Annotated in this window: 56 protein-coding genes and 1 riboswitch (1 of these 57 only partly in view); of the genes, 22 read left to right on the top strand and 34 right to left on the bottom strand. The window is 69.5% G+C overall.

The annotated features are described in order from the left end of the window. The 5 genes in view from ACQPYK_RS46080 to ACQPYK_RS46060 are tightly spaced (at most 45 nt apart) and all read left to right on the top strand, a layout consistent with a single transcriptional unit that may run on beyond the window. A protein-coding gene (locus ACQPYK_RS46080; RefSeq protein WP_433246907.1) for a GAF domain-containing protein crosses the window boundary here: on the top strand, positions 1-370 show its 3' portion. Its footprint begins 101 nt before the window's first position; only the last 370 of its 471 coding nucleotides appear in the window; the start codon falls outside the window, past its left edge; its stop codon occupies positions 368-370. A gap of 45 nt (positions 371-415) precedes the next feature. Then, positions 416-1,123 carry a GAF and ANTAR domain-containing protein gene (locus ACQPYK_RS46075; RefSeq protein WP_433246904.1) on the top strand — a complete coding sequence of 236 codons (708 nt, stop codon included), beginning with the start codon at positions 416-418 and terminating at the stop codon, positions 1,121-1,123. Continuing rightward, complete coding sequence (locus ACQPYK_RS46070; protein ID WP_433259112.1) at positions 1,114-1,461, top strand: STAS domain-containing protein; 348 nt, start codon at positions 1,114-1,116, stop codon at positions 1,459-1,461. The genes ACQPYK_RS46075 and ACQPYK_RS46070 overlap by 10 nt, the downstream gene beginning before the upstream one ends. 11 nt (positions 1,462-1,472) lie before the next feature. After that, positions 1,473-2,540 carry a quinone-dependent dihydroorotate dehydrogenase gene (locus ACQPYK_RS46065; protein WP_433246901.1) on the top strand — a complete coding sequence of 356 codons (1,068 nt, stop codon included), beginning with the start codon at positions 1,473-1,475 and terminating at the stop codon, positions 2,538-2,540. A gap of 39 nt (positions 2,541-2,579) precedes the next feature. Then, positions 2,580-2,783 carry a heavy-metal-associated domain-containing protein gene (locus tag ACQPYK_RS46060; RefSeq protein ID WP_433246898.1) on the top strand — a complete coding sequence of 68 codons (204 nt, stop codon included), beginning with the start codon at positions 2,580-2,582 and terminating at the stop codon, positions 2,781-2,783. Positions 2,784-2,959: 176 nt separating this feature from the next. On the opposite strand, the gene ACQPYK_RS46055 is transcribed toward ACQPYK_RS46060, so the two are convergent. From ACQPYK_RS46055 to ACQPYK_RS46040, 4 genes are all read right to left on the bottom strand, one after another. Then, a complete protein-coding gene (locus ACQPYK_RS46055) occupies positions 2,960-4,597 on the bottom strand; it encodes a beta-N-acetylhexosaminidase (protein ID WP_433246895.1) in 1,638 nt (545 codons plus the stop codon). Positions 4,598-4,632: 35 nt separating this feature from the next. Then, the gene (locus ACQPYK_RS46050; protein ID WP_433246892.1) at positions 4,633-5,496 is read right to left on the bottom strand and encodes an N-acetylmuramoyl-L-alanine amidase; all 864 of its coding nucleotides are present in this window, start codon (positions 5,494-5,496) and stop codon (positions 4,633-4,635) included. Between the two features lie 69 nt (positions 5,497-5,565). Then, positions 5,566-5,814 carry a hypothetical protein gene (locus ACQPYK_RS46045; protein WP_433246889.1) on the bottom strand — a complete coding sequence of 83 codons (249 nt, stop codon included), beginning with the start codon at positions 5,812-5,814 and terminating at the stop codon, positions 5,566-5,568. Between the two features lie 120 nt (positions 5,815-5,934). Further along, entirely contained in the window at positions 5,935-7,020 is a 1,086-nt protein-coding gene (locus tag ACQPYK_RS46040) for a LacI family DNA-binding transcriptional regulator (protein ID WP_433246886.1), read from the bottom strand. A 135-nt stretch (positions 7,021-7,155) separates the two neighbouring features. Between ACQPYK_RS46040 and ACQPYK_RS46035 the strand changes: the two genes are divergently transcribed. Further along, the gene (locus ACQPYK_RS46035; RefSeq protein ID WP_433246883.1) at positions 7,156-7,845 is read left to right on the top strand and encodes a TetR/AcrR family transcriptional regulator; all 690 of its coding nucleotides are present in this window, start codon (positions 7,156-7,158) and stop codon (positions 7,843-7,845) included. Between the two features lie 159 nt (positions 7,846-8,004). On the opposite strand, the gene bldC is transcribed toward ACQPYK_RS46035, so the two are convergent. Further along, positions 8,005-8,208 carry a developmental transcriptional regulator BldC gene (gene bldC / locus ACQPYK_RS46030; protein WP_013133571.1) on the bottom strand — a complete coding sequence of 68 codons (204 nt, stop codon included), beginning with the start codon at positions 8,206-8,208 and terminating at the stop codon, positions 8,005-8,007. Between the two features lie 319 nt (positions 8,209-8,527). Next, positions 8,528-9,385, bottom strand: a complete 858-nt coding sequence (locus ACQPYK_RS46025) for a hypothetical protein (RefSeq protein WP_433246880.1) — start codon at positions 9,383-9,385, stop codon at positions 8,528-8,530. 190 nt (positions 9,386-9,575) lie between these two features. On the opposite strand from ACQPYK_RS46025, the gene ACQPYK_RS46020 reads away from it, so the two are divergent. Beyond that, positions 9,576-10,679: a Glu/Leu/Phe/Val family dehydrogenase gene (locus tag ACQPYK_RS46020; RefSeq protein WP_433246877.1), complete on the top strand. Its 1,104-nt coding sequence runs from the start codon at positions 9,576-9,578 to the stop codon at positions 10,677-10,679. 150 nt (positions 10,680-10,829) lie between these two features. Beyond that, entirely contained in the window at positions 10,830-11,063 is a 234-nt protein-coding gene (locus ACQPYK_RS46015; RefSeq protein WP_433246874.1) for a DUF3073 domain-containing protein, read from the top strand. 371 nt (positions 11,064-11,434) lie between these two features. Here the strand turns inward: ACQPYK_RS46015 and purM are convergent, their stop codons facing one another. Both purM and purF read right to left on the bottom strand, forming a co-directional pair. Then, the gene (purM, locus tag ACQPYK_RS46010) at positions 11,435-12,460 is read right to left on the bottom strand and encodes a phosphoribosylformylglycinamidine cyclo-ligase (RefSeq protein WP_433246871.1); all 1,026 of its coding nucleotides are present in this window, start codon (positions 12,458-12,460) and stop codon (positions 11,435-11,437) included. A 43-nt stretch (positions 12,461-12,503) separates the two neighbouring features. After that, positions 12,504-13,940: an amidophosphoribosyltransferase gene (purF, locus tag ACQPYK_RS46005; protein ID WP_433246868.1), complete on the bottom strand. Its 1,437-nt coding sequence runs from the start codon at positions 13,938-13,940 to the stop codon at positions 12,504-12,506. 170 nt (positions 13,941-14,110) lie between these two features. Between purF and ACQPYK_RS46000 the strand changes: the two genes are divergently transcribed. Further along, positions 14,111-15,688 (top strand): hypothetical protein, encoded by a 1,578-nt coding sequence (locus ACQPYK_RS46000; protein ID WP_433246865.1) that lies wholly within the window; start codon positions 14,111-14,113, stop codon positions 15,686-15,688. A 158-nt stretch (positions 15,689-15,846) separates the two neighbouring features. Here ACQPYK_RS46000 and ACQPYK_RS45995 read toward each other — a convergent pair whose 3' ends face one another. Then, the gene (locus ACQPYK_RS45995) at positions 15,847-16,293 is read right to left on the bottom strand and encodes a sterol carrier family protein (RefSeq protein ID WP_433246862.1); all 447 of its coding nucleotides are present in this window, start codon (positions 16,291-16,293) and stop codon (positions 15,847-15,849) included. Between the two features lie 139 nt (positions 16,294-16,432). Here ACQPYK_RS45995 and ACQPYK_RS45990 point away from each other — a divergent pair, with 139 nt between their 5' ends. Then, positions 16,433-18,511, top strand: coding sequence for a PhoX family protein (locus ACQPYK_RS45990; RefSeq protein WP_433246859.1), 2,079 nt, complete (start codon positions 16,433-16,435; stop codon positions 18,509-18,511). 259 nt (positions 18,512-18,770) lie between these two features. Here ACQPYK_RS45990 and ACQPYK_RS45985 read toward each other — a convergent pair whose 3' ends face one another. Then, on the bottom strand, positions 18,771-20,084 hold the full coding sequence (locus ACQPYK_RS45985; protein ID WP_433259110.1) for an MFS transporter: 1,314 nt from the start codon (positions 20,082-20,084) through the stop codon (positions 18,771-18,773). Between the two features lie 3 nt (positions 20,085-20,087). Continuing rightward, a complete protein-coding gene (locus ACQPYK_RS45980) occupies positions 20,088-20,243 on the bottom strand; it encodes a hypothetical protein (RefSeq protein ID WP_433246856.1) in 156 nt (51 codons plus the stop codon). 82 nt (positions 20,244-20,325) lie between these two features. On the opposite strand from ACQPYK_RS45980, the gene ACQPYK_RS45975 reads away from it, so the two are divergent. Further along, a complete protein-coding gene (locus ACQPYK_RS45975; protein WP_433259108.1) occupies positions 20,326-20,988 on the top strand; it encodes a TetR/AcrR family transcriptional regulator in 663 nt (220 codons plus the stop codon). Between the two features lie 212 nt (positions 20,989-21,200). Continuing rightward, positions 21,201-21,980 carry a methylenetetrahydrofolate reductase gene (locus ACQPYK_RS45970; RefSeq protein WP_433246853.1) on the top strand — a complete coding sequence of 260 codons (780 nt, stop codon included), beginning with the start codon at positions 21,201-21,203 and terminating at the stop codon, positions 21,978-21,980. Here ACQPYK_RS45970 and ACQPYK_RS45965 read toward each other — a convergent pair. The 3 genes from ACQPYK_RS45965 to ACQPYK_RS45955 all read right to left on the bottom strand — a co-directional run bounded on the left by ACQPYK_RS45965 (position 21,941) and on the right by ACQPYK_RS45955 (position 26,286). After that, positions 21,941-23,452: an MFS transporter gene (locus ACQPYK_RS45965; protein ID WP_433246850.1), complete on the bottom strand. Its 1,512-nt coding sequence runs from the start codon at positions 23,450-23,452 to the stop codon at positions 21,941-21,943. The two genes, ACQPYK_RS45970 and ACQPYK_RS45965, sit on opposite strands and share 40 nt — an antisense overlap. 43 nt (positions 23,453-23,495) lie before the next feature. Continuing rightward, the gene (locus ACQPYK_RS45960) at positions 23,496-24,164 is read right to left on the bottom strand and encodes a Crp/Fnr family transcriptional regulator (RefSeq protein ID WP_433246847.1); all 669 of its coding nucleotides are present in this window, start codon (positions 24,162-24,164) and stop codon (positions 23,496-23,498) included. A 67-nt stretch (positions 24,165-24,231) separates the two neighbouring features. Then, entirely contained in the window at positions 24,232-26,286 is a 2,055-nt protein-coding gene (locus tag ACQPYK_RS45955; RefSeq protein WP_433246844.1) for an adenylate/guanylate cyclase domain-containing protein, read from the bottom strand. Positions 26,287-26,519: 233 nt separating this feature from the next. Between ACQPYK_RS45955 and ACQPYK_RS45950 the strand changes: the two genes are divergently transcribed. Both ACQPYK_RS45950 and ACQPYK_RS45945 read left to right on the top strand, forming a co-directional pair. Further along, entirely contained in the window at positions 26,520-27,518 is a 999-nt protein-coding gene (locus ACQPYK_RS45950) for a hypothetical protein (RefSeq protein ID WP_433246841.1), read from the top strand. Between the two features lie 158 nt (positions 27,519-27,676). Further along, on the top strand, positions 27,677-27,865 hold the full coding sequence (locus tag ACQPYK_RS45945) for a hypothetical protein (protein ID WP_433246838.1): 189 nt from the start codon (positions 27,677-27,679) through the stop codon (positions 27,863-27,865). Between the two features lie 61 nt (positions 27,866-27,926). Here the strand turns inward: ACQPYK_RS45945 and ACQPYK_RS45940 are convergent, their stop codons facing one another. The 9 genes from ACQPYK_RS45940 to ACQPYK_RS45900 all read right to left on the bottom strand — a co-directional run bounded on the left by ACQPYK_RS45940 (position 27,927) and on the right by ACQPYK_RS45900 (position 34,156). Beyond that, positions 27,927-28,637, bottom strand: a complete 711-nt coding sequence (locus ACQPYK_RS45940) for a hypothetical protein (RefSeq protein ID WP_433246835.1) — start codon at positions 28,635-28,637, stop codon at positions 27,927-27,929. Between the two features lie 26 nt (positions 28,638-28,663). Next, complete coding sequence (locus ACQPYK_RS45935; RefSeq protein ID WP_433246832.1) at positions 28,664-29,326, bottom strand: pentapeptide repeat-containing protein; 663 nt, start codon at positions 29,324-29,326, stop codon at positions 28,664-28,666. A gap of 64 nt (positions 29,327-29,390) precedes the next feature. Continuing rightward, a complete protein-coding gene (gene amcA, locus ACQPYK_RS45930) occupies positions 29,391-29,579 on the bottom strand; it encodes a multiple cyclophane-containing RiPP AmcA (RefSeq protein WP_433246829.1) in 189 nt (62 codons plus the stop codon). Beyond that, on the bottom strand, positions 29,576-30,712 hold the full coding sequence (gene amcB, locus ACQPYK_RS45925; RefSeq protein ID WP_433246826.1) for a cyclophane-forming radical SAM peptide maturase AmcB: 1,137 nt from the start codon (positions 30,710-30,712) through the stop codon (positions 29,576-29,578). Before amcB ends, amcA begins: the two co-directional genes overlap by 4 nt. Before the next feature lie 155 nt (positions 30,713-30,867). After that, entirely contained in the window at positions 30,868-31,143 is a 276-nt protein-coding gene (locus ACQPYK_RS45920; RefSeq protein WP_433246825.1) for a hypothetical protein, read from the bottom strand. Continuing rightward, the gene (locus tag ACQPYK_RS45915) at positions 31,140-31,583 is read right to left on the bottom strand and encodes a hypothetical protein (protein ID WP_433246824.1); all 444 of its coding nucleotides are present in this window, start codon (positions 31,581-31,583) and stop codon (positions 31,140-31,142) included. Before ACQPYK_RS45915 ends, ACQPYK_RS45920 begins: the two co-directional genes overlap by 4 nt. Next, entirely contained in the window at positions 31,580-31,804 is a 225-nt protein-coding gene (locus ACQPYK_RS45910) for a hypothetical protein (RefSeq protein ID WP_433246822.1), read from the bottom strand. The genes ACQPYK_RS45915 and ACQPYK_RS45910 overlap by 4 nt, the downstream gene beginning before the upstream one ends. Positions 31,805-32,596: 792 nt before the next feature. Then, entirely contained in the window at positions 32,597-32,860 is a 264-nt protein-coding gene (locus ACQPYK_RS45905; protein WP_433246819.1) for a hypothetical protein, read from the bottom strand. 99 nt (positions 32,861-32,959) lie between these two features. Next, positions 32,960-34,156: a helix-turn-helix domain-containing protein gene (locus tag ACQPYK_RS45900; protein WP_433246816.1), complete on the bottom strand. Its 1,197-nt coding sequence runs from the start codon at positions 34,154-34,156 to the stop codon at positions 32,960-32,962. Positions 34,157-34,249: 93 nt separating this feature from the next. Here ACQPYK_RS45900 and ACQPYK_RS45895 point away from each other — a divergent pair, with 93 nt between their 5' ends. Further along, positions 34,250-34,981, top strand: a complete 732-nt coding sequence (locus ACQPYK_RS45895; RefSeq protein ID WP_433246813.1) for an HAD family hydrolase — start codon at positions 34,250-34,252, stop codon at positions 34,979-34,981. Positions 34,982-35,108: 127 nt separating this feature from the next. On the opposite strand, the gene purL is transcribed toward ACQPYK_RS45895, so the two are convergent. The 4 genes from purL to purS form a co-directional block, all read right to left on the bottom strand. Further along, entirely contained in the window at positions 35,109-37,403 is a 2,295-nt protein-coding gene (gene purL, locus ACQPYK_RS45890) for a phosphoribosylformylglycinamidine synthase subunit PurL (RefSeq protein WP_433246810.1), read from the bottom strand. Continuing rightward, positions 37,400-38,083, bottom strand: a complete 684-nt coding sequence (purQ, locus tag ACQPYK_RS45885; protein ID WP_433246807.1) for a phosphoribosylformylglycinamidine synthase subunit PurQ — start codon at positions 38,081-38,083, stop codon at positions 37,400-37,402. Before purQ ends, purL begins: the two co-directional genes overlap by 4 nt. A gap of 283 nt (positions 38,084-38,366) precedes the next feature. Then, positions 38,367-38,807 (bottom strand): ATP-binding protein, encoded by a 441-nt coding sequence (locus ACQPYK_RS45880; RefSeq protein ID WP_433246804.1) that lies wholly within the window; start codon positions 38,805-38,807, stop codon positions 38,367-38,369. Between the two features lie 170 nt (positions 38,808-38,977). After that, positions 38,978-39,223, bottom strand: coding sequence for a phosphoribosylformylglycinamidine synthase subunit PurS (purS, locus tag ACQPYK_RS45875; RefSeq protein WP_433246801.1), 246 nt, complete (start codon positions 39,221-39,223; stop codon positions 38,978-38,980). A gap of 288 nt (positions 39,224-39,511) precedes the next feature. On the opposite strand from purS, the gene pdhA reads away from it, so the two are divergent. The 4 genes from pdhA (at position 39,512) to ACQPYK_RS45855 (ending at position 45,532) form a co-directional block, all read left to right on the top strand. After that, positions 39,512-40,615, top strand: a complete 1,104-nt coding sequence (gene pdhA / locus ACQPYK_RS45870; RefSeq protein ID WP_433246798.1) for a pyruvate dehydrogenase (acetyl-transferring) E1 component subunit alpha — start codon at positions 39,512-39,514, stop codon at positions 40,613-40,615. After that, a complete protein-coding gene (locus ACQPYK_RS45865; protein WP_433246795.1) occupies positions 40,612-41,595 on the top strand; it encodes an alpha-ketoacid dehydrogenase subunit beta in 984 nt (327 codons plus the stop codon). The genes pdhA and ACQPYK_RS45865 overlap by 4 nt, the downstream gene beginning before the upstream one ends. Before the next feature lie 11 nt (positions 41,596-41,606). Continuing rightward, positions 41,607-43,040, top strand: coding sequence for a dihydrolipoamide acetyltransferase family protein (locus ACQPYK_RS45860; protein WP_433246792.1), 1,434 nt, complete (start codon positions 41,607-41,609; stop codon positions 43,038-43,040). Between the two features lie 710 nt (positions 43,041-43,750). Continuing rightward, positions 43,751-45,532 (top strand): ABC transporter ATP-binding protein, encoded by a 1,782-nt coding sequence (locus ACQPYK_RS45855; RefSeq protein ID WP_433246789.1) that lies wholly within the window; start codon positions 43,751-43,753, stop codon positions 45,530-45,532. A 207-nt stretch (positions 45,533-45,739) separates the two neighbouring features. Here ACQPYK_RS45855 and ACQPYK_RS45850 read toward each other — a convergent pair whose 3' ends face one another. After that, on the bottom strand, positions 45,740-46,018 hold the full coding sequence (locus ACQPYK_RS45850) for a hypothetical protein (RefSeq protein ID WP_433246786.1): 279 nt from the start codon (positions 46,016-46,018) through the stop codon (positions 45,740-45,742). Between the two features lie 269 nt (positions 46,019-46,287). Between ACQPYK_RS45850 and ACQPYK_RS45845 the strand changes: the two genes are divergently transcribed. Beyond that, a complete protein-coding gene (locus ACQPYK_RS45845; protein WP_433246783.1) occupies positions 46,288-46,581 on the top strand; it encodes a Dabb family protein in 294 nt (97 codons plus the stop codon). Here the strand turns inward: ACQPYK_RS45845 and ACQPYK_RS45840 are convergent. The 6 genes from ACQPYK_RS45840 to ACQPYK_RS45815 form a co-directional block, all read right to left on the bottom strand. After that, a complete protein-coding gene (locus ACQPYK_RS45840) occupies positions 46,578-46,802 on the bottom strand; it encodes a DUF6458 family protein (RefSeq protein ID WP_433246780.1) in 225 nt (74 codons plus the stop codon). The genes ACQPYK_RS45845 and ACQPYK_RS45840 overlap by 4 nt on opposite strands. 52 nt (positions 46,803-46,854) lie before the next feature. Next, positions 46,855-48,069: an adenylosuccinate synthetase gene (locus tag ACQPYK_RS45835; protein WP_433246777.1), complete on the bottom strand. Its 1,215-nt coding sequence runs from the start codon at positions 48,067-48,069 to the stop codon at positions 46,855-46,857. Beyond that, entirely contained in the window at positions 48,066-49,022 is a 957-nt protein-coding gene (locus tag ACQPYK_RS45830; protein WP_433246774.1) for a hypothetical protein, read from the bottom strand. The genes ACQPYK_RS45835 and ACQPYK_RS45830 overlap by 4 nt, the downstream gene beginning before the upstream one ends. Before the next feature lie 199 nt (positions 49,023-49,221). Next, positions 49,222-50,178: a lipopolysaccharide kinase InaA family protein gene (locus ACQPYK_RS45825; RefSeq protein WP_433246771.1), complete on the bottom strand. Its 957-nt coding sequence runs from the start codon at positions 50,176-50,178 to the stop codon at positions 49,222-49,224. Beyond that, positions 50,175-50,909, bottom strand: coding sequence for an NUDIX hydrolase (locus ACQPYK_RS45820; protein WP_433246768.1), 735 nt, complete (start codon positions 50,907-50,909; stop codon positions 50,175-50,177). Before ACQPYK_RS45820 ends, ACQPYK_RS45825 begins: the two co-directional genes overlap by 4 nt. A 217-nt stretch (positions 50,910-51,126) precedes the next feature. Continuing rightward, positions 51,127-52,977 (bottom strand): acyl-CoA dehydrogenase, encoded by a 1,851-nt coding sequence (locus ACQPYK_RS45815; RefSeq protein WP_433246765.1) that lies wholly within the window; start codon positions 52,975-52,977, stop codon positions 51,127-51,129. 258 nt (positions 52,978-53,235) lie between these two features. Here ACQPYK_RS45815 and ACQPYK_RS45810 point away from each other — a divergent pair, with 258 nt between their 5' ends. Both ACQPYK_RS45810 and ACQPYK_RS45805 read left to right on the top strand, forming a co-directional pair. Further along, a complete protein-coding gene (locus ACQPYK_RS45810; RefSeq protein WP_433246762.1) occupies positions 53,236-54,021 on the top strand; it encodes a class I SAM-dependent methyltransferase in 786 nt (261 codons plus the stop codon). Between the two features lie 19 nt (positions 54,022-54,040). Next, a riboswitch (guanidine-III (ykkC-III) riboswitch) is annotated at positions 54,041-54,107 on the top strand. A gap of 16 nt (positions 54,108-54,123) precedes the next feature. Next, on the top strand, positions 54,124-54,447 hold the full coding sequence (locus ACQPYK_RS45805; protein WP_433246759.1) for a DMT family transporter: 324 nt from the start codon (positions 54,124-54,126) through the stop codon (positions 54,445-54,447). Positions 54,448-54,477: the final 30 nt, after the last annotated feature.

Raw genomic sequence — 54,477 nt, 5'->3', positions numbered from 1 at the left:
CCACGATCGGTTACGCGCGGTCGCCGGCTCCGACGACGACGGCCGGCGGCTCGAACTGGCACAGGAGCGGACCGGCTCCGGACCGGCGGTGGAGACCCTGGTCCATGGCGCCGACGTCGTGGTCGACGACCTCCACGCCGCCCGTCCCCTCGGCTTCCCGGGGATGGCCGCCCAGGTCTCCGGGGTGCACGCCGTGCTCTCGGTGCCGTTGCGCGCGGACGATCGGCTGATCGGCATCCTGAATTTCTACGATCGGACCAGCCATGAATGGCAGCCCGCGAAAGTCCGGGCGGGAGAGCGCCTCGGCGAGCTCATGGTGATCGTCCTCCAGACCCTCGCCCATAAGCTCCTCATTCCCGGGCAGTCGTAGTGAGCAAGTCAAGTAATCAGGACGACGCTGAAAGGCGCCCCACATATGACGCACATTGACCCGGAAGCGCTGGTCGCCAGCCTAAGACGGCTCCAGACGACCTCTCCCGAGACAGGCATAGTCCACCAGCTCGAGCGGGCCGTTGACGTCGTGAACACGTTGTTCGGCTATTCGGGCGCGGGTCTGATGTTCGCGGAAGAGGGGAAAGACCTGCGCTACTTGGTCACCACCGACGACCGGGGGCGCAGCCTTGAGGGCGCCCAGCTTCATCTCGGCCAGGGTCCGTGTGTGTCCGCCTACGAAGAGAACGCCCCGGTCACCTCCTCCGACGTGCGGGTCGATCCCCGCTGGCCCAAGCTCGCCGACCGGCTTCACCTCGAGGTGCGGGCGGTCGCCGGAGTGCCCGTACGGCTTGGCGGGGACCCGGTGGGCACGTTGAACGTCTACCAGTCCGAACCCTACGAATGGGATGAGTCGGATATCCAGGCCCTCAAGGCCTACGCCGACGTGATCGAGCAGCTCCTCACCGCGGCGATGGCCGCCGAGGAGAAGAGCGCGCTGGCCGACCAGCTCCAATACGCCCTCGACTACCGAGTGGTCATCGAGCGCGCCGTCGGCTACCTGATGGGCAAGCACGACCTGACCGCGGCGCAGGCCTTCACCGGCCTGCGCAAGCAGGCCAGGGACAGTCGCCGCAGGGTGGCCGACCTCGCGGCCGAGGTGCTCGGCGAAGGGGCCGGCGAATTACGCTGATCGTCCTCACCTCGTCGGCGGCCGGTAACGACGGCACCGAGATCTCCGTCCACGGCGATCTCGACGTCGCCGCCGGCCCCGAGCTGCGACGTGTCATGGGCGCCCTCACCTCGGCCGAGGTGAGGCTCGACCTGGCCCACGTGGGCTTTCTCGACTGCGCCGGCGTCCGGACCCTGTTGTGGGCGGACGAGCACGTGCGCGGCCGGGGTGGCGTGCTGGTCATCGGCCGCCCTCCGGACCCGGTGCTCCGCCTGCTGCGGCTGCTCCGGTTCGACCGGCACCTGCTGATCCGACCCGCCGGTACGGCCGAGGCGAACCCCGCGCCGCCGGGGGACTAACCTGATCGGTGATGTATCGATTCGTGTTCACGCAGGTCCTCAGCCGCTTCGACCCGGAGGATGTGCACCATCTGACGGTCGGCGCGCTCCGCCTTCTCTCGGTGACGCCCGTGGTCAAGCGGCTCGTCCACCGCCGCCTCGCGCCGCGCGACCCCGCCCTGCGCGTGCAGGCCTTCGGCGTGCACTTCCCCGGCCCGTTCGGGCTGGCGGCGGGTTTCGACAAGGACGCCGCCTGCGTGGAGGCCATGTCCGCGCTCGGTTTCAGCCACGTCGAGGTCGGCACGATCACCGCGCACGCCCAGCCGGGCAACGCCAGGCCCCGATTGTTCCGCCTGGCCTCGGATCGGGCGATCATCAACCGGATGGGCTTCAACAACGCCGGCGCGAGCGCCGCCGCCCGGGTGCTGCGCAGACCTCGCGGCGTTCCGGCGATCGTCGGCGTCAACATCGGCAAGACCAAGGTCGTGCCCGAGTCCGAGGCCGTCCACGACTACGTGGCCAGTGCCAAGGAACTGGCCCCGCTGGCCGACTACCTGGTCGTCAACGTCAGCTCACCGAACACCCCGGGCCTGCGCGATCTTCAGGCCGTCGAGCTGCTGCGCCCGCTGCTCAGGGCGGTCAAGGAGGTCGCCGACGGCACCCCCAAGCGCACCCCGCTGCTGGTCAAGATCGCTCCCGATCTGGCCGACACCGACGTCGACGCGGTCGCCGACCTGGCTCTTGAGCTCGGTCTCGACGGCATCATCGCGACCAACACCACGATCAGCCGCGAGGGCGTCTCCAGCACCGAGACCGGCGGTCTGTCCGGGCGCCCGCTGAAGGCCCGCTCGCTGGAGGTGCTACGCAGGCTGCGCGCCCGGGTGGGCGACCGCCTGGTGCTCGTCTCCGTCGGCGGCGTCGAGAACGTGGACGACGTCTGGGAGCGCCTGCTCGCCGGAGCCACCCTGGTCCAGGGCTACAGTGCGCTGATCTACGAGGGACCCCTGTGGGCCCACCGCATCCACCGCGGACTCGCCCGCCGCCTGCGCCGTCACGGTGCCGCCGACCTGCGCGAAATCATCGGCCGCACGGCGACCTGAGTAATACCCTGGGTGGGTAATCTCGGCATTGGAGGCGCGATGAGCGTGATCACATACACCGTCACCGGCATGACCTGCGGCCACTGCGTGAGCTCGGTCAAGGAAGAGGTCGGCGAGGTCCCCGGCGTCACCGGGGTGGACGTCGACCTGGAGAGCGGCCGGGTGGACGTCTCCGGCGACTCTCCGGACGCCGCCGCCGTCCGCGCGGCCATCAGGGAAGCCGGCTACGAGGTGGCCGGCTGACCCGGACTCGTTTCGTACGGCGGCGCCGCGGCCGCCGGTTTCGTACGGCGGCGCCGCGGGGAGCCCGCCGACCGCCGGGGCCGTGAGGCGAACCGTCCGGCCCCTCCCGGTCCGCCCGGTCGTTCGAGGCCGGGCGGACCGGGAGGGTCGAGAGGACCGGGAGGATCAGGAGGACCTCACACGCTGGGCCGGGTGGAGTCGGCGAGGTGGGTCAGCTCCTCCAGGTGCTTCATGCTCTTGTCCACCCTGACGGCTCCCGGGCGATGGCGGCGGTGGCCGGCCCCGCCGAGCTGCCAGGGGCGCGGGCCGGCCGGTGGGCGATACTCGACCCCCAGCGCGTCCAGGCGGCCCAGGTGTCCTTCGAGCCGGGACGCGAACTCCGGACCGGCCGCGCCGGACCATGCGACCTCGGCCAGCGCGCAGCCCCGCGGCCAGGCGCGGTAGTCCACCGCCCGGCCGTCGGGCAGGCGCTCGCTCCACAGCTGGAACTGCGCTCCCAGCACCCGCGCCCGCTGCTCGGCCGTCCACGACTCCGGCGCCGGGGAGAACGCCGCGACGTCCGACACGGTGATCGCGTCGCCGATGGCGATCGGCTCCTCCTCCGACGCGGCCTCGGCGTAGTCGAAGTAGAGCGGGAAGACGGGTGTCTGCACCACGTCGTGCCCGGCCTCGGCGGCGCGCCGGGCCACCCCCGTCCCGCGCCACGGCATCACGATCGTGTCCGGTCGCAGCATGCCGCTGACGAACGCCTCGTCCCAGACGACCGCCCGGCTGCCCCGCTCGGCCAGCACGTCCGCCAGGCGCCGTAGGAACCAGGCGTGCAGATCGCTCGGGCCCTCCAGCCCGAGCTCCTCCTGGAACGCGACGATCTCCGGCGCGGCGGCCCAGTCGTCGAGCACGCACTCATCCCCGCCGACGTGCACGTACGGCGTCTCGCCCAGTGCCCCGAGCATCTCGTCGATCACCGCGGTGAGGAAGTCGATCGTCGGCGGGAGAGGGGACAGGATCGCGGGGGAGATGCCCCACCGGTCCAGCACGGGGAACGGCTCGGGCGTCCGGCCACCCGTGGCCCGCGCGTCGAGCGACGGATAGGCCGCGAGGATCGCCGAGGCGTGTCCCGGCACGTCGATCTCGGGCACGATCGTCACGGCCCGGGCCCGGGCGTAGGCGGCGATCTCCGTGAGGTCGTCCAGCGTGTAGTAGCCGCCGTGTGGCACCTCGTCGTAGGCAGGCTCTTCCCCGTAGTAGCTGATGATCGTGCGCGGCCGGTGCGAGGCCACCTCGTGCAGCCTGGGGGCGACCCGGCTCTCGACCCGCCAGCCCTGGTCGTCCACCAGGTGCAGGTGGAGCCGGTTCAGCTTGTGCACCGCCATGACGTCGACCATCCGGAGCACCTCGCGTTTGGGCATGAAGTGCCGTGCCACGTCGAGATGGACCCCGCGCCAGGGGAATCGGGGCGCGTCCTCCACCCGGCCGCACGGAACGGTCCAGCCGGGCCCGGCGACCGTCCGGAACGCCCCTTGGGGAAGCATCTGCCGCAGAGTCTGGCCCGCGTAGAAGGCCCCCGCCCGGTCCGCGGCCGCGATCCGCACGCCTTCGGCGGTCACCTCCAGCGTGTACGCCTCCGAGCCCAGCGACGCGTCCCGTTCCACCACGACCGCTCCCGCCTCCGCGGGGCGCAGGTCCAGCGTGGCCAGTGCGAGCCGTACCCCGTCCACCAACTCGGCGGGACCGGAGACGGACGCGCCGGGAGAGAGCTCGAAGGATCCACCGGCAGGCTCGAAGATGACAGGAAGCGGCAGGAGGTCAGTCATGCCTCAGATCATGCCAAGCCAGCCCAGACCACGCATTACTTGAGGTAATTCTGCATTCCATCAGCGAGGGAGAGGGCCATCTTCTGCCGGAACGCCGGATCCTGGAACTTGGCCGCGTCGCCCGCGTTCCGCATGTTGCCGCACTCGACGAAGATCTTCGGAACGGTGGAGAGGTTGAGGCCGCCGAGGTCGTCGCGGAAGCTCAGGGCCTTGCTGCCGACGTAGGTGGAGTACGGCATGCCGGCGACGGACTTGATGGAGGCGCGAACGGCGAGACCGAGCTTCCTGGAGGCGTCCACCACCGGGTCGACCGGGCCGTTGATCTTCTTGGGCATGATCACGTGGAAGCCGTGGCCGGACGCGCTCGCCCCGTCGGCGTGGACCGAGATGGCGGCGTCCGCCTTGGCCTTGTTGCCGATCGCCGCCCGCTCGGTGATGCACGGGCCCACACCGGAGTTGTCGTGGCGGGTCAGCTTCACCGTCGCGCCCCGGTCCCGGAGGATCTTGACCAGGCGCTGGGAGACGTCCCAGGTGAAAGCGGCCTCGCTGTAGCCGCTGTTGGTGGCGGTGCCCGTGGTGTCGCAGGCCTTCCACTGGGTCAGGACGTTGACCTGCTTGTTGATCTTCGAGGGGTGTTTGTAGTTGAGCCCGTTGTGGCCGGGATCGACGACCACGACCTTGCCGCTGAGCGGCTTGGCGAGCGGCTTGGCCGCGAGGCTCTTGCCCGCCGTCGGGCTGGAGCCGGTGGCCAGAACCGCCGGGGTCGCCTGGGTCGCCGTTCGGGAGGCGGGCTCTTCGTTCCGGGCCGAGCCCGCGGTGGCGCCGCCCGCGGTGTTACCGCAGGCGGCGGCGCTCAGACCGCACAACACAAGGGCCGCCGCGAATGCTTTGCTGGTCACGCTCATCCCCCTCGAAGGAATCCGTCAACCACCCAACCTACGTGGCCCGGCGTCGTGACTCAGCCGTTATCACCAGACGTGTTCCCCCGCCTCCTGCTTCTGCAGGAGCGAGGCGAGCTCCCTGGCGTCCTCGGCGTCCAGTCCCAGGACCACGCGTGGACGCCCCCATGGATGGTCGATCGAATGGGCCACGTAACTCGCCACGGACTCGGCCCCGGCGTCCCCGCTGCGGCCTCGGGTGGCCCGCCAGTGCGCCCACGCCCGCTCGAGCTCGGCGGCCGCGCGCTGGGCGCATGACACCAGTTCTGGATCACGCATTGTTACCCCCTCGTCATGCCAGAGTCAACACCAGGGCTCCGTCGTCCCCTCGATGGTTGACCTGAACTTGACGAGTCCTATGACCCGCCTGGGCGTTGTGCAACGCTCCAGGCGGGTTCTTCAGCCCTGCGCGGGGCCCGTGCTGCGCCGTACGACGAGCTCGGGGGTGACCTGCCGCAGGCGCGAGGTCTTGCCGGGATCGCCGATCCGGTCGCTGAGCAGCGCCGCGGCCGAGCGCCCCATGGCACGGCGGGGCTGATCGACGGTGGTCAGCGAGATCGGCTGGGACGCCGCGAGGTGGGTGTTGTCGTAACCGATTACAGATAGGTCCTCGGGCACCCGTAGACCCAGCTCGGCCGCCGCGGAGAGCACTCCTATGGCGACCGCGTCGTCGGCGGCGAAGATCGCGGTGGGCCGTGGGTCGCGGCCGAGCAGGCTCCGCGCGGCCCCCGCGCCGCCCTCCTCGGTGCAGTCGCCCTGCTCGACCATGATGTACGGCGCCAGTGCGTGCCTGCGCATCGCCACGAGGTAGCCCTCGCACCGGAACCGTCCCGAAGAGGAACGGCTGCCCTCGATGTGGGCTATCCGGCGGTGACCGAGCCCCACGAGGTGGTCGATCGCCAGGCGGGCGCCGAGCTGGTCGTCGTCCACGACGATGTCCACGCCCCCGAGATCGATGTCGCGCTCGCCCACCACGACCGTCGGCGTGTAGCCGGTGGCCTCGATGAGCGTTTCGCTGGTGGGCGCGATGCCGAGCAGGACGAGCCCGTCGACCCGCAGTTCCAGGAACGCCTCGACCGCCTCGTCCTCGAAGGCCGGATCCCATTGGCTGTTGCCGATGAGCAGTCGCAGCCCGTCGCCGTGCAGACTCTCCTGCAGGCCGTCCAGGAACTCGGCGTAGAACGGGTTGTGCAGGTCGGCGACGAGCGCCCCGACCAGGTGGGTGCGGCCTTCGACCAGGCTGCGCGCGACCGCGTTGGGCCGGTAGCCGAGTTCTCTGGCCGCCTGTAGTACGGCTTGCCTGCGATGCTCGCTGACGTGCGGCGAACCGCGTAGAACGAGCGATACCAGCGATTTGGAGACACCGGCCCGCTCGGCCACGTTGCGGATCGTGGGCCGTGGGCGTGGGCCGCAGCCGTCCGATGAGACGGGCTCGGCGAACCCGCGGGCTCGGGTGACGGTGGTGTTGACCGGTGGTCCTGACATGGCTCTCCCCCGGGATGGTGGATGGGCACCTGTCACTCAAAACGATCGAGTTCCTAATGGGGTACGGGTTCCACCCAAGGGAACTCCGATCTTGACGGCACCGCCGTCCGGATCGACTCCGATAGTGTGCGGACTGTGGGTTCGACATCCGAAGCCGCCAAGCAGGACAAACCTGCGGCGGAGGGCGCGCGACCGGCGCGGCGCAGACTCAGCGTGGACCGGCGTCGTGAGGAGCTCATGGCCGCGGCCCTGGAGCTGTTCAGCAAGCGAGACGCCGAGGACGTCTCCATCGACGACGTGGCCTCGGCGGCCGGAGCGTCGCGAGCCCTGGTCTATCACTATTTCGGCGGCAAGCAGGAGCTCTACGTCGCCGCGTTGAGGAGCGCCGCCGCCCAGCTCGAGGCGAGGCTGCAACCCGTTGACGGCGGTCGCCCGCTCGACGAGCTCGCCGGGGGACTGACGCGTTACTTCGACTTCGTCGAGGAGCACGCGGCGGGCTTCGCCGCGCTGCTCAAGGGCGGCCCCGCCAACCGCAGCGGCGAGATCGGCGAGATCGTCGACAGCGTCCGGCACCGCCTGTTCCGCCTGATCATGAAACAGATGCGGGTTCACGAGCCGAGGCCCGTGCTGCGCATCACCCTGCGTTCGTGGATCGCGTCCGTGGAGACGGCCGGCCTCGACTGGCTGGAGCATCGGGACATCGAGCGGCCCAGGCTCGAAAGCATGCTGGTCGACCAGATGGTGGCGTTGCTCCGGGTGGCCGCCGACCGCGATCCCCAGGTCGAGCAGCTCCTGGGGGATCTGATCCGCGAACAGACGTCCTAGCCGCCCGCGGGTGCGGGAAGGGTCGAGGGGAGCCGTACGGAACCGTGCCGGGGCGGCGCCGGGCGGGCGACGCCGCTCCCCACAAACAACCCGTGTGGCCTACGCGCTCATGCGGTGAGCGCGCACTTGGTTCCCCCTAGGTCCGTGACGGCCCCCGTCTTACTCGGAGCGCTGCTGCGGAATCCCCGCGAGCAGCGCGCGAACCTCGGTCTCCCGGTAGCGGCGGTGTCCACCCAGGGTGCGGATGGACGTCAACTTGCCGGCCTTCGCCCACCGTGTAACGGTCTTGGGATCGACGCGGAACATGGTTGCGACCTCCGCCGGGGTGAGCAGCGGCTCTGCCTCGGGTGTACGAGCTGACATTTGTGCGGCCTCTCCTCCATGTGGACCGGCGACAGCGATCCTGCGACTTGACGCTTGTCACGGATGTCCCCTTATGGCCCCTTGCGTGCGGCTGTTCGGACCATATGCGGCATCACCCGATGTGACCATACAGCCACGTAGAGCGATTGGCGAGCCTTTGAGTGGCTCATCTCTCTTGTGCACCTGTTGTTGTCACGCTCGGTGATTCTAGCGACACGTTTCGTGGTATCGCAGTGAAAACGGCAAACTACTCAGTTCGTAGACGTGTCGCCGGTCATCGACCGAACTACTTATGCAGGTCAGAGGGATGATTTGCGACTCAGTTTGCTGATTCGAGAAGTTGTATTGATCTCCACCGGAGAATCACCCGCTGATACATGGCGAAGGCCAACTCTTCCTCGCCGGTTTCCAGACCCGTGAGAGCCGCCGCGATCTCCGCCACGGACTGGTCGGCCTGGAGCTTCTCGTCGTCCATGAGGTGGACGATCCCGCCGTAGTCGAGCTCGACCAGCGAGTGCGGGTGGAACTCCTCCAGCCAGCGCGCCACTTCCTCGACCTCGGCGGTCACCGGGACCTCGCCCACCTGTCTGCGGATGATCTGCAGGGCGCGGGCGCTGCGGCGCCGGGCGTGGGCCATGGAGGTGACGTAGATGAGGTTACGTGTGGTGGTCGCGCCCCCGGGACCCTGTGTCCCGTCGAGGACCAGCCAGCGTTCGTTGCCGTCGAAGGGGACGAACCACGACGTCGGAACGTGCCATGTCGAGGTCCGGATGTTGGTGCGCAGGGCGGCCGAGCCGCTGCGGCGCTTGAACCTGTCGAAGTCGTCGGCCGTCTGCTCGGCGACGGAGATCGGCACGAACCGCTCCATCAGCCTCACCGGAGTCGTCCCGCGGAAGCGCGAGAAGGCCAGCCACGATCTCAGCCTGCTCTGCCAGGGGCAGACGTAGAGCACGTCCTCCACGCGCCTGAGATAGGCGTTGGGGCTCTCCTGGGCGGGCGCCGGTGTGGGGGGAACCCCCAGGAGGCGGCGGACCGCCTCGCCGTGCTCGGCGTGGAGCGCGCTCGCGCGGCGGGGCCGGTCGGCCGCCTCGGCGTAGGCGGCCCACGAGACACGTTCCGACGGGGTGAACGCGGTCAGCGGTTCGTAGACGCGGAGGTACGCGGCATAGGGCAACACGACCGCATCGTGTCACGAAGGACCTGCTGTTGTCCGGTATCGACCCTGTGTGGGCCGTGGCGTCGCTTGTCGCGTCTCGGGTGCTGAGAACGAGCCGTTACTCCCATCGTTCCGTCCCGAGTTGTGGTTACGCTGAGAGTGATCTCCGCCGCGATGGAGCGGCGGACCTGAACGACCGGGAGTCACCACCGTGACCGACGTCTTCGGGCTGTCCCACAAGGACACCAGCCCCGCAAGCGGACAGGCCAAGCACGAGCAGGTCATCTTCTGCTCCGACGAACACAGCGGCCTCCACGCGATCATCGCGATCTACAACACCGCCCTCGGCCCGAGCCTCGGGGGCACCAGGTTCTACCCCTACGAGAGCGAGCAGGCGGCGCTGGCCGACGTGCTCAACCTCTCGCGGGCGATGGCCTACAAGAACGCCCTGGCCGGGCTCGACCTCGGCGGCGGCAAGGCCGTCATCATCGGCGACCCCGCGACGGACAAGAACGAGGCGCTGCTGCGCGCCTACGGCCGGTTCGTGCAGTCCCTGGGAGGCCGCTACTTCACCGCGTGTGACGTGGGCACCTACAGCGAGGACATGGACATCGTGGCCCGTGAGAGCTCCTACGTGACCGGCCGTACGGTGGCCAACGGCGGGGCGGGCGACTCGTCGATCCTGACCGCCTACGGTGTGTTCCAGGGCATGCGGGCCGCGGCGCAGCACGCCTACGGCGCGCCGGCGCTGCGCGGCAGGCGGGTGGGCGTCGAGGGCGTGGGCAAGGTGGGGCACCGCCTGGTCGACCACCTCGTCGAGGACGGCGCCGAAGTGGTGATCTGCGACGTCAGCGAGCAGGCGGTCGAGCGGGTCCGGCGGCGTCACCCCGGGGTGGAGGTCGTCGCCGACCAGACGGAGCTCACCGCGGCCGACATCGACGTCTACGCCCCCTGCGCGCTCGGCGGGGCGCTGGACGACGACACGGTCGCCCGACTGCGGGCCACGATCGTCTGCGGCGGGGCCAACAACCAGCTGGCCCACCCGGGCGTGGAGAAGGAGCTGGCCGATCGGGGCATCCTCTACGCGCCCGACTACGTGGTCAACTCCGGCGGCGTCATCCAGGTGGCGGACGAGATCCAGGGGTTCAACATGGAACGGGCCAAGGCAAAGGCGACGCAGATCTACGACACGACTCTCAAGATTTTTGCCGTGGCGGCGGAGGATGGCGTCCCCCCGGCTGTCGCAGCCGATAGGCTAGCCGAACGCAGAATGTCGGAAGTCGGGCGAATTAGGGGCATTTGGCTAGGCCACTAGCCCCTCACGCCCATACGGCGTACCGAGCCGGGCGTAAAACAGGTACGGTTGTAGTCGAACGAGAGCTGACGCCTCAAGTCAGGTGGCGTCAGTGCGTGGTGCGTTAGCGACGAGGGGTCGGGCACGACCCCACACGAGGGGGTCGAGCCAATGGGGCGCGGCCGAGCAAAGGCCAAGCAGGTCAAGGTTGCTCGCCAGCTGAAGTACAACAGCGGTGGCACTGATCTTGAGCGTCTTCGCGACGAGCTCGGAGTCAGAGACGACTCCAACCACAATGACGACGCCAACGACTCCTACGATGAACTGGCGGATCGGTACGCCGACTACGCCGATGACTTCGGTTCCGGAGGCGACCGGGACGAAGGGACGCCAGGCCGCCGCTAGGCGGACTTCAGGTTGAGCATGAGCAGGACACCCGGTGGCCGAAAGCCGCCGGGTGTTTTCTCCGCGCGCGTCAGTTCGTTGACAGCGCTCCGGTGATCCGGGGCGCTGTTCGGCATGTCCGAGGCGAGCCGCCCGGCCGGTGCCCGTGCGGCCAGGCCGCCCGGTATCCATGGCGGCTGCTCCGGCACCCGCGCGATCACTCCAGCCGGTGCCCGTGCGGCCGGTCCGGCGCCCGTGCGGCCAGGTCGGTCAGGGGCCGGGCCGGGAGCCGGACGCCGCCTCCGCCCTCCCGACCCCGACTCTGTCCCTCGGGCTCTCCGTCCAGCGGTAACGCCCGTCCAGCGGTAACGCCGTCTAGTGCTGACGCCCGTCTAGCGGTAACGCGCCCGGCCGGCGCCGGGGACGATCTCGCCGAGCACCCATGCCGGCAGGCCACGCTCTTCGAGCAGGGCCAGGGCCGGATCCACGGCGTCCGCGGGGACGATCGCCGCCATGCCCACACCCAGGTTGAAGGTGCGGTCCATGTCGGCCTGGGCCACCTTGCCGTGTCCCGCGAGCACCTCGAAAACGGCAGGCGGGGTCCAGGAGGAGCGGTCCAACAGGGCGTCCAGCGTCGGCGGCAGGGAGCGGGAGAGGTTGCCCTCCAGGCCTCCGCCGGTGATGTGCGCGTAGGCGTGGACGTCGAGCGAACGGGCCAGCTCCAGGCAGTCGAGAGAGTAGATCCGGGTCGGCTCCAGCAGCTCCTCGCCCAGGGTCCGGCCGAGCTCGTCGAGCTCGGCCTCCAGGGAGAGACCGGCGAGCTTGATGATGTGCCTAACCAGCGAGTAGCCGTTGGAGTGAACGCCGGAGGAGGCCAGCGCCAACACCACGTCACCCTCGCGGACCCGGTCCCGGCCGAGCATCCTGTCGGCCTCGACCACACCGGTGGCGGCGCCCGCGAGGTCGTACTCGTCGGCGCCCATGGCCCCGGGATGCTCGGCCGTCTCGCCGCCGACGAGGGCGCAGCCGGCCAGGCGGCAGCCCTCGGCGACGCCGCCCACGATCTCGGCGATCCGCTCGGGGACGACCTTCCCGCAGGCGATGTAGTCGGTCATGAACAGCGGTTCGGCGCCGCAGACCACCAGGTCGTCCACGACCATGCCGACCAGGTCGATGCCGATCGTGTCGTGCTTGCCGAGCGCCTGCGCCAGCATGACCTTGGTGCCGACCCCGTCGGTCGAGGTGGTCAGCAGCGGCCGCCTGTAGCTCAGCAGGGCCGAGGCGTCGAAGAGCCCGGCGAAGCCGCTGGCGTCGTCGATCACCTCGGGCCGCCGCGACCGCGCGACCTTCTCCTTCATCAGCTCGACGGCGCGCTCGCCCGCGTCGATGTCCACACCGGCAGCGGCGTAGCTGGTCATGCGTCCTCCTTCGCCGGCCGCACGACCGAGGTGCCGTGCCGGCTCACAGCTTGGCCTCCAGGACGTACTTGCCCACGTTGTCGCGGTCGATGGCGATCGGGTACACGCCGTCGAAGCAGGCGCGGCAGAGCCGCTCGGCGGGAATCGTGGTGGCCTCGGTCAGGCCCTCCAGGGAGATGTATCCGAGGGAGTCGGCGCCAAGGGAGGCGCGGATCTCCTCCACGCTGAGCGAACCGGCGATCAGTTCGGCCCGGGTCGCGAAGTCGATGCCGTAGAAGCACGGCCAGGAGACCGGGGGAGAGGAGATGCGGACGTGGACCTCGCGCGCCCCAGCCTCACGCAGCATCTTGACGATCGCCCGCTGGGTGTTGCCGCGCACGATCGAGTCGTCCACGACGACCAGGCGCTTGCCCGCGACAACTTCCTTCAGCGGGTTGAGCTTGAGCCGGATGCCGAGCTGACGGATCGTCTGGGACGGCTGGATGAAGGTCCGGCCGACGTAGGAGTTCTTGACCAGGCCCTGGCCGTACGGGATCCCGCTCTCCTCGGCGTAGCCGACGGCGGCGGGGGTGCCCGACTCGGGCGTCGGAATGACCAGGTCGGCCTCGACCGGATGCTCACGGGCCAGCACGCGACCGACTTCCACGCGGGTGGTCTGCACGCCGCGCCCGGCGATCGTGGTGTCCGGCCGGGCCAGGTAGACGTATTCGAACAGGCAGCCCTTGGGTTCGGCCAGTGCGAACTTGCGGGACCGCACGCCGCGCTCGTCGATGGTGATCAGCTCACCGGGCTCGATCTCGCGCACGAAAGTGGCGCCCACGATGTCCAGGGCGGCCGTCTCGGAGGCGACGACCCAGCCGCGCTCCAGCCGTCCCAGGACCAACGGGCGGATGCCCTGCGGGTCGCGGGCCGCGTACAGCGTCGACTCGTTCATGAAGACGAGCGAGTAGGCGCCCTTGACCTGCGGCAGCAGCGCCGCGGCGGCATCATCGATGGGCTGGCTGCGATCCTGGGCCAGCAGCGCCGCCAGCACCTCGGTGTCGGTGGTCGCTCTGGTCACGCCCGGGGAGAGGCGTTGCGCCAGCTCCGGGGTGTTGATCAGGTTTCCGTTGTGGGCCAGCGCGAGCCCGCCGTCCTCGGTCGAACTGAGCGTCGGCTGGGCGTTCTCCCAGACGCTCGACCCGGTGGTCGAGTAACGGCAGTGACCGATGGCCAGGTGGCCGCGGAGGGTCCCTAGCACCGACTCGTCGAAGACCTGGGCGACGAGGCCCATGTCCTTGTAGACGAGGATGCGGCTGCCTTCGCTGACTGCGATGCCCGCGGATTCCTGACCGCGGTGTTGCAGCGCGTACAGCCCGTAGTAGGTGAGTTTGGAGACTTCCTCCCCCGGTGCCCAAACGCCGAAGACGCCACATGCGTCCTTCGGGGGTCGGTCATGGGGGTCAAGGTCATGGCTCAGATGGCCGTCGCCCTTCAGCACATGCTTCAGTCTAGGTCGGCCTGTCCATTGCTCGCACCCCGGGTCCGGGTCGCCCCACTGTCGCACCTAGACCGAACAATAGTCGGGGTTTTGCCGTGTCGGCCTGTTTCATCGCGAAAGCGCGGGGGAGTCTGAGGTATCCGGCATGCCTACGGGTCGGGAGAAAAGACGTGACAACACCTGAGGACCCCAACCAGCCCGACCCGCGGCAGGAGCCGCGGGACCGGCGATCCGCGCGAGAGAGGGCGGACTCGGAGCAGTCCTCTGGCATCTCCGAAGAAACGGCCGAGCCGGCCACCTCCGACTCCGACCGTACGGTTTTCCGCCCGGACGACCCCTCCACCTGGTCGTCACCCGATCCGGCCGACCCCACGCGCCGGCCCGTGGAGCCCGCGGCCTCCTGGGGTGAGCCGGCTTCGACGCAGCCGCCGGAGCCGGGAGAACCCGGCGAGACCGAGGAACCCGGCGAGACCGAGGAACCCGCGCCGCGGCCTCCCGCGCCCGCCGGCCCTGGCGAGCCTCCGGCGTGGCCACCGATATCCACCCCGCAGGAGCCGTCGCTGCCCGGACACCCGGACGTGCCCACCGCGCCGGAGGTTCCCCAGCCGGTCCAGGCTGATCCGGACGTCACGGAGACCTTCGAGCCGCCGGGCGCCCCGGCGGCCGAATCTCAGTCCTATCCGGTTCCCGGCGCGACTCCGGCCGCCTATCCCGGATGGGAGAGCGCCTCGGAGGCGCAGGCCCCGGACGGGGGGGACGGCACGGACCTGCCCCCAGGTGCCGCCCAGCCCTCCCGCTACGACCCGCCGACGTCCCCCGAGGGCTTCCCGGCGGTCTCGCATCGGACACCCGGGCACCCCGGGTACTCCGAGCAACCCGGACAGCCTGAACGACCTGAGCGGTCCGGGCGCTTCGAGCAACCCGAACAACCCGAACAACCCGAGCGGTTCGAACAGCCGGAGCAGCCCGAGTGGCCGGAACGGCCGGCGGGGACCCTTCCGCCGGACTCGACGCCGCGGCCCGACGCCTCCCCGGCTTCTTCGTCCGGCGCTCCCGCGGGCCCCTCGGGTCCGTACGGAGGTCCTTCGTCCTCGTACGGCGCCCCTTCGGAGCCCCCGGGCCCGTACGGAGAGCCCGCCTCCGCCACCCGTCGTGAACCGTTGCGCGAGGAGTCCCCGCAGGAGAGCACCCCGACCCCGGGCTCTCCCGACGCCTTTCCCCCTCTGGGCGCCCACGCGAGCCCGCCCGGCGGTCCACCAGGGCAGCCGTCCGGGCAACCGCCCTACGCCACCCCGCCCGGCGGCACTGCCTACCCGCCTCAGGCAGGCATGACCTACCCGTCGGGCCAGCCGTACCAGGCTCCGCCGGGTTATCCCTCCTATCCAGGCGGCACACCGTACCCGGCGCCCCCGGCGGGGGCCGACTGGACGCGTGGACGAGGGGGAGGAGGGCTCGGCACCGCCGCGCTCGTGCTCGGCATCGTGAGCCTCTTCCTGCTCGTCGTGTGCGGTCTGGGCGCGCTGACGGCCATCGTCGGCCTGATCCTCGGCATCGTCGCGGTCGCCAAGAATTCCAACCGCGGCCGCGCCTGGGTGGGCATCGTCCTGAGCGCCCTGACGCTGATCATCGCGGTGGTGTTCCTGAGCTGGCTCTACAGCAGGATCGGCGATTGCATGGGCCTGCCGGCGGATCTCCAGCAGCGCTGCCTCGAACAAAGGCTCGGCGTCCAGATCCAGACCACTCCCTGAGTGGGTGAGGAGGCACGCCCGCGGTCACCCGGCCCGGGCGTTCGCCGCCCTGGGCTCCCGGCGGCATCCGCCACCGGGCGCAAACCCCGCGGGCGCCGGTGGCCTGACGTGGACTCCGCGGGCGCCGGTCGCCTGACGCGGACTCCGGCGTCCGGGGGTCACACAACGGGCAGGTGGTCCGACAGGTCGGCCCGTGCCCCGCTGGCGGCGACCTTTCCGGCCGCCACGGCCTCCGCCCATGCCCGCCGTCCCGTGGCGAGCTCCAGCCAGGTCTGCGCGTCGGTCTCCACCACGTTCGGCGGGGTGCCCCGTGTGTGCCGGGGGCCCTCCACGCACTGCACCGCCGCGTACGGGGGGACCCGCACCTCGACGGTTCGCCCGGGAGCGGCGCTCGCCAGCCGGTCCAGCAGGTGCCGTACGGCCAGGCGCGCGATCTCCCGCTCCGGCCGGATCCGCCGCTCGTAGGCCCGTAGCGTCACCGTCACGCAGGCCGTCAGCAACGCCGCGAGCTCGCCGGATCCGTCGTAGGAGGGCTCGTCGAGTGCGATCAGCTGGGTGTCCAGTGCGGCGCGAACCTTGACGGGGTCGGGTTTGTAAGGTGGCACGCTCTCAATCATGCCCGTTCGGCACGCCGAACGATTGCGGCGAACGGTTCATCAAGCGGGCAAACATCGTTCACCCCGGGTTCTACTGGTAGCCGTAGCGTCCCGGCCTGAACGACCGCGCACACTCTTGGAGGCCCCTGTGGCGAACCCGTCGCCGCGCAGACCGCTCCCGCTGCTCACCAGCCCCCACAAGGGTGGACGAAGCGCGCTGACCTGTCAGTTCCGCTGTGGCAACCAGTGCGCGCACGACGTGTCGAACACCAGCGGCAACACCTACTTCGGCGACGTGGTCGCCGAGGCGATGTCCCGCCGCGGTGTGCTTCGCGCCGGTGCCCTCGGCGCCCTCGCGGTCGGTGTGGGGGTCGCCACCGCGGTCCCGGCCGCCGCCGATCCCGACACGCAGGCGCAGGACTTCGGCTTCGGAGGGCGCCAGGATGGGGGCTCTCTCCGCTTCACCGCCGTCCCGCCGAACAACGACGACAAGGTGACGGTTCCCGAGGGTTACGAATCGGCGCCCGTGGTCCGCTGGGGCGATCCGGTGCTGCCCGATGCCCCGGCGTTCGACTTCGACAACCAGACCGCCGCCGCCCAGGCCGGGCAGTTCGGCTACAACAACGACTTCGTCACCTTCTTCCCGCTGGGCCGCCAGCGCGGCCTGCTCTGGGCCAACCACGAGTACACCGACGAGAACCTGATGTTCCGCGGCTACACCAACGGCACCGCCGCGCCGGAGGAGCAGATCAGGATCGCGCTGGCCGCGCACGGCGGCTCGGTGGTCGAGATCGAGCGGGTGGGCCGGTCCGGCCAGTGGAAGCTGGTCACGCGGGGCCGCCGCCGCTACAACCGGCGTGTCACCGCGCAGACCCAGATGGAGTTCAGCGGCCCGGCCGCGGGCAGCGACCTGCTGAAGACCGCCGCCGACCCGGCGGGCACCGGGCCGGTCGGCATGCTCGGCAACTGCGCCGGCGGCACCACCCCATGGGGCACGGTGCTGAGCGGCGAGGAGAACTTCCCCCAGTACTTCGTCAACGGCAACGGTGTGCCCGAGGCGCAGAAGCCCTTCCTCACCCGGTACGGCATGAGCGCCACGACCGGCATCCCGTCCGGAAGCCGCCGTTTCGACCGGGTCGAGGAGCGCTTCGACCTGGCCAAGCACCCCAATGAGATCAACCGGTTCGGGTGGATCGTGGAGATCGACCCGTTCGACCCCGACTCCACCCCGGTCAAGCGCACCGCCCTCGGCCGACTGGCCCACGAGGGCGCCACCACCTCCCTGGCCAGGGACGGCCGCGTCGTGGTCTACATGGGAGACGACTCCCGGTTCGAGTACGTCTACAAGTTCGTCTCGAAGGATCGCTACATCCCCGGCTTCGACCGGCACAACCGCACGCTGCTGGACGAGGGCACGCTGTACGTGGCCAAGTTCACCGGTGACAGCCCGGCGGGGGAGATCGACGGCACCGGCAAGCTGCCCGCCGACGGCCAGTTCGACGGTTCCGGCGAGTGGATCCCGCTGGTCAGCGGGGATGTCTCGCACGTGCCCGGGATGACCGCCCAGGAGGTCCTCGTCTACACCCGTCTGGCGGCCGACAAGGTCGGCCCGACCAAGATGGACCGTCCCGAGGACGTGGAGCGCAACCCGGTGACCGGTGGCGTCTATGTCGCGCTGACCAACAACTCCAGCCGGGCCCCGGCCCAGGTGGACGAGGCCAACCCGCGTCCGTCCAACAAGCACGGCCACATCCTGGAGATCTCCGAGCGCCGCAACGACGCCGGCGCGACGACCTTCACCTGGTCCCTGCCGCTGATCTGCGGTGACCCCAACGACCCCTCGACCTACTTCGGCGGGTTCGACAAGAGCAAGGTCTCGCCGATCTCCTGCCCGGACAACGTCGCCTTCGACGCCGAGGGCAACCTCTGGATCGCCACCGACGGCAACCAGCTCGGCGCCCACGACGGGCTCTTCGCCATGCCGGTCCGCGGTCCCGAGCGCGGTTACCTCCGCCAGTTCCTGAGCGTTCCGACCGGCGCCGAGACCTGCGGCCCGATGGTCAGCCCCGACCAGCGCAGCGTCTTCGTGGCGGTCCAGCACCCGGGCGAGACCGACGGGGCCACCCCCGACGCCCCCAGCAGCCACTGGCCCGACGGCGGCACCAGCCAGCCCCGGCCGGCCGTCGTGGTCACCTGGCACCGGCAGGGCAAAAGGGTCGGTTCCTGATCCCGGCGCCGCCCGCGTCCTTCCCCGCCACGGCGCGCGCCTTCTCCCAGGCGAGGGGTGGGGACGGGCGCGGGCGGCGCCGCCTTCCGTCGTGACGCGGGGCCGGTGCCCGTCGCGTTCCGTCGTGACACGGGGCCGGCGCCCATCGCCCTCCGTCGTGACGCGGGGCCGGTGCCCGTCGCGTCCCAGATGATCGGCGCGGCGAGGCGCTTCGTCGGGCCCGATGCCGCCGGTACGGCGGGCCGCGCTTGGTGCTGTCTCACCCCACCGGTACGGCGGGACGCTCGGCGGCGGTCTCCATGCTCTCGGGGCTCTCGGGGCTCTGCGGGTTCTCGGGGCCGCGCGCGGTCCGGGAAGCCCGCAGGGAGAACAGGCTGACGGGCACGCCCACCAGCACGATGACCGCCGCGATGATCAGTGTGAACCGGTAGGCCTCCAGGAAGGCCGTCAGCGGCTTGACCCCGTCCCGCAGGATCGCGGACTGCCGGCCGTTGAGGATCGCGCCGAGGATGGTGACGCCGAGCAGGCCGAAGACCTCCCGTGAGACGTTCAGGACGCCCGCGGCCACCCCGGCCCGGTCGACGGGAAGCGTGCCCAGGATGGCCGTGGTGAGCGGTACCAGCAGGCCGCCGCCCAGCCCGTAGACCAGGAACCACGGCAGCAGGCTCTCGAACGAGCCGCCCTCTCCGACGAAGGAGATCCCGAACACCGCCACGCCCATCAGCAGGAGCCCGGCGGCGACGGTACGGGCGGTCCCGAGGGTCCTGTCGATCCGCGGGGCGGTGGCCGCGGTCGCGGCCATCACCAGCGCCATCGGCACGAACGAGGATCCGGCCTCCGTGGGGGAGAAGCCCAGCGCGTTCTGCAGGTAGAGCGCGGTGAAGAAGTAGATCCCGAACACCCCGAAGGCCCACAGCCCGGTCGAGAGCATGCCCCCGCTGAACACCCGCGACCGGAACAGCGACAGGTCGATCATCGGTTCCCGGCTCCTGAGTTCGACCACCGCGAACGTCGTGGCCGACACCGCGGCGAGCCCGAAGGCGCCCAGGATCTCCGGCGAGGTCCATCCGGCCCCGTCGCCCTCGATGAGCGCGTAGGTCAGCGCGAACAGCGCCAGGCTCGACGACAGCAGGCCGGGAACGTCCAGGCTGCGCCGTACCCGGTCCTGCGGGGGCACCCGGATCGCCCACAGTCCGAGCGCGAAGGTGACGACCCCGATCGGCACGTTGATCAGGTAGATCCATCCCCAGTGCCATCGCTCGCTGATGAGCCCGCCGGTCAGCGGGCCCAGCGCGAGGGCCAGCGCGCCGACCGCGCTCCACAGCCCGATCGCCGTGCCGCGCTCTCGCGGGTCGGGGAAGACGGACCGGAGCAGGGCGAGCGCGGTGGGCGTGAGAAAAGCGGCGCCGACGCCCTGCAGCGCCCGGGCGATGATCAGGCCCGTGCCGTCCGCGGCCAGCCCGGCGGCGAACGACGCCATGGTGAAGGCGCCAAGTCCGATCATGAAGATCCGCCGCCGCCCGAAGACGTCCGCCAGGCGCCCGCCGACCAGCATCAGCCCGGCGAAGACCAGGATTTAGCCGCTCACGATCCACTCCAGGCCCGAGATGCTCAACCCGAGGTCACGTTGGATCGTCGGCAGCGCGACGTTGACCACGTTGTTGTCCAGGTAGGTCATGAAGGTGGCCAGGGAGATCGCTCCCAGCGCCCACCACCTGCGGTTAGCCGTCACCACAACTCCTCTACGTTGTACCTGTACGGCGTACATGTACGATGGATAGTGGAACGTGTACGGCGTATAGTTGTCAAGCGTGATGGGAAAACTGACCCGTGAGGCCGTCGTCGAGCAGGCACTGGAGATCGGCACGGCCGAGGGACTCCAGGCGGTGACCATCCGGCGACTCGCCCAGGAGCTGGGGGTCACCCCGATGGCGCTGTACTGGCATTTCAAGAACAAGGACCAGCTGATCATCGGCATGGCCGACCACCTGATCCAGGGCTTCGTGATCGCCGAGGACTACGGCAGGCCGTGGCAGGAGCAGCTTCGCGAGCTCGTCACCGGTCTGATGAAGGTGCTGCGGCACTACCCGTGCGCGGCGGCCTTGCTGGAGGAGGTGGACCAGATGACCGTGCCGAGCTTCCTGAGGGTGTGGGACACCGCCCTCGGTCTGGCCAAGCAGGCGGGGTTCACCTACGAGGAGAGCTGCCTGATCTCCCAATACCTCCTCCAGGGCGCGATCGCCCTGGCCGCCGGTCCGGTGGCCCGCCGCCCCGGCCGGACGGAGCGGGACGCCGCCGAGAGCCTGCGCGTCAAGCGCGTCACCCTCCAGACCCTGCCCCCGGACGTCTACCCCCACATCGTGGAGATGGCCGTCCCGCTCTGTGAGGGCGGCCCGACCGAGCTCTACGACACCTTCGGCGTCGACCTGCTGATCGCCGGCATCGAGACCCTGGCGGCCCGTCTGCGCGACGGCTGACCTTCACCGACCTCCGCCCCCGTCCGCTCGGACCCGCGTCCTGCCGGGACTTCCATCGGCTCGGACCCGCGTCCTGCCGGGACTTCCACCGGCTCGAACCTCCGCCTCGCCCGGTCCTGCGGCCCGCCGGACCCGGGTCGTGCCCGGCGGAGGCGACGACCGCGCGATCCGATGTCTGGTCGCGGAAGCCGTAGCCCCGTAAGTTGATCGACATGACTGATCGTCCGTTTGAGCTCGTTTGCGAGGTCGAGCCGCCGACCCGCCCCGACCTGAAGCACGTCCGCCACCAGATCGGCACGCTCAGCAAGATCGCTCACTCGTTCCTGATCCCGGACAACCACATCGGCCGTGCCACGGTCTCCAGCGTCGCCGTCGCGCACGAGGTCCAGGCGATGGGCGGGCGCAGCATCGCGTGCCTCAACTCACGCGACCGCAACCTGCTGGGATTCCGTCGCGACCTGCTCACCGCCGCCGCCTACGGGGTGGACCAGTTCCTGTTCGTCTACGGCGACAAGCCCAACTCGGGCAACCGGACCAGCGACCTCACCGTGCGCTCGATGATCGAGGAGGTGCGTTCCCTCGGCGAGGACCCCGCCTTCGCCCACACGCCCGCCTTCCGGGTCGGCACCGCCGCTGGATTGCGCCCGCTGCCCGCCTGGAAGCGCGCGGCCGACTTCATGTTCGTCCAGGTCAGCTTCTCGGTCGACGCGCTGCTGCGGTGGCGCGAGGCCAACCCGGTGGACATGCCGGTCTACGCCGGGGTGATGGTCGTCGCCAGCGAGAACCACGCCCGCCGCCTGGCCGACGCGATCCCGGACATCGACATCCCCGCCGCCCTGGTGGACAGGATCGCGACCGACCGGCTCGCCGGGGTCGAGGCCGCGTGCGAGCAGGTGCTGCGCATCCGTGACTCAGGCGCCTTCGACGGCGTCCACCTGATCCCGGTGGCCCGCTACCGCGAGGTCGAGTCCCGGTTGAGCGACGCCCTGTGAACCCGCGCCAGCGCCGACATCAGGGCGCCCGCGAGGGCGACGGCGAACAGGACGGCGTAGGTCTTGCGGAAGCCGCCCATCAACTGCTCCACGGCGACGGGGGACATGCGCGACAGCGTCCCCGCGTAGACCTGGCCGCGTAGCCCGGGATCGACCGAACTGGTGAGGACGCTCAGGGTGAGGGCGACGCTGAGTACGATCCCGACATTCATGATCATTAGCCGGAAGCCGTTCACCAGACCGAGGCTCCCGGCGGGCAGGGCGGCCATGACCTGGGTGGTGTTGCCGGTGAGGAAGGTGCCGCTGCCGCAGCCGCACAGGAACAGGCCCACCCCGATGATCCAGTACGGCGTGGCGGGGTCGGTGTTCAGAAACAGGACGCCGAGCCCCGACGCGCTCAGCAGCGAGCCCCCGATGGACAGCGCGTAGGGGGAGACCCGGCGGCCGAGCGAACCGGCGACCGGGGAGGCCACCGCCATGGCGATCGGCACCGGCAGCACGCCCAGGGCGGCGGTGACGGCGTCGACGCCCCTGGCCGCCTGGAAATAGAGGGCGATGAGCAGGATCAACGCCGCGCGGGCCAGCGCGTTGCAGAACGAGGCGAGGTTGGCGAAGGCCAGCATGCGCTCGCCGAAGAGCCGCACGTTGAGCACGGGATGCGACGCCCTGCGCTCCACGACGACCAGGACGGGGATCAGAGCCGCCGAGACGGCGGCACCGACGATCACGACGGGGCTGGACAGGCCTCGCGACCCCGCCTCGGACAGCGTGACGAGCGCGGCCGACAGCAGGACGAAGACGATCAGGTTGCCCAGCGCGTCCACCGGCTCGCGCGGGCCGGGAGCGACCCGGCGGAGGGTGAACGCGCCCCAGACGAGGGCGACCAGCCCAGGGGGCACGTTCACCCAGAAGATCCACTGCCAGCCGGCGGTGTCGGCGACGAGGCCGCCCAGGGTGGGGCCGGCGAGCTGGGCGACCGAGAGGGTGCCGATGTAGACCCCCATGCCCTGGCTGAGACGGTCGGGCGGGAAGGCATCGGTGATCATCACCGTTCCGTTGGCCAGGATCATGGCCGCCCCGACGGCCTGCACCACCCGCATCGCGATCAGGAACCAGACACCGGGCGAGAAACCGGCCAGCAGCGACCCCGCCGTGAAGAGGGCGAATCCCGCCAGATAGACCTCCCTGCGCCCGAGCAGGTCGGCCACCCTGCCGAAGAAGACCAGGGTCGCGGTGTTGACGAGCAGGAACGCCAACAGGATCCAGCCGGAGGCGAACGCGTCGGCGTGGAAATGCCGGACCACCGCCGGAAGCGCCACGTTCAGCGTGCTTCCCGAGACGCCGATCAACACCAGGCCGAGGCTGGTGACGGAGCAGACCCGCCACGCGTAGCGGAGCTTCGAGGCGTATTCCGGCGAGCCGGGTGGGGCTTGGGGGAGGGAGTCGGACAGGTCCTGGGGAATGGAGACCATATGCCCCAGTCTGGCGTACGCCGTTCAGCCGATCACAGCGGCGTCAGCGAGCCCGCTTGCGGAGGCCCTCCATGTCATGGATGATCACCCGGCGGCGCCCCGTCTCGATCAGACCGCGGTCCCGGAGCGAGCGCAGCGCCTTGCTGACCGCCTCGCGGGAGGCCCCGGTCCAGCCGGCCAGCTCGTCCTGGGAGAGCGGCAGCGTCACCCGCACCCCGCCGTTGACCGGCTCGCCGTACCTCTCGGCCAGCTCGACCAGCCGGGTCGCCACCCGGCCGGTGGTGTCGAACGCGCCGTACTCGATCCGCTTGCGGTCGGAATCGCGCATCTTGCCGATCAACATCTGCATGAGCAGCACCGCGACCCGGCCGTTGTCCCGCAGGTAGCCGGAGAAGTCACGGATCGCGATCCCCTCGACCGGCTCCAGCGCGGTGACCGTGGCCGACCTCGGCAGGCCGTCCAGGGCGGCGAACTCGCCGAGCAGCGCACCCGGCCCGCGCACCGCGAGGACCACCTCGGTCCCGGTGGCGGTGTGCGAGGAGACCTTGACCCGGCCGGAGGTCAGCAGGAGCACCCAGTCGGCCACGTCGCCCTCGGTGCACACCGCCGCTCCCCGGTCCCAGCTCCGGGGCCGTCCGGCCGCGTGCAACGCGGCGACCTCGTCGGCGGTGAGCAGGGTGACGAACTCGCCCGGTTCGGGGGTGGGACTCACGGGCACCTCCTGGCGCTGTCGATGGTGGCCGTACGGCTCTCACGCGAGAACGGATCTCTACGAGTCTCTACGAGAGGCCGGACAGTACGTACGCGTGGACGGGCTGTTGTTTGCCCTTGAGCGCGAGGCCGCCCAGCGGACGGACCCGGGGACGAGGGGAGATCTGGTCAAGGGTGCTCTGGCCGATCACGACGGTACCGGGTTCGGCGACGCCCTCCAGTCGGGCCGCAACGTTCACGCAGTCGCCCATCGCGTTGAACCCGCGCAGCTCGGGACTGCCGATGTTGCCGACCAGCGCGAGCCCGGTGTTGATCCCGATCCTGAAGCGGGGATACCCCGCCGTCCCGGCGGCGATCTCCTCGGCCGCCTCCTGCATGGCCAGGGCCGCTCTCGCCGCGGCGGCGGCGTGTCCCTCCTGCGGGGCGGGCGCGTTGAACAGCGCCAGCAGCGCGTCTCCCACGAACTGGACGATCGTGCCCCCGTTGCTGAGGATGATGGGCACGGCGGCCGTGTGATAGCGGTTCAGCATCTCGACGATCTCTCCCGGCGCCGCCCGCTCGGAGAAGCTCGTGAAACCCTTCAGGTCGGCGAAGAGCGCGGTCAGCTCGACCAGCTCGCCGCCGAGCGCCGCCGTCCGAGGGTCGGCCAGCAGGGAGTTGGCCACGTCCGGCGACATGTACTGCCGGAACAGGGTCGACAGCTCCTGGTAGAGGCGGGCGTTCTCCAGGGAGATGGACATCTGACCCGCCAGCGTCGCGGCGAGCACCTCGTCCTGCGGGGTCATGCCCACCGGTACCTCCAACGCGCCGGCGAGCTGCCCTTTCACGGTCAGCGGATGGACGACCGTTGTGCCGAGCCGGACGGGCTCGTTGCCCGGAAAGTCCTGCGGGCCGTAGTCCCGGCCGCCCATGGAGACGCGCCCTTCCGACACCAGCGTCATGCGCACGTCGCCGTATGCCTGTCGCACCCGGTCCAGGGCCCTGGTCAGCAGCTCGCGCTCGGGCAGCCCCACGCGGGCCTGGTTGCCGGTGTCCACCAGCGCGGCGAGCCGTTCGGACAGCTCACGCTCGTTGGCCAGCGCCTCGCCTGCCCGGTCGAGCACCGCGGCCTGTCCTTCGGTGAGCCCGAACTTGCCCGCCAGCCGGGTCGCGACCGGAACCCTGGTCTCCGCCCGGCGCCGCAGGTGGCCGACGAGCTCCTCCAGGGCGTCTTCGTACTCGGCTCTGATCTTCCGGACGGTGGCCGACAGCGCCACCGAGTCGAACAGCCCCGCGCTGGTGCCTTCCCGCCGGAACTGCAGGTGGGCGCTGTAGGCGACGAACACGAAGGCCAGGGTCAGCAGCAGGTGCCACAGCCACCACGACATGTGCCAGTTGTGGCGGGACATCCCGGCGACCATCGCCTCGGCCAGCAGCGCGTAGGCGGTGATCAGGCTGATCAGCATGGCGGCCGGGCGTCTGCGGTGCAATCGGAACATCATCACGGCGGCCGCCGTGTACAGGGCGACCCCGACCGGTTCGAGCCCGCCGAGACCCGCGCCCTGAGGGGGAGACGGATCGCTCAGCGCGGTCAAGCCCGGCACCAGGGAGGCGACCCCCCACGCGACGAGCAGCAGGGCGAGCCCGCCGCGCAGCCAGACCTGCGATTCCAGCACGATGCGGGCCGCCCGCTCGTTGAGCGGCAGCGCCGAGACCGCAGCGAAGACCGAGGCGACGAGGAGGCCGACCGGCTGGGACAGGTCGAATCCGTAGCTCCCCCTCTCCAGGATGATCTGGGGGGTGGCCAGGCCATGCATGAGGAAGAAGCCCGCGCTGCTCAGGAAGACCAGCGAGACCAGCAGCAGCCGCGCGTCGGCCCGCCGGGCCGACGCCTGGCTGATCATCGTGCCCAGGACCACGTTGATCCCCGCCACACCGAGGATCAGCCAGAAATGGCCGAGGTTGTCGTGCCACTGGCCGTTCAGGTCGTCGTGGTTGGCCAGCAGCAGCCAGAGCCCGAGCATCGGCAACGCCAGGTGGATCACCCAGACCACCGCGCGGACCGGTTGGGTCGCCGGCGGAAGGTAGGGCTCTGACCTGGTGCGTTCTTCGATCGACGTGCTCATGAGGTCGTTGGTCGGCACGGGTGGCCTCCGTGTCATGGAAACCCCGGCGGGCTTCCCGTCGCGTCCGCCCACGCCCACCGGGCGGGGTTCCCCCGAACCGTTCGATTATCGCGCACCTCGCTGATCGGGACGCGGAAGATGTTCGGCTTCAAACCGTTATGTTTGCCGCGTCAACCATTAGAACGGTCCAAACGTGAAACATCCGACTCACAGAACACACCAGGTCCCTGGTGTTGCAGAAAGGAAGCCACATGGCTTTCAAGGTGCCGGGCGTGCGCACGATGGGTGTCGTAGCCGTCGGAGTATTGGCTGGAACTCTCCTCACCGTGGGCGGCAGCGCCGTCGCCTCGACGGCTGGTGCCGACGTTCACGCGTGTGTGAACAAGAAGACGCGCTACGCGCGCATCGTCAACCCGACCGCCGCGTGCCGGGTGACCGAGTTCCGCGTCACCTGGGGTGACGGCCGCTCCCAGTCCCAGAGTGTGAACACCGCCGGCCCGCAGGGCCCGCAGGGGCCCGTGGGCAAGACCGGTGCCACCGGCCCGGCCGGCCCGCAGGGGTTGCGGGGCTTCGCGGGCAAGCAGGGACCGGCCGGTCCGCAGGGCGTGAAGGGCGAGCAGGGTCTGCCCGGCAAGGACGGTCTGCCGGGCAAGGACGGTCAGGACGGCAAGCAGGGTCTGCCGGGCAAGGACGGTCAGGACGGCAAGCAGGGTCTGCCGGGCAAGGACGGCCAGGACGGCGCTCCGGGCAAGCAGGGCGAGCAGGGTCTGCCGGGTAAGGACGGCAAGGACGGCCTGCCCGGCAAGCAGGGCGAGCAGGGCCCGCGCGGCTACCCCGGCCACGAGGGCCAGGACGGCCGGAACGGGCAGGACGGCGAGAGCGCTTACGAGGTCTGGCTCGAACTGCCGGGCAACAGAGGCAAGTCGAAGGCGGAGTTCATCGCGTCGCTGAAGGGTCCCAAGGGTGACAAGGGTGACCCCGGCACGCCGGGCTCGGGCGGCGGCTCCGGTGGCGCTCCCACCCTCAGCACCGTCACCGCGTCGTTCACCTTCGGCGGCCAGGGCGGCACCCAGAGCGTGAGCTGTGGTGCGGGCAAGGTCGCCACCGGCGGCGGCTTCAGCAGCAGCGGCAGCGCTTCCGGCCAGGTCTACGCGAGCGCGCCCAACGCCGGCAGCGGCGCGCCGACCGGCTGGACCGTGAGCGGCAAGAACACCAGCGGCCTCGTCTACGCGGTCTGCATGTCCTCCTGATTCTCGGCGGAACACGACCGGCGGAAGGCCTCCCGGGCGGTTGCCGGGCGGCCCTTCCTCGCCGGAGGACGGCCCCGGAAGCGGGACCGCGCGTGAACGCGAAGGGGGTACGGCTCGCGGTAGAAGCGTTCTTAAGGTGAGAACTTTAAGGAGGCTCCATGAGCGAGCCCGCCCCCGTGGTCTCCTACGCGCGAATCTCCTCGGATCTCCGGGGCGACGAACACGGCATACAGGACAAGTACCAGCTCAACCGGGAGACGGCGGCTCGGCATGGCTGGGCTGTCGTCTTCGAGTTCACCGACAATGACAAGTCCGCCGACAAGGCTGACGTGTTCTCCGAGTCGTAGGCGAGACCGCCAGGACGGAAGATCGCGGAGGGGCGGGGCGCTTTTTTTGCGTTGTGCGGGCTCAACCCAGCCAGAAGGCGGCGAGCGACCAAGCCTCCTCGCCGTTTGTAGAGCCGTCGTGCGGCAGGAACTCCGTGGGGGCGATGTACCCCTGACCGGGCTCCAGCCGGATGCGCAGGCACCGCAGCGGGTGACCCTCTGCGACGTAGCGGCGCAGGTCGTCGGTGTGCGGGTAGTACCCGTCCTGGTCACAGCCCAGGGTGCGGCAGATCTCCTTGATGTCCCGGTCGCCGACCAGGAGATAGCGGGTGCCGGGTCCCAGGTTGAGGCAGAGGCGTCGACGGCTGTTCTGCCGGGCAGGGTAGGGCAGCCGGTCGAAGTTGTCGACGTGCAGTCCGATCCGGTGGCCAGTCGTGGAGTCCTCGGTGCTGGTGAGCAGCCCGGCAGGGCTGGCCGTACAGGCAAGGCGCCTGTACGGCCAGCGGCCTTCCAATGGCTCGAGAGCGGTCGCGGCGTCCACACGGCCTTGTAGGTCGTCGGAGGCGAACACCGGCAGAGGTTGGGCGACCAGCTCGATCACCACGCTGGTCGGGGTGGCATCGTCGGGCCGCAGCCGGTCGGCTTCCACGCTGCTGAGGAGTGTCCAGTCCTCCCGGGGGACGACGGCCACGCCGTCGTCATAGCCCGGCGCGTCGCCAGCCTGTCTGACGTTCCCGATCTCGATACGTCCCTGGATATCGCTGAACCGGTCGAACCGCAGCCCTAAGCCCATGTCTCCACCTCCTTGATTGTCGGGTCCTAATCGAAGGTGATCTCCTGTTCGGCCGCGAACGCCTGGGCGAGGCCCTGGAGCTGTAGCCGATCGATGATGATCTTCTTTAGCGCGGTCACGCCGCGAAGGCCGGACAGGTCGTTGCCGCGCAGGTCGCAGTCACGGTAGGTGCCGCCGTCGAACTCCGTCAGGTGCAGGTCGCATTCGTCGAACGCCACGTCGCTCAGGTCAGAGCCGCTGAAACGCGCTTCTCGCAGCGAGCAGTCGGTGAAGATCACCGAGCCTGTGGCACGGAGGCGGGTAAAGGCCGCGTAGTCCAGCTTGCACCGCTCGAAGACCACGTCATCGAGCGTGACCTGCTCCCACGCAGCGCCAAGCATCTTGCAGTCAGTGAAGGTCACGCGGGAGAGCTTGCTGTCCTCCCAACGGAGGCCGGACAGGTCACAGCCGGAGAACTCGACCGAGTGCAGACGCAGGTCGTCCAGGCGGGCCCGCTGGGTGGTGAGACCGGCGACGCGCCCGTCCACGAGCTGGGTCCTCGACAGAGGCAGCTCGCGCAGACTGGCGTCGCCGTATCGGAAATCGCGCAGCGTGCCGTGCTCGCCTTCCAGCGAATCGACCTCGTCCAGGTCCGCGTCATCCAGGTCCGGCAGCGTAACGCTCGTCTGGCGTACGGTGCGTGTTTCCATCGTCCTGCCTTCCATATCGGTCCCGTCGTGGGCGCGGTGACCCCGCGCCCACGACGGTCATCCGCTATTTCTTCTTGCCCCAGTTGTCCCAGCTCGGCTTGTTGTCGAATCCGCCCTTCTTGCCGTTGTCCCAGCTCGGCTTGTTGTCGAATTTGGGGGCCTGCAGCGGAGCGGGGATTTCGAGGGCACTGAAGCCGATCAGGTCGCCGACCACCTTCGCATCCGTGGTGGTCAGGTATTCCAGCATGGTCATGCCGCGCTCTCCTTTTGGGTCGAGGTGTACAGAGCGGTGATGAGGGCTTGACGGGTGAGTCGGCAGTAGTCGGTCTCAGTGGTGGCGAAGCTGCCGTTCTCGAAATAGCGATTGCAGGCCTGCGCGCCGCGGCAGAAGTCAAAGAACTCGCATTCCGCCTGGCACCGGGACAGGCCGGTCATGAACTCGGCGACGTAACGCAGCCGGTGCGCCTGATCCAACATGCTGGAGATGCTCTGATCGCGGACGTTCCCGGCAACGAAGTTGCCGTAGTCGTCGTCGCTGATGCCGGCCAGCTCGGGCGACGCCAGTACCACGTCTCCATCCACCGACACGGTCGGAATCGGATCGAGGCCGTACCTACACCACTGGTCGCGCTGCCCGCTGCGGGCGAGGTGCAGGTAGTCGGTGAGCCGTTCGAGCTCCCGCAGCGCGGGCCCTTCGCTGTGGGCCCTGCGCCAGTCCATGACTCGCTGCCAGAACCGCTCGGCCTGGTCCTGGGTGATCCCGCACCGTCGATAGTTGACGCCTTCCATCTCCTCCACGTTCAGGCCGATGGTGTGCGGCCCCAGGTTGGTGAGGAAGTCCAGGAGCGATTCGGGCTGCTCAATGCCCTCAGCCCCCACGACGGCGATCAAGCTGAAGCGGATGCCGTAATCGCGGAGGCGGCTGATGCCGCGCACGATCCGGTCGAAGGCAGGCCGGCCGCGTAGATCAACCCGCCGGGCGTTCAGAGCCGCTGGGCCGTCGATGCTGACGCCGACACGGACCTGGTAACGGGCGAGCAGGTCGCACCACTCGTCATCGATGAGAGTGGCGTTGGTCTGCGCACTGTGCTGGATCCGGCCCGCGTGGCGTAGTTCCTCGAACGGCGCGAGCAGCTCCTCGAATTTGCGTTTACCCAGGGTGAGGGGCTCCCCACCGTGCCACACGATGTCCAGTTGGCCGCTGGAGTCGGTCAGGTCCGCAGCCGACTCGGCAACGGCCTGGGCGACCTCGGGGGACATCTCACGGCGGAGGCGCCGGTGTGGCAGGTAGCAGTACACACAGTCGAGGTTGCACAGCGTGGTCGGCTGGAGGATCAGTGTCCCCGGTCGGCCGAACCACCGATCGAACTCTAATCGTCCTTCCATCTCAATCTCCGATCTGTGAACAGAAGCTGATCTATGGGGACTGGGCAGTGGGTGTGCGGTCGCGTCTGCCTCGGGCGGCCCTGGGGATGAGGGCCGCCCGAGGACGGGACGGCGCGGCAATGCGGGACGGGGGCGCTCCGTGCCGCCGCGCCAGCTCAGGGGGTGGTTCGTGGCCCGTACGTATGCGCCGGCTCGACCTGGTCGGCCAACGCGGAGCCGAGCGTCTCGGGCGAGGGACAAGCGACCGTGTACTTGACGCCGCCCCTCTGCTCCCGTTGGGACAAAGGCGCACGCCGGATGGCCGTCCACCGGCCGAGGACCGGATCATGGGTGATGTGCCAGCCGGGGTAGGTCTGCTCCAGCGCGGCGAGCTGGCATTGCTGCCGCGTGATGAGCACCCCTTCGAGGATGGGCGCCTCGGGATCGGTCATCGCGTGCTCTCGTATGGATGACGCGGGCGGGTCGGGTAACGACTCCGCCCGCCCGCGTCACGCACAATGCCGACGCCCCTTCGCGCCGTGCTGTGCGGTATCTGCGGCACGGCGGCGTGCGCCTGGGAAACGATGCCGCCGTGCCTGCTCTGGGGAGGTGTGGGGAGCGCGTGCCAGGCGAAGGACATCTCCGCCTCGCGCATTCGCTCCGCCAGGCCCTTGGGGGTGTCGTCTTCGACGATCAACGGCTTCGGCGTCGGCCAGGCCGCCACGGCGTAGAAACGGCGGTTGCCGAAGCTGTAGAGCACGCTCCAGCCGGGCCATGCCTGATCGAGTCGTCCCGCTTCGGCGCGGGCCGAGCCGTCCCATACGCGACGCCGCACGGCGGCGGGGGCCAGGTCCGCGCGGTGCCGTCCGGGCGCGCGGGGGCGCCCGATCACGCGACCACCCGCCCGGCGATCTCTTCCTGCCGGGCGACCTCGGCCTGTAATGCGTCGAGGGTGTCGGCGTCCAGGTCGGGTTTGGCTCCGGCCTTCACCGCGTCCCGGGGGAATGGCTCGCGGCGGAACGCCCAGAAGCGGCCCCGGTCGCTGATGATCACCCGCCAGCCCGGAATCGCGGGGATCGCGGACTCGAGCATCGTGGATCTAACATCCTCCATGGATCGGACCTCCATCCGATCAAGGACCCGTCCGGTCGTCGCGAGCGATGGGCGGGTCCGCCTTATGCGGTAGGGAAGAAGTGTCTGGAGTGCGCCGCCCGGCGCGGGCGGGCGGTGCGTCGGTGGTGCTGCTTTCGCCCGGCCGAGGCCGTAGACACTCGCGCGGGTGCCGCCGGGCGCGGGGCGTCGGCCGTCATCACGCCGAGTCGGCCCGGTGGCGGCGGGTCGCGATCCGGGCCGTGGGAAGGGCCGAGGCGTCCGCTTGGACAGCGGACTTATGGGGGTCGCGGCTGGAACGCTCGTGAGCGACTCGGGGTGGCGCTGCACGGGTACCAGCGGGATCACGTTGCCGGGTGCTACGTCGATGGGCGGATCGAAGCCGGGCAGGTGGTGCGAGCCGGTACGGTGCCGCGCCTCCAGACGGGCCTCCATCAGCGCGCTGGAGGGCTGTACGTACTCGTGATCGGCGCTCTGGCTGGCGCAGCCGTGTGCGTAAGGGGCGTGCCCGCAGGCAGCGCATCCCATCGGCATCGGTGCGGCGTTGGCGAAACAGCCGCAGCCGCCGCGGGACGCCGCGGGCCGGTCGAGGACCAGATTAGGCTTGGTCATGGGTCAGGACTCGCTTCCTGATCAAGGACCTGTCCCGACGGTCGCAACGTCGGGCAGGTCCGTTTATTTATGGGGTTAATGTGTGGTGAAGTCGCAAGCCTGCTCCAAAGCCGCATGTAGCATTTCCGGCTTGATGATGCGTCGCGGTGTCGCGAGCCAATACCGTCCAGGTGGCGTCTTCCGCTAGATCGGTGGCATGAGAAAGCGGTGAGTCACTACGAGAATTCGCGTGTCCGGCCTTTCCCAGTCGTCAGTCTCTCCGGCTGGAATCAGGAAGTACACAGTGCGCTCAGCCGGATCGACGATGACCGGAAAATCACCTTCGGGTAGCCGCGTTAGTGTCGCCAAACCGATGTATCGCGGTACGCGGATTGCATCCCATTCAAATTCTTTCGACCAAGGGAACAGGCTCGTGGTGCTATCCGGTGTGGCTCCGATTGCATTCATGATCAACGCCTCTGCCGTCGTGTGAATTCGCTGCGACGGTAGGCGTCTTCGGAGCCCGTTACCCGAACTGCTGGTTCGGGTAACCAGTGGTTCGGGCGCTTAGAGGAGCTCCAGGCGCTCTGTGAGCACGTCCACTTGTCTCCGGTATATGGGACGTGCGCGGCGGCGAAGACGAATGACCATGTCCTGGGCGAGGCGGCTTCGGGCGAGGTCCTCGGGTGCTATCTGGAGCAAGTCGAGGAGGTGAACTATGACGGCTGCGTCCTCACGCCGTAGGTCGTAGCAACGGGCCACATCGAGCAAGAAGGTGAAGCGGCGTTCCAGCGACGGGAGATGACTCGTGTCGATCTGGTCTGCGACTCGCAACGCTTCGGCAGCCTCGCCGGCCTCCATCTCGATGCTCACGCTGTGCAACTCGACATTGGTCGGCCCGAATACGGTCCACATGGAGTTTCCCTCACCGACCTGCCTCGCTCGGAGAGCGGCCTTGTCGCGGAGGCGCTGTCGGGCGCTTCTCCACCTCTTTCGGCGGGCGTCGGCCACAACCGCCACCAGCTCCAGCGCACCAGTCAGTGCCGCGGGTTCGCTGTCTTGAGGGGTGCCAAGCTGCTCGATGCCAAGGCATGCGATCTGCTCGGCGCCTTCGTGCTCTCCATCCGCGAGGAGAACGTGGCCGAGGTTCCATTGCGCTGCCGCAATACGGATCGGGTCGTCCGCGTCCTCGGCGGCACGCAGACCGCGGTCAGCCACCATGAGGGAGAGATCGACCCGATCGGCTCGGCGGCAGTAGGACCGGAGCAGGAAGTAAAGATCGGCCGCCGCCCGGAAGGTGTCTCGCCGGGAAGCGGAGTCAGTACTCGTCCGGTGGACGCGCACAGCGTGCTCGGCGTCGGCGATCAGGCTCGGCAACACGGTCGCCGCGTCGGTAAATCGCGTGGGGCTGGTCTGCCACATCCTCCACGCCGATTCCACTCGCTCCCGTAACTCGGTAGACGAGACGGATCGGGAACTCCGAGGAGGGCCGTATCCCATCAGGGCGCGAGTGACGTCTTGAGCGATGATGCTGCCCTTTCCAGCTGGCTCTTTGGGGGCCTCGTCGATTAGTGCCGATACGGGGACGCCAAGTTCGGCGGCGAGAGCGTGCAGAACGGGTAGTGATGGTATTTTCAAGCCGCGCTCGATCTGCGAAAGGTATTCCTCGGTTATGCCGCACAGGCCGGCGACTGCGGCTTGCTTGCGCTGCTTTTTCTCTCGCCAGTAACGGATGCGCTCCCCGATGGGGAGAGTCACTGTCATCCCGGCCCCCTTTCTGACCGATGTGCTGAGCGTAGACCGGATGAGGATCGGGATGGCTCAGTCCGGGGCAATGGTGTGACAATCTGAAACGGCATGAGCCAACTGGAGGTAGCGATGACGGCGCTTCGGGTCGTTTTGTGGGACATTGACCACACGCTCATAGACATGAGGGGTATCGGTCGCGAACTGTCCGCACAGGCGTTCGAGCGAGTGACCGGAGTGCCGATGCGCCAGCAAGCGAAGATCGACGGCATCACGGAGTCTGTGATCTTCCGGGAGACGGCCAAGCTCCACGGCCTGACCACCGGCCGGGAAGACTTTGAGCGCTTCGCCGACGCTCTCGCCGAGGCCCATATCCTGCGGCACACCGACCTGCGAAACCAGGGGCACGCCCTCCCCGGTGCATCAGCCGCCCTGGACGCCCTGGCCGACCTTCCAGGTGTCGCGCAGACGGTGGTGACCGGGAACGTTCGCGCCGTCGCGGAGATCAAGCTTCAAACGTTCGGGCTCGATCGCGGTATCACCTGGGAGATCGGGGCCTTCGGTGAAGACGATGACGTCCGCGCCGAGCTGGTGCGGATCGCGCTGAAGCGGGCTGCCGCTGCATTCGATGAAGCTGTGGAGCCTGCGGATGCGGTGCTCATCGGGGACACACCTGCTGATGTCGAAGCCGCTGTTCAGAACGGAGTGCCAGTCGTCGCGGTGGCAACGGGTCGCAGCACCACGGACGAGCTGCTGGAGGCAGGGGCGACCTGCGTTCTGCCTGATTTACGGGATACCGCTCTTTTCGTAGCGGTTGTGAAAAATCAAGGCCAGCGCCCATAGGGAAGCTCCTGGTGACCAGGGCGCCGAGGCGGAAGAATCGCTCGGCCATCCCGGACGAGGAAGGGGCTCCCGGACGCGAAAGGGGGTACGGCCCGCAGGCCGTACCCCCTTTTCACTGCTTTGCGGATCAGCCGAAGATGCTCGGCAGGGTGGCGGTGTGGATCTCCCGGAGCTCGACGATCGGGATGTCCAGGACGCCCTCGACGACCAGGGAGCCGCCGCCGGTGGTGCCCAGGCCGTAGCAGGGCACCTCATGGGTGGCGCAGAGCTCGGCGAAGGCGTCGAAGGACTCCGGCGCCACGGTCACCAGCGCGCGGGCCGACGACTCGCTGAACAGGTCGACGAACGCGTCGTCTCCCGTCAGGGAGACCGTGCAGCCGACTCCCTGGGTGAGGCAGGACTCGGCCAGGGCGATCGCCAGACCGCCGTCGGACAGGTCGTGCGAGCCGGTCAGCAGGCCCTGGGAAGCCGCCTCGGCCAGGACGAGCGCCAGCGCGCGCTCGGCCTCCAGGTTCGCCTGGGGCGGCAGGCCGCCCAGGTGGCCGTGGGCCACGTGCGCCCATTCGGAACCGCCGAGCTCATCCTCGGTCTCGCCGAGCAGGATGACCCGGTGGTCCGGGCCGGCGAAGCCGCTGCGCACCCGCTTGGCCACGTCGTCGATCACGCCCAGCACGCCCACGACCGGGGTCGGGTGGATCGGGGTGGATCCCGTCTGGTTGTAGAAGGAGACGTTTCCGCCGGTCACCGGCACGCCCAGGGTCCTGCAGGCGTCGGCCAGGCCGCGCGTGGCCTCGGCGAACTGCCACATGACCTCGGGGTCCTCGGGGGAGCCGAAGTTGAGGCAGTCGGTCACCGCGAGCGGCCGGGCACCGGTCACCGCCACGTTGCGGTAGGCCTCGGCCAGGGCGAGCTGCGCGCCGGCGTACGGGTCGAGCCGGGCGTAGCGGCCGTTGCCGTCCGTCGACAGCGCGATGCCCCGGGCCGTCTCCTCCGCCCCCGGCATGACCTCGCTGATCCGCAGCACACCGGCGTCGGCGGGCTGGGCCAGCACGGTGTTGCCCCGGACGTAGCGGTCGTACTGGGAGGTCACCCACTCCTTGGACGCAAGGTTGGGCGAGCCGAGCAGCTCCAGCAGGGTCGCCCGCAGGTCTGCGGGGCGCTCCAGCCGTGCCGGGCCGTCGGCGTTGAGCGCGGCCTGACCGGCCGGCTCGTGGAACGGCCGCTCGTAGACCGGGCCGTCGTCGGCCGCGGTGCCCGGCGGGATGTCCACGATGGTCTCGCCGTACCAGGTCATCACCAGGCGGCCGGAGTCGGTGACCTCGCCGATCACGGTCGCGGGGATGTCCCACTTGGCGCAGATCGCCATGAAGGCCTCGATGTCGTCGGGCGTGACGACGGCCATCATGCGTTCCTGCGACTCGCTCATCAGGATTTCCTCGGGCCGCAGCGACGGATCGCGCAACGGGACCAGGTCGAGCCTGACGTCCATGCCGCCGGTGCCCTTGGCGGCGAGCTCGGTGGTCGCGCAGGAGACGCCGGCGGCGCCGAGGTCCTGGATGCCGACGACCACGTCGGCCTGGTACAGCTCCAGGCAGCACTCGATCAGCAGCTTCTCCATGAACGGGTCGCCCACCTGGACGCTGGGGCGCTTGGCGTGCGACTCGTCCTCGAAGGTGGCCGAGGCCAGCACGGACGCGCCACCGATGCCGTCGGGGCCGGTCAGCGCGCCGAAGAGCACGACCTTGTTGCCCGGACCGGGGGCGGTGGCCAGCTTGATCTGGTCCTTGCGGAGCAGGCCCACGCAGAGCGCGTTGACCAGGGGGTTGCCGATGTAGCAGGGGTCGAAGACGACCTCGCCGCCGATGTTGGGCAGGCCCAGGCAGTTGCCGTAGTGGCTGATGCCCTCGACCACTCCGGGCAGCACCCGCCGGGTGTCGTGGGCGTCGGCGGCGCCGAACCGCAGCGCGTCCATGACCGCGATCGGCCGGGCGCCCATCGACATGATGTCGCGGACGATGCCGCCGACGCCCGTCGCCGCGCCCTGGTGCGGCTCGACGTAGGACGGGTGGTTGTGCGACTCGATCTTGAAAGTGACGGCCCAGCCGTCGCCGATGTCCACGACGCCGGCGTTCTCGCCCATGCCGACGAGCAGCGCCTCGGACTCGGGGGCCTTGGTGCCGAACTGGCGCAGGTGCACCTTGGAGGACTTGTAGGAGCAGTGCTCGCTCCACATGACGCTGTAGATGGCCAGCTCGGAGCTGGTGGGCCGACGGCCGAGGATCTCACGGACCCGGTCGTACTCGTCGGTCTTCATCCCCAGCTCGGCGTACGGCTGGCGCTCGTCGGGGGTGTCCTCGGCCCGCTTGACGGTGTCCAGGCCCGCGTGGCCGTCGGCGCCGTGCTTGTCGGCTCGCTCGCTCACAGGTTCACCAGCTTCTTCAGGATGGAGGAGAAGAACCCGCGGCCGTCGGTGCTCGGGGCGCCGGTGAGGTCCTCGACCGCGTGCTCGGGGTGCGGCATGAGGCCCACGATGTTTCCGGCCTCGTTGCGGATGCCCGCGATGTCGTTGATCGAGCCGTTGGGGTTGCCTCCGACGTAGCGGAAGACGACCTGGCCGTTCGCCTCCAGCGCGCCCAGGGTCGCCTCGTCGGCGACGTAGCGGCCTTCGCCGTGCTTGACCGGCAGCACGATCTCCTGCCCCTCGGTGAAGTCCGAGGTCCAGGGGGTGTCGTTGGTCTCCACCCGGATGCCCTGGTCACGGCAGATGTAGTGCAGCCCGGCGTTGCGCATCAGCGCACCGGGCAGCAGGTGGGCCTCGCAGAGGATCTGGAATCCGTTGCAGGTGCCCAGCACGGGGAGCCCGGCCCTGGCGGCGGGGATCAGCTCCCCCATCAGCGGCGCGAACCTGGAGATGGCCCCGCACCGCAGGTAGTCCCCGTAGGAGAACCCGCCCGGCAGGAAGACCGCGTCCACCCCCTTGAGATCGGCGTCCGCGTGCCACAGCGGGACGGCTTCGCCCCCTGCGTGGCGCACGGCGCGGGCCGCGTCCTGATCGTCAAGAGTTCCGGGAAAAGTGACGACGCCCACGCGGGCAGCACTCATGACAGCGTTCCCCTCCACAAACGAGCACCGCGCCGACGTCTCACACATCGGACGACGGTCTGCGGCGGTGCGCCCAGGCTATCCGCTCCCGGAGGAGAGGTCACACGCGGAGTCGTCCGATCGCACAGCTCACCCGGCGGGAAGCGGCCTGCGGCTTGGAGGATCGCACAACGCCGACCCCGGTCCTGCCGGTCCGGTGAGATTTCCGTACGGCGGTGCGGACGTGCCGAGCACCTGAGGCGGCGGACACGGGACGGGCACCGGGGCGGGCGTGGCGGTGGGCCTAGACGGCGGCCAGCATGGAGCGGCGCAGGAAGGCGGCGTCCGCGTCCCAGTCGAGGTGTTTGCGCAGGTGAACGGTGGTTCCCCGGCCGGGGGTGATGTCGAAGGAGATCTCGTCCACCACGGCCTGCATGATGAGGATGCCCCGGCCGTTCTCGATGTCGGCCGAGGGATGCTGCTCGGGCACCCGGGTCAGGCCGTGGCCCCTGTCGATGATGCGGACGTCGCAGCGGCCGTAGCCGACCGCGGCCTCGACCTCGTAGCGGTTGGCCGGGCCACCATGGCGCACCGCGTTCGCGCACGCCTCGGTGACCGCGAGCAGGATGTCGGACACGCAGTCCTCGGTGACGCCGAGCGAGCGCAGCGAGTCGCCCAGGGCTCTGCGGACCATGGGAATGCCGATGGCCTCTCTGGGCAGAGCCAACGAGAACTCGATATCCACCGGATTCCTCCCGGGCCAGACGTCACCTTGTCAAGGTTTCCCCCCAGAATCCGGGCTAACCGCAAAATAACCTTAATGTTATTTAGTGTTGGTCAACCTGTGGGATTAGGGAACATCCTGAGCGTGATTTAGCCGGACGTAAGGGAATCCCCTGTGTGGTATGTGATGGCCTACGACTCGACCGTGACCTTGTAGTCCTCGATCACGGTGTTGGCCAGCAGGGTTTCGGCCATCTTGCGGACGTCCGCAAGCGCGGCCTCGTCGGCCGGGCCGTCGATGTCCACCTCGAACCGCTTGCCCTGCCGTACCGCCGAAACACCCGAGAAGCCGAGCCGCGGCAGTGCACGGGCGATCGCCTGCCCCTGCGCGTCGAGAATCTCGGGCTTCAGCATGACGTCAACGATGACGCGCGCCACGGTGTTCCTCCTGGTTGCAGCGGGGACGGTTCGCCGCCTCAAGGGTAACGGGCTTCTTCGGCAGTTCGTCGCCGGGTGTCGGCATCCCCCGTGCGAGGGTAAAGAGAGGTCCGGTGGGAACGGGGAGCGTATGGATGCCGTGACAGGACTTGCGCATAGGTATGTGACCTCTGCCACGATGTCCCCAAACGCAGACGAACCACCACCAAACGGGTCGGATGCGTCGCTAACCGGCCGCCCAAGGATGGCGAACCCACCGGGACGGCCCCGAGCACACAGGAGCGGCACGTGACAGCCGAGGCCCCTCGTGGTGCGCAAGCACCTCCGGAGCTCGTCCAGTTGCTGACCCCCGAAGGGGAACGGGTCGAGCATCCCGACTACGACATCGATCTGACGCCGGAAGAGATCCGCGGGCTCTATCGGGACCTGGTCCTGGTTCGTCGCGTCGACCTGGAGGCCGTGGCCCTGCAACGCCAGGGCGAGCTGGGCATCTGGGCCTCCCTGCTCGGGCAGGAGGCCGCGCAGATCGGCTCGGGCCGGGCGCTCACCGAGACGGACATGGCCTTCCCGACCTACCGCGAGCACGGCGTGGCCTGGTGCCGTGGGGTGGACCCGGTGAACCTGCTCGGACTGTTCCGCGGCGTCAACCACGGCGGCTGGGACCCGGCCGAACACAACTTCCACCTGTACACGATCGTGATCGGCAGCCAGACCCTGCACGCGGTCGGCTACGCCATGGGCGTGCAGCGCGACGGCGCCGTCGGGGAGAACGGGACCGCCACGATCGTCTACTTCGGCGACGGCGCCACCTCCCAGGGAGACGTGAACGAGTCGTTCATCTGGGCGTCGGTGTTCAACGCGCCCGTGGTCTTCTTCTGCCAGAACAACCAGTGGGCCATCTCCGAGCCGCTGGAGAAGCAGTCCCGCATCCCGCTGTACCGCAGGGCGAGCGGGTTCGGCTTCCCGGGTGTCCGGGTCGACGGCAACGACGTCTTCGCCTGCCTCGCGGTCACCCGCAAGGCGCTGGCGGACGCCAGGTCCGGGCAGGGACCGGTGCTGATCGAGGCCTTCACCTACCGGATGGGCGCGCACACCACCTCCGACGACCCGACCCGTTACCGGGTGGCCGGGGAGCTGGAGGCGTGGAAGCTCAAGGACCCGATCGAGCGGGTCCGCGCCTACATGTTCAAAAACCAGCTCGCCGACCAGGAGTTCTTCGACTCGGTCGACGCCGAGGCCGACGATCTGGGCCGGGACGTGCGCAAACGCTGTCTCGCGCTGCCCGATCCCGACCCGCTGGCCATCTTCGACCACGTCTACGCGGAGCCGCACCGGCTGATGGAAGAGGAGCGCGCCCAGTTCGCCGCCTACCTGGAGGGGTTCGAGGGATGACGACTCTCACGCTGGCGAAGGCGCTCAACGAGGGCATGCGCAAGGCCATGGAGGACGACCCCAAGGTCCTCGTCATGGGTGAGGACGTGGGCAAGCTCGGCGGCGTGTTCCGCGTCACCGACGGCCTGCAGAAGGACTTCGGCGAGCAGCGGGTCATCGACACCCCGCTGGCCGAGTCGGGCATCATCGGCACGGCGATCGGCCTCGCCCTCCGGGGGTACCGGCCGGTCTGCGAGATCCAGTTCGACGGGTTCGTCTTCCCCGCCGCCGACCAGATCATCACCCAGCTCGCCAAGATGCCGCTGCGGTCGCTGGGCAAGTTGAAGCTGCCGGTCGTGGTGCGGATCCCGTGCGGCGGAGGCATCGGCGCCGTGGAGCACCACAGCGAGTCGCCCGAGGCCTACTTCACCCACACCGCCGGCCTGCGGGTCGTGGCCTGCTCCAATCCCGTCGACGGCTACGCGATGATCCAGCAGGCGATCCGGTGCGACGACCCCGTCGTCTTCTTCGAGCCCAAACGGCGCTACTGGGAGAAGGCCGAGGTGGACACCTCCTCCGCCGCCGACGACTGGAGGCCTTTCGACCAGGCCCAGGTGGTACGTCCCGGCACCGACCTCACCCTGCTGGCCTACGGGCCGATGGTGAAGACCTGCCTGGAGGCCGCGACCGCGGCCGAGGAGGACGGCCGGTCCCTGGAAGTGATCGACCTGCGCTCGCTCAACCCGCTGGACATCGAGCGGATCACGGAGTCGGTCCGCAAGACCGGGCGCTGCGTGGTGGTGCACGAGGCTCCCGTCTACAACGGGTTCGGCGCCGAGGTGGCCGCCAGGGTCACCGAGAGGTGCTTCTACCACCTGGAGGCCCCGGTGCTGCGCGCCGGCGGGCCGTCCACGCCCTACCCGCCCTCCAGGCTGGAGGATCACTATCTGCCCGACCTCGATCGGGTCCTCGACGCCGTCGACCGCGCGTTCGCGTTCTGAGAGGGGGGACGATGAAGGAGTTCAAGCTTCCCGACGTGGGTGAAGGCCTGACCGAGGCCGAGATCGTCCGCTGGCACGTGAAGGTGGGCGATCCGGTCAAGGTCAACCAGATCATCGTGGAGATCGAGACCGCGAAGGCCGTCGTCGAACTGCCCTGCCCGTTCGAGGGCGTGGTGGCGGCCCTGATGGCCGACGAGGGCCAGACCGTGGACGTGGGCAGTCCGATCATCTCCGTCGACGACGGGACCGATCCGGGCTCCTCCACCGCTGCTTCCGCTGCTTCCGCCGTCTCCGCTTCCGCCACCTCCGCCGAGCGCGGGCAGGCCCTGTCCGAGGACATGGTGCCCGCGCTTCCCAAGGAGGAGCGCCAGCCCGTGCTGGTGGGCTACGGCGTCAAGATGGGCACCGCCAAGCGCCGTCCCCGTAAATCGCCGACCGGTCCGGCTTCCGCCTCGCCGGCCGATACGGCTTCCGCCTCGCGGGTCGGCCCGGAAGGCACGCCGGCCGATACGGCTTCCATCTCTTCCGCCTCGCCGGCCGGCCCGGAAGGCACGCCGGCCGCCGTCGCGACCTCGGAGCGGGTGGCGACGCTGGCCAAACCCCCCGTTCGGAAGCTGGCCAAGGACCTCGGGGTGGACCTGGCCGGGCTCACCGGGACGGGCCCGCACGGCTCGATCACCCGCGACGACGTCCAGTCGGCGGCCGAGGCGCCCACGACTGCGGCCGTGACGCAGGCCGTACGGGCCGGTGAGGAACGGATTCCGATCAAGGGGGTGCGGAAGGCGACCGCACAGGCGATGGTGGCCTCCGCGTTCACCGCGCCGCACGTCACCGAGTTCCTCCAGGTCGACGTGACCGGGACCATGGAGGCGGTCGGGCGGTTGCGGCAGCTGCCCGACTTCGCCGAGGTCAAGGTCTCGCCGTTGCTGCTGGTGGCGAAGGCGGTGCTGGTCGCCGCACGCCGGTACCCGATGATCAATTCGGCGTGGGACGAGGCCGCGCAGGAGATCGTGGTCAAGCACCACGTGAATCTGGGCATCGCCGCGGCCACTCCGCGCGGCCTGCTCGTGCCCAACGTCAAGGACGCTCACGCTCTTTCCCTGCCGGACCTCGCCAGGGCTCTCGGCGCCCTCGCCGAGACCGCCAGGGCCGGTCGCACCCAGCCCGCCGACATGGCCGCGGGCACGATCACGATCACGAACGTGGGCGTGTTCGGGGTGGACGCGGGCACTCCGATCCTCAACCCGGGTGAGTCGGCCATCCTCGCCTTCGGCCAGATCAGGGACATGCCGTGGGTGGTGGACGGGCAGATCGTGCCGCGTAAGGTGTGCACGCTGGCGCTCTCCTTCGACCACCGGGTCGTGGACGGGGAGCTCGGTTCGCTCTTCCTGCGCGACGTCGGCGCCATGCTGGAAGACCCCCTGCGCATGCTCGCCTGGAGCTGACCCGGCACGGTACGGAAAGACGGTACGAAAGCACGCGAGCCCGTTCCCGGAGGGGACGGGCTCGCGTGCTTTCGGGGCCGCTACGCCTCGCCGTGTTCCCCTCGCCGTTCCCCTCGCGTTCTCCGCGTCGCGGAGGCATCCTCCCGCATTACTTTTCATTTGCTGACCCGCCGGGCTCATGTTTTTTATGGAAAACTTATGGGCCTTCCGGGGCGTCTGGCGCGGCCTGTGGGCCGCATGTGACCGTTGCCGTCTCATGGATCGGCCAGACCTTTCCTTGGGTTATCGCGGGGTTGGCCTTTGGAAAAGATCTGCCAGTTCAGGTCGTCGATGGGCTGCCTTTGAAGAATTCTGGAGATTCCACCCGTGCGGCTTTATAGGCCTATTGGAACGGTCAGTTAAAACATCTTTAATGAACGCCGAGTTTAAGTATTTGTGACGATATGGATGCTAATGTCGGTATTGGTCAGTTCACGAAAGGTCAGGCAAAGGAGACAACCGATGAAACTCAACCAGGTCTTCCCCGCCAACCGCGGCCCACTGGCCTGGGGCGGATGTCGACGCCGTCGGTGCGGCTGTGGTGGTGGTTGGCGCGGCGGTTGGGGCGGCTGGGGCGGCGGCGGTTGGTGGTGGTAGCAGAACCCAGCGAGAGCCGGCGGGTCACCCGCCGGCTCTCTTTCGCGCCGCAGCCGCCGGAGGAGGCCGGACAGGTGACCGCTCCGCCACCGTCTGTCGCGCCGATGGTCTCCATCCGGGAGGCATTTCGACGGTTCTGGCCCGATACCCGTGGTGTCCGCAGGTTGTTCGTGGCCGGCGTCCTGCTGGCGATCATGGCGGCCCTGTGCGAGGTCGCCGCGATCTGGCTGTTCGGCCGCATCACGGACGAGGTCCTCAGCCGCCAGGACCTCGGGGCGTTCTGGGCTCCGGCGTTCGTCTGGGTCGGTCTGGCGGTCGTCGCGGGGCTGGCGTCCTTCTTCGGTTCCTACGCCACCGCCCTGGGCGGGGAGCGCTTCCTGCTGACGTTGCGGGACAGGGTGTTCTCGCACATGCAGACGCTCGCCCCCGACTTCTTCGACAACCGCCGTCTGGGTGACCTGATGGCCCGGCTCACCGACGACGTCGAGGCCATCGAGGAGCTGGTCGGCTCCGGCCTGGTACGGCTCTTCACGACGGCCGCCAGCGTGGTCTTCTTCGCGGGCGCCGCCTTCTACATCCGGTGGGATCTCGCGCTGGTGACGTTCGCGATGATCCCGGCGTTCCTGATCGTCTCCAAGGCCTTCGCGTCGAAGTTCCGCAACGCCGCCGCGCGCGAGCGGTTCAGCAACGGGGCCATGAACAGCGTCATCGAGGAGGGCCTGGCCAACCAGTCGCTGGTCCAGGCCTGCAACCGCCAGGACGCCGAGGCCGAACGCCTGCACGCCGAGGGGCACACCTGGCTGCGGGCCAACGTGGCGCAGGCACGGCTGTCCGCCCTGTACGGGCCGGTCGTCCAGGTCCTCGAAACCGTCTGCCTGCTCGTCGTCATCGGATTCGGCGCGTGGGAGATCGCGGCCGGGCGCCTGACCATCGGCGGCCTGCTCGCCTTCGCCGCCTATCTGGCCTATCTCTATCCGGCGGTCCAGAGCCTCGGCCAGCTCGCGCTCACCGTCTCCGAGGCGGCGGCCGGCTCCGACCGCGTCATCGAGATCCTGCGCACCCGGCCCACCGTCGAGGACCGCGACGGGGCGGTTCCTCCGGCGACGCGGAGCCGCGGCCGGATCGACGTCGTGGACGTCACCTTCACCTATCCGAACCGGACCGCCCCCACGCTTCGAGGCCTGTCGTTCGGCGCCGAGCCGGGCGAACTCGTCGTGTGCACCGGGCCCAGCGGCGCCGGGAAGTCCACACTCACCAAACTCCTGCTGCGCTTCCACGACCCGAGCGCCGGACGCATCCTCCTCGACGGGGTGGACATCCGCGACCTGCCGCGCCGGTGGCTGCGCGACAACGTCACCATCCTCCAGCAGGAGAACCTGCTCTTCTCCGCGACCGTGCGCGACAACATCGCCTACGGTCGTCCCGGCTCCGGCATGGACGACATCATCCGGGCGGCCGTCATGGCGGACGTGCACGACTTCATCACCACGCTTCCCCAGGGATACGACACCCCCCTCGGGCAGCGCGGCCGGCTCGTGTCCGGCGGGCAGCGCCAGCGCATCGCCATCGCCCGGGCGATCCTGCGCGACGCTCCCGTGCTCGTCCTCGACGAGCCGATGACCGGCCTCGACCCCTCCACCGCGGCGCGGATCATGGAACCCCTCCGGCGTCTCATGTCCGGCCGCACGACCATTCTCATCACCCACGATCTTCGCTTCATCCCCGACACCGCCCGCACGATCGTGCTCGAAGCCGGTCCGGGCTCCGATCCGGCGGACGCCGAATCCGCCGGTCACCGGGTCGCGTCCACGACCACGGTGAACGGTCGTCCGAGACCGCCCCGAGGTGAGATGTAGACGGAAAACACGACGAAGCCCGCTCCCTTTCGGGAGCGGGCTCATTGCGGAGACGAATGGACCCGTTTGATCCCACCTCCGGCGGTGGTTGGCCTAAATGCCGCTTTTCTCCGGATCGGGTTTATCGTCCCGGGTCGGCCGGGTAGAAAAAGAGCTCGCGCCCCGGCCGCGTGCGGTTCTATGACGGGTGGTGAGCCCGACCTCGGCCTACCACCAGCCGCCGCCCCATCCACCCCAGCCGCCGCCGCCCCAGCCGCCGCCGCCCCATCCACAGCCGCCGCCGCAACCGCAGCGGCAGCGACAACAGCGGCGTCTCCAGCATCCACAGCCGGTGACGAAGCTCGTCGCCGTGGTGGCGGTCTGGGCGGCCGGGGTCGATACCGCGGATCTCACCGAGGCTTGCGCGGGACCCGCGACGAGAGCGCCGGCGATGAGCCCGGCGCCCATCGTGCTCGCGATGAACGAGGCGGCAGTCTTGGTTTTCATGCGATCCTCCGATTTTCACGCGAAGACGGATTCGTCCTCATGGACAGCTGGACAATCCACAGACTGCCGGACCGGGAGCGATCAAGACACCGCAAAGCACTTATGCTTTGGCAAAGGCGCACAGACGTGTATAAATACGAAATAAATAACCTATACGGCCTTATTTCGGACAAAAGGTTCTACCCACACTAAACGGCATTTAGTCCCCGCCGCCGGACCTCTGTCGAGCTGGCCGTACGCTGGCGGGGAACTCGAACGAAGGGAAGATCATGTTCCGGCATGTCGTGCTTTTCACCTGGGCCGAAGAGGCCACCGACGAGCAGAAGGCCGCGGTCGCGACCGAGCTCGGCAAGCTGCCGGAGGTCATCGCGGAGATCCGCGCCTACACCATCGGAGCCGACGCGGGAGTGAACCCGGGCAACCATGAGTTCGCCGTCGTCGCGGACTTCGACAGCGTCGACGACTATCTGGTCTATCGCGACCACCCGACGCACCAGGCCGTGATCGCCGAGCACATCAAGCCGATCCTGGCCTCGCGTGCGGCAGTGCAGTACGCCTTCTAGACCTCCGGCGGGTTGTTCTCGCGGTGCATCAGGCGATCGTCCGACGTCTGCCCGCGCTTGGGCGCCATCACGACGCTGAGTACGACCCCGACAGCACCGACGATCATGAAGATCAGGCCGATGACGTCGATGTGCACGTCCTTGCCGAGGACATCGGGCTCGATGGCGAAGCGAAGGATGGCGCCGAGCGTGAGAAAGAAGATGCTGACCCCGACACCCATCAGGTCCTCCGGACGCAAGTAGTGGCCAGGTAAAGGGAGGGCATGTGGGTGGTCATACCCTTTCGGAAGCGATCACACTACTCATGCGCGTCTTGTCCGCGGCGGTGGGTCCCGCCGACCCCAGCCACACCGGGACGCCCAGGGCGTCGGCCACGGCCGCGGGCCAGTCGTCCACGCCGTCGACATGGCGGGGGCGCGCCCTCAGCACCCGCTCGGTCAGCCGCGCCTGCCCGTCGAGGTCGCCCGCCGTCCCCACCGCGAGCTCGCCGATGTCGTAGGAGACGCACATCCGCGACACCGGCGCGTCCAGATGGGTGAGCGCGAGCGCGTCGGCCCCGCCCGTGACGGCCAGTGCGTAGCGGTGGGCGACCGCGTCGAAATGGCCGGTTCGGAAAGGCCCCTGCCAGGGGCCCGTCGTGTTGTGGGGCTCGGGGATCTCCATCGTCGGGTCCTCGGTGACCAGCGGGCCGGGCCCGTGCCGGGTGGTGTAGGTGCGCACCACCCCCAGCCGTACGGCGGGCACCCCGTCCAGCAGGGCCAGCGCGTTGGCGAAGGTCGTCGTGCTCCACGTGGTGTAGGGGTGGAAGCCGTGCCACTCGTCGAGCAGCACGCCCTGCGCCCCCTCGAAGACCACCGGGCCCCCGCGCGGCAGGGCGGTCATGAACGAGGAGTCCACCAGGGCCACCCGCCCGGCGAACGCTCGGTAGGTCGCGACGCAGTCCTCCACGGGCGGCCCGGCCACCTCCAGCGCCTCGCGGAGCGCGTGCAGCTTGCGCGCGAGCAGCGCGGGGCTCTCGCAGTCACCTGCGGTCGGGGCCAGATCCGGGTGGCCCAGGGCGTAGGCCATGGTCTCGCCGACGCCCATCCCGCACGACCCGTGCCGGTCCGTGCCGCGTGCCAGCTCCCGCGCCCGTCCCGCCGCCACGTGGTACGGCGTGGCGAGCAGGGCGTCCCGGTCCACGGTGAGCAGCCCGAACGGATCGGGCACGCCCAGCTCCCGCAGGTGCGCGGCCTCCGAGGCCAGGGCCATCGGGTCCACGACCGTGAACCGGGACAGATGGGTCGGGACTCCCCGGAGCGTTCCCGACCCGAACTGGGCGAAGGTGTGGTGTCGCCCATCGGGCAGGACGACGTTGTGCGCGGCCTGCCCGCCCCCGTTGAACCTGACGACCGCCCGTACCGGCCCCTGGGCGCAGAGCCAGTCCACGACCGTTCCCTTGCCCGCGTCGCCGTAGCCGAGGTCGGTCACGATCACGTGCTCGGTCACAGCCGGACCACGCCGCTGCCGCCGTCGAGGTCGAGACCCTCGGACACCACCGGTGCGCCCCGGTCCAGTCTGGCCAGCGCCCGGCCCGCCGCGGCCCCCGCCGCCGAGCCGAGCTCGTCGAGGTCGTTCAGCCCCTGGTCCAGGTCGATGGCGTCCTCCCCGAGACCGACCGCGAGCGCGATCGTCTCGCAGACCGCGTCCAGGTCGTCCAGTTCCAGCACGTTCTGGCCGAGCAGCCCGCGCCAGGCGGCCAGCACCTGACCGTCGCCGGCGTGGCCGGCCCCCGCGGGCAGGATGTAGTAGACGTCGTACTTCCGGGTCAGCTCGGCGACGATCATCTCGGTCGGGATGTCCCGGCCGAGTTTGTCGCCGATCACCTTGCCGACCTCGCGACGCTTGACCGTCGGGTAGGGCAGCTCGTCGCCGATGATGAACAGGTAACCCCGGCGTCCCCGCTTCTCCAGGCAGTCGAGGGAGGTGTGCCTGGCCATGAAGTACATCGCCAGCTCGTACGACTCGGTCTTCTGACCGCCGCCGCCGCCCTCCAGCAGGATCCTGCCGAGGTCGTCGTCCATCCGGTTGTCGGACTCGAACTGGCCGATCTGCAGTGGGGCCCGGTCGCAGGTGGCGTCGCCGATCGCGCCGAAGAGGATCTGCGGGTCGGTCGCGTAGCCCTTGCGCAGCAGCAGGCCGAGCAGGTCGGGCAGCTTGGACTGGAGCATCCGGGGCACCCCGCCCATCGAGCCGGTCACGTCGAACAGCACGGCGACGGCCACGGTGGCGGGGTGCTCGGCGCAGTCGCGGCTTTCCCGGGCCGCCACGCCGTACGGGTCGAGGGCGTCGTGGACGGTGCGCGCGCCGCTGTCGCTGTAGGCGAAGGCGCTGGCGCCGCTGGCCGCGCGGTAGCTCGCGGCGGCGGCGTAGACGTCGGTGGACCACAATCCGCTTCCCATGGGGACCTCCCGTGATCGGGACGGCGGAGCCTGACGCCCCGGATCGTCCGTCCCAAGTTTTTCTCAAGTAGAGACAATCTCAGTATGAGAATAACTTGGCGCAGAGTCAACCCGTCCGGGCGTGCCCCGTCCTTCCGCGATGCGGGAGCCGGGCGTCCTTCCGCGATGCGGAAGTCCGGCCCGCCGGGCCGTACGGAGATCACAGGTGCAGCGGCCGGTATCTCCTGGGGCCGTACAGATCCTCCAGTAATCCGTCGAGCTCGCCGAGGAGCCGCCAGGCGTCGCGCGGCGGGCCGACCAGGCTGCCGTGGACGAACCGGCGGATCGGGGCGGGGACACGCTCGCCCATCAGGGCGGCCACGCAGCGGGTGGCCAGGTGGATGTCGGTGCCCTGGGTCGCCGGTTTCCTGGCGAGGACCTCGGGCGGGTAGTCGTCGCGGTGCCGGGCCACCAGGGCGGTCAGGGGGCTGCCGAGCGGGACCGACTGGCTCCAGTCGACGAGCACCAGGCCGTGGTCGATCGGGTGGACGAGCACATGGTGTCCGAACACCGCGCCGTGCACCACCCCCGCCCGGTGGGCCGTCCCGATCGCGACCAGCAGCCGCCGCCAGATCCACGCCGCGTCCCTCGGGTCGAGCTCAGGGCGCCGCCGTGCGACCTCCGTCAGGCTCACGAACCCGTCCGGCGCCCGGCTGATCACGTTGGCCTGCCGCTCGACCCCGCCGGAGCGGTATCGGAAGGACTCCACGAGCCGGGGCACGTACGGCGACAGCAGTGGGTCGCCGTCCCATGCGATCGTCCTGAGCGCCTCCGCCTCGCGCCGCATGAGGTCGTTGTCCGCATGGCTGCGGGGAAGTTTGAGCAGCGTGTCATCGCCGCTGCGGTACAGCACGGCCGAGGCGCCGCGCCGGAACGCGCCGCTGATCCGGTAGGACCCCCGCCTCGTAGTGATCACCGTCTCGGAGTCCCGCCCCCACGCCGCCCATAGCCCCGCGAGCTTGGCGAAGGCTTCGGCGGCGTCCGGTCCGGGCACCAGGTCCGGGTGGAGCAACCGGGCGAGCCGCCGGTACGCCCGGTGCGGACGGTCGCCGCCGAACAGGTCGTCCGCCGTGTGGGCGGCCGCCACCAGGGCGATCGCCTCGGCCGTGGTGGTCACCTGACCTCCTCCTCGCGGGCGGGCCGCAGCAGCGCCGGGTGCAGGAGCCGGGCGTCGCCGGCCCGGTAGAGCTTCGCCCGAGGACCGCCCCGGGCTCCGCCGCTCTCGGTCGTCTCCCCGGTGCTCTCCACGAATCCGGGCACGGACAGGATCTTGCGGTGGAAATTGCCCGCGTGCAGCGGCACCCCCCAGACCGTCTCGTAGACTCCGCGCAGTTCGGAGATGGTGAACGTCTCTCCCACGAACGTGGTGGCCAGCGGGGTGTACTCCAGCTTGCCCCGTGCTCGCTCCAGCCCTTCGCCGAGGATGCGGCCGTGGTCGAACGCCAGCTCCGGCAGCCGGTCGGCACGGTGCCAGGCGGCGTCCGCCGCGTCCGAGCCCGCACGCGGATCGGGAAGATCGGGGGCGAAGGCCAGGTAGGAGACCGACACGATCCGCATCCGGGGATCCCGCCCGGGCGCCCCGTAGCTGGCGAGCTGCTCGATGTGCGCGCGGGGGGTGAGCCCGGTCTCCTCCGCCAGCTCCCGTGCCGCGGCCTCCGGCAGGTCCTCACCCGGCCGGATGAACCCCCCGGGCAGCGCCCACCGCCCCGCGAAGGGCTGCTCGCCCCGCCGCACCAGCAGCACGTGCAACGCGCCCCCGCGGATGGTCAGCGCCACCACGTCGACCGTCACCGCGACCGCGGGAAAGGCCCGGGGGTCATAGCTCGCCAGGAACTCGGATTCGTCCATCACACGTCCTTCTCATCCCAAGTTAATCTCAGTATGAGAATAACAATACTCGCATGTCAACGTGTTCTTCCATCGCCCCGCATGGGGTCATGCCGGACCTTCGTACCTTGAGGGGGCGGCTTCGGGCGGGGGAGACACGGCGAGGGGCGACCCTGGAAACAGGATCGCCCCTCGTCCGTCGCCTGCCGCGGGAGCAGGTGGCTCTGCCGGGAGAAGGTCAGAAGGCCTCTTCGGGAAGCTCCATCAGGCTCTGGTCGGTGGCGTCGAGCACGCGGCGCTCGGCGGCGAGGCGAGGCAGGACGGTCTGGGCGAAGAACGCGGCCGCGGCCACCTTGCCGGTGTAGAAGGCCTTGTCGCCCCGCGCCGCGCCCGAGCCGGGCACGATGTCGGAGGAGCCCAGCGCGGTCAGCGCCACCTCGGCCTGGCGCAGGAGCAGCCAGCCGATCACCAGGTCGCCCAGGGCGAGCAGGAACCGGGTGGTGTTGAGGCCGACCTTGTAGACCTCCTCCGGAGTCTCCAGCGAGCCGATGGCCCAGCCGGCCATCGTGTCGGCCATCGCCTTGACCTCGTCGGCGGCCTCGTCGAGGAGCTTGCGCTCCTGCTTGAGGCGGCCGTTGCCCGCCTCGGAGGCGGCGAAGGCCTTGATGTCGCCGTACAGCGTGCCGAGGGCGACGCCCTGGTTGCGCAGGACCTTGCGGAAGAACAGGTCCAGGCCCTGGATCGCGGTGGTGCCCTCGTAGAGGGAGTCGATCTTGGCGTCCCGGATGTACTGCTCGATCGGGTAGTCCTGCAGGTAGCCCGAGCCGCCCAGGGTCTGCAGCGAGCGGGCCAGCAGTTCGTAGGAGCGCTCGGAGCCGACGCCCTTGACCAGCGGGAGCAGCAGGTCGTTCATCGCCTCGGCGTGCTCGTCCCGACGGCCCTCGAAGCCGGCGATCTGCACCGCGTCCTGGTAGGTGGCGGTGAGCAGGACCAGCGCCCGCATGCCCTCGGCGTAGGACTTCTGGAGCATGAGCTCGCGGCGCACGTCCGGGTGGTGGGCGATGGTCACGCGCGGGGCCGACTTGTCGGCCATCTGGGTGAGGTCGGCGCCCTGCACGCGGGCCTTGGCGTACTCCAGCGCGTTCAGGTAGCCGGTGGAGAGGGTGGCGATCGCCTTGGTGCCCACCATCATCCGGGCGTGCTCGATGATCATGAACATCTGCTTGATGCCCTCGTGGACGTCGCCGATCAGCGTGCCCACGGCCGGGTGCTTCTCGCCGAAGGTGAGCTCGCAGGTCGTGGAGACCTTCAGGCCCATCTTCTTCTCGACGTTGGTGACGTAGGCGCCGTTGCGCTCACCGAGTTCGCCGGTCTCCAGGTCCACGTGGTACTTCGAGACCAGGAACATCGACAGGCCCTTGGTGCCCCCGCCGTGCCCTTCGGGGCGGGCCAGGACCAGATGGAAGATGTTGTCGGCCATGTCGTGCTCGGCGCTGGTGATGAAGCGCTTGACGCCTTCGATGTGCCAGGTGCCGTCGGGCTGCTGGACGGCCTTGGTACGGCCGGCGCCCACGTCGGAGCCGGCGTCGGGCTCGGTGAGGACCATGGTGGCGCCCCACTGGTTCTCGATGGCCAGCTCGGCGTAGCGCTTCTGGTCCTCGGTGCCGATCACGTGCATCACGTGGGCGAAAGCCGGGCCGCTGGCGTACATCCAGATCGCCGGGTTCGAGCCGAGGACCATCTCGGCCAGCGCCCAGTTCACGCTGTTGGGCAGGCCGGGGCCGCCCATCTCGGCGGGCAGGCCGATGTTGGTCCAGCCGGCGTCGCGGTAGGCGGCGAAGGACTTCTTGAAGCCCTCCGGCATCGTCACCGTGCCGGTGGCGGGGTCGAAAACCGGGGGCTTGCGGTCGCCCTCCTCGAAGGAGTCGGCGAGCACGCCCGTCGCCAGGCGGTTGACCTCGCCGAGGATGGTCCGCACCGTCTCCTCGTCAAGATCGGCGTATGGGCCGGTGCCCAAGATGTCCCGGCGCCCGAACACCTCGAAGAGATTGAACTCCAGGTCACGGATGTTGCTCTTGTAGTGGCCCATGGGGTCTGCTCCTTGAAACCGGGGGAACCGGGGTAACCGGAACTCTAAATACTCGCCAGTAACCTTACCGACAATGCTACCCGCCAGTAACCCCTAAAAAACTGTAGCGGTAGGACGTTTGTCACACTCCCTGGAGGAAGGCGGACGTTCCCTTTCGTTTCCTCCGCTCCGCCCCGGGCCACGGCCCACCCGAAGCGGGAAACTCGCCGCTCCCCGCGTTGATCGACCATCACGGCGAACTTTCCTAAGCTCGTCCTCATGGACGAACGGTGGCGGGCGGATCTTGCGCAGTGGGGCATCCCCGACGCGATCGCGGCGCGGGCTCCGGCCGACCCCTGGGGGCATTCCCCGGCGCGATTCGCCGAACGGACCGATCGGGCGCTCGCGGAACCCGAGGGGCCGACCCTGGCCCGGATCGCCGAGGCGCTCCCGGCGGGGGGGAGCGTGCTGGACGTCGGCGCCGGCACCGGGGCGGCGTCGCTGCCGCTGGCCGGGAGCATGGGGGAGCTGATCGCGGTGGACTCCTCCGCCGGGATGCTGGCCGAGCTCAGGTCCAGGGCGGACGCGCTCGGCGTTCCCGTCCGGACCGTCGAGGGGCGTTGGCCGGACGTCGCGGCCGAAACTCCGGCGGCGGACGTCGCGGTCGCCGCCCACGTCGTCTACAACGTGCCCGACCTGGCCGCCTTCCTCACCGAGCTGTCCCGGCACGCCCGGCGCCGGGTCGTCCTGGAGCTCACCGAACATCACCCGATGAGCTGGCTCAGTCCTCTCTGGGCGCACTTCCACGGCCTCATCCGCCCGGAGCGGCCCACGGCCCACGACGTGATCGCCGTCGCCGAGGCGCTCGGCCACGAGGTCGGCCACGAGCGGCGTCTGGCCCCGCTGGCCCGCTTCGCCACGCTGGAGGAGCTGGGCGAGAGCGCGTGCCGGCGGCTCTGCCTCGGCCAGGATCGGGTGGCGGAGGTCATCGCGGCGGTGGCCGAGCTGGACATGTGGCCGCTTCCGCGCGACCACTGGTTCACGCTCTGGTGGGAATCAAAGTAGGGGTCGCCGCGCTTACCCGATAGAGCGCCCACAAGGGATGCTCCCGGACGAGACGCGCCGTACCCGGTCGGAAAAGACGACGCTCCTGTGGAAGGAGCCGTCATGGCCTGGGTCCTCATCATCGTCGCCGGTCTGTTCGAAGTCGCGATGGCGTACTCGCTCAAGATGAGCCAGGGGTTCTCCGTGCCGCTGCCCGGCGTCGCGTTCGTCGTCTTCGCCGTGCTCAGCTTCGGCCTTCTCTCCCTGGGCCTCAGGAGCCTGGAGGTCGGTACGGCCTACGCCGTGTGGACCGGTATCGGCGCCGTCGGCACCGCCGGCCTGGGCATGCTGTTCCTCGGTGAGGACGCGTCGTTCCTCAAGGTCGCCTCGATCGCCCTCATCCTCGCCGGCGTCGTCGGCCTCAACCTCGCCGGTGGCGGGCACTGAGCCCGCACGATCTGCAACCGGCTTGACGAC

It is taken from the genome of Streptosporangium sp. CA-135522 (assembly GCF_050949235.1).
In the GTDB taxonomy this organism is placed as follows: domain Bacteria; phylum Actinomycetota; class Actinomycetes; order Streptosporangiales; family Streptosporangiaceae; genus Streptosporangium.
Note: the sequence above shows the minus strand (reverse complement) of the source record. Positions and strands in the feature narration are given on the sequence as shown.

Coding starts and splice junctions, on each gene's coding strand:
- ACQPYK_RS45850 (WP_433246786.1), bottom strand. CDS start 46,018: ATGAAAACCAAGACTGCCGCCTCGTTCATCGCGAGCACGATGGGCGCC.
- ACQPYK_RS45830 (WP_433246774.1), bottom strand. CDS start 49,022: ATGGGAAGCGGATTGTGGTCCACCGACGTCTACGCCGCCGCCGCGAGC.
- ACQPYK_RS45940 (WP_433246835.1), bottom strand. CDS start 28,637: ATGGGCTTAGGGCTGCGGTTCGACCGGTTCAGCGATATCCAGGGACGT.
- ACQPYK_RS45865 (WP_433246795.1), top strand. CDS start 40,612: ATGACGACTCTCACGCTGGCGAAGGCGCTCAACGAGGGCATGCGCAAG.
- ACQPYK_RS45805 (WP_433246759.1), top strand. CDS start 54,124: ATGGCCTGGGTCCTCATCATCGTCGCCGGTCTGTTCGAAGTCGCGATG.
- ACQPYK_RS45920 (WP_433246825.1), bottom strand. CDS start 31,143: ATGACCGATCCCGAGGCGCCCATCCTCGAAGGGGTGCTCATCACGCGG.
- ACQPYK_RS46060 (WP_433246898.1), top strand. CDS start 2,580: ATGAGCGTGATCACATACACCGTCACCGGCATGACCTGCGGCCACTGC.
- ACQPYK_RS45935 (WP_433246832.1), bottom strand. CDS start 29,326: ATGGAAACACGCACCGTACGCCAGACGAGCGTTACGCTGCCGGACCTG.
- ACQPYK_RS46045 (WP_433246889.1), bottom strand. CDS start 5,814: ATGCGTGATCCAGAACTGGTGTCATGCGCCCAGCGCGCGGCCGCCGAG.
- ACQPYK_RS46065 (WP_433246901.1), top strand. CDS start 1,473: ATGTATCGATTCGTGTTCACGCAGGTCCTCAGCCGCTTCGACCCGGAG.
- ACQPYK_RS45815 (WP_433246765.1), bottom strand. CDS start 52,977: ATGGGCCACTACAAGAGCAACATCCGTGACCTGGAGTTCAATCTCTTC.
- ACQPYK_RS46015 (WP_433246874.1), top strand. CDS start 10,830: ATGGGGCGCGGCCGAGCAAAGGCCAAGCAGGTCAAGGTTGCTCGCCAG.
- amcB (WP_433246826.1), bottom strand. CDS start 30,712: ATGGAAGGACGATTAGAGTTCGATCGGTGGTTCGGCCGACCGGGGACA.
- purM (WP_433246871.1), bottom strand. CDS start 12,460: ATGACCAGCTACGCCGCTGCCGGTGTGGACATCGACGCGGGCGAGCGC.
- ACQPYK_RS45845 (WP_433246783.1), top strand. CDS start 46,288: ATGTTCCGGCATGTCGTGCTTTTCACCTGGGCCGAAGAGGCCACCGAC.
- ACQPYK_RS45895 (WP_433246813.1), top strand. CDS start 34,250: ATGAGCCAACTGGAGGTAGCGATGACGGCGCTTCGGGTCGTTTTGTGG.
- ACQPYK_RS45820 (WP_433246768.1), bottom strand. CDS start 50,909: ATGGACGAATCCGAGTTCCTGGCGAGCTATGACCCCCGGGCCTTTCCC.
- amcA (WP_433246829.1), bottom strand. CDS start 29,579: ATGACCATGCTGGAATACCTGACCACCACGGATGCGAAGGTGGTCGGC.
- ACQPYK_RS45860 (WP_433246792.1), top strand. CDS start 41,607: ATGAAGGAGTTCAAGCTTCCCGACGTGGGTGAAGGCCTGACCGAGGCC.
- ACQPYK_RS45975 (WP_433259108.1), top strand. CDS start 20,326: ATGGGAAAACTGACCCGTGAGGCCGTCGTCGAGCAGGCACTGGAGATC.
- ACQPYK_RS45970 (WP_433246853.1), top strand. CDS start 21,201: ATGACTGATCGTCCGTTTGAGCTCGTTTGCGAGGTCGAGCCGCCGACC.
- ACQPYK_RS45950 (WP_433246841.1), top strand. CDS start 26,520: ATGGCTTTCAAGGTGCCGGGCGTGCGCACGATGGGTGTCGTAGCCGTC.
- ACQPYK_RS45910 (WP_433246822.1), bottom strand. CDS start 31,804: ATGGAGGATGTTAGATCCACGATGCTCGAGTCCGCGATCCCCGCGATT.
- ACQPYK_RS45945 (WP_433246838.1), top strand. CDS start 27,677: ATGAGCGAGCCCGCCCCCGTGGTCTCCTACGCGCGAATCTCCTCGGAT.
- bldC (WP_013133571.1), bottom strand. CDS start 8,208: ATGTCAGCTCGTACACCCGAGGCAGAGCCGCTGCTCACCCCGGCGGAG.
- ACQPYK_RS46040 (WP_433246886.1), bottom strand. CDS start 7,020: ATGTCAGGACCACCGGTCAACACCACCGTCACCCGAGCCCGCGGGTTC.
- ACQPYK_RS45965 (WP_433246850.1), bottom strand. CDS start 23,452: ATGGTCTCCATTCCCCAGGACCTGTCCGACTCCCTCCCCCAAGCCCCA.
- ACQPYK_RS45840 (WP_433246780.1), bottom strand. CDS start 46,802: ATGGGTGTCGGGGTCAGCATCTTCTTTCTCACGCTCGGCGCCATCCTT.
- ACQPYK_RS46075 (WP_433246904.1), top strand. CDS start 416: ATGACGCACATTGACCCGGAAGCGCTGGTCGCCAGCCTAAGACGGCTC.
- ACQPYK_RS45900 (WP_433246816.1), bottom strand. CDS start 34,156: ATGACAGTGACTCTCCCCATCGGGGAGCGCATCCGTTACTGGCGAGAG.
- ACQPYK_RS46055 (WP_433246895.1), bottom strand. CDS start 4,597: ATGACTGACCTCCTGCCGCTTCCTGTCATCTTCGAGCCTGCCGGTGGA.
- ACQPYK_RS45905 (WP_433246819.1), bottom strand. CDS start 32,860: ATGAATGCAATCGGAGCCACACCGGATAGCACCACGAGCCTGTTCCCT.
- ACQPYK_RS45810 (WP_433246762.1), top strand. CDS start 53,236: ATGGACGAACGGTGGCGGGCGGATCTTGCGCAGTGGGGCATCCCCGAC.
- purQ (WP_433246807.1), bottom strand. CDS start 38,083: ATGAGTGCTGCCCGCGTGGGCGTCGTCACTTTTCCCGGAACTCTTGAC.